The 55,938-nt window shown below is 71.2% G+C and carries 51 protein-coding genes and 4 tRNA genes (1 of these 55 only partly in view); 28 read left to right on the top strand and 27 right to left on the bottom strand.

Annotation, left to right across the window (positions count from 1 at the left end; all coding sequences use genetic code 11):
• Both IL992_RS35575 and IL992_RS35570 read right to left on the bottom strand, forming a co-directional pair.
• Nucleotides 1–819: the 5' portion of a carbohydrate ABC transporter permease gene (locus IL992_RS35575; RefSeq protein ID WP_319019037.1), read on the bottom strand. The gene continues 87 nt to the left of window position 1, outside the view; only the first 819 of its 906 coding nucleotides appear in the window; it begins with the start codon at nt 817–819; the stop codon falls past the left edge of the window.
• A 44-nt stretch (nt 820–863) separates the two neighbouring features.
• Nucleotides 864–2,159 (bottom strand): ABC transporter substrate-binding protein, encoded by a 1,296-nt coding sequence (locus IL992_RS35570; protein WP_193207700.1) that lies wholly within the window; start codon nt 2,157–2,159, stop codon nt 864–866.
• A gap of 110 nt (nt 2,160–2,269) precedes the next feature.
• Between IL992_RS35570 and IL992_RS35565 the strand changes: the two genes are divergently transcribed.
• Nucleotides 2,270–3,412, top strand: coding sequence for an ROK family transcriptional regulator (locus tag IL992_RS35565; protein ID WP_193207699.1), 1,143 nt, complete (start codon nt 2,270–2,272; stop codon nt 3,410–3,412).
• Between the two features lie 99 nt (nt 3,413–3,511).
• Here the strand turns inward: IL992_RS35565 and IL992_RS35560 are convergent, their stop codons facing one another.
• The 3 genes from IL992_RS35560 to IL992_RS35550 all read right to left on the bottom strand — a co-directional run bounded on the left by IL992_RS35560 (nt 3,512) and on the right by IL992_RS35550 (nt 9,306).
• Nucleotides 3,512–6,856, bottom strand: coding sequence for a glycosyl hydrolase family 95 catalytic domain-containing protein (locus tag IL992_RS35560; protein ID WP_193207698.1), 3,345 nt, complete (start codon nt 6,854–6,856; stop codon nt 3,512–3,514).
• A 201-nt stretch (nt 6,857–7,057) separates the two neighbouring features.
• Nucleotides 7,058–8,395: an ammonium transporter gene (locus tag IL992_RS35555; RefSeq protein ID WP_193207697.1), complete on the bottom strand. Its 1,338-nt coding sequence runs from the start codon at nt 8,393–8,395 to the stop codon at nt 7,058–7,060.
• A gap of 125 nt (nt 8,396–8,520) precedes the next feature.
• The gene (locus IL992_RS35550; RefSeq protein WP_319019036.1) at nt 8,521–9,306 is read right to left on the bottom strand and encodes a dienelactone hydrolase family protein; all 786 of its coding nucleotides are present in this window, start codon (nt 9,304–9,306) and stop codon (nt 8,521–8,523) included.
• A 74-nt stretch (nt 9,307–9,380) separates the two neighbouring features.
• Between IL992_RS35550 and IL992_RS35545 the strand changes: the two genes are divergently transcribed.
• Nucleotides 9,381–10,217 carry a helix-turn-helix transcriptional regulator gene (locus IL992_RS35545; RefSeq protein WP_193207696.1) on the top strand — a complete coding sequence of 279 codons (837 nt, stop codon included), beginning with the start codon at nt 9,381–9,383 and terminating at the stop codon, nt 10,215–10,217.
• Nucleotides 10,218–10,286: 69 nt separating this feature from the next.
• Here IL992_RS35545 and IL992_RS35540 read toward each other — a convergent pair whose 3' ends face one another.
• Together IL992_RS35540 and IL992_RS35535 are read right to left on the bottom strand one after the other, a co-directional pair.
• Nucleotides 10,287–12,548 carry a catalase gene (locus IL992_RS35540; RefSeq protein WP_193207695.1) on the bottom strand — a complete coding sequence of 754 codons (2,262 nt, stop codon included), beginning with the start codon at nt 12,546–12,548 and terminating at the stop codon, nt 10,287–10,289.
• 337 nt (nt 12,549–12,885) lie between these two features.
• Entirely contained in the window at nt 12,886–13,509 is a 624-nt protein-coding gene (locus IL992_RS35535) for an NAD(P)-dependent oxidoreductase (protein WP_193207694.1), read from the bottom strand.
• 102 nt (nt 13,510–13,611) lie between these two features.
• Here IL992_RS35535 and IL992_RS35530 point away from each other — a divergent pair, with 102 nt between their 5' ends.
• The 4 genes from IL992_RS35530 to IL992_RS35520 all read left to right on the top strand — a co-directional run bounded on the left by IL992_RS35530 (nt 13,612) and on the right by IL992_RS35520 (nt 15,211).
• Entirely contained in the window at nt 13,612–13,998 is a 387-nt protein-coding gene (locus tag IL992_RS35530) for a winged helix-turn-helix transcriptional regulator (protein ID WP_193207693.1), read from the top strand.
• Nucleotides 13,999–14,040: 42 nt separating this feature from the next.
• The gene (locus IL992_RS46920; RefSeq protein WP_226874350.1) at nt 14,041–14,304 is read left to right on the top strand and encodes a GNAT family N-acetyltransferase; all 264 of its coding nucleotides are present in this window, start codon (nt 14,041–14,043) and stop codon (nt 14,302–14,304) included.
• Complete coding sequence (locus IL992_RS46915; RefSeq protein WP_319019035.1) at nt 14,305–14,556, top strand: GNAT family N-acetyltransferase; 252 nt, start codon at nt 14,305–14,307, stop codon at nt 14,554–14,556. It abuts the gene before it with no gap.
• A 142-nt stretch (nt 14,557–14,698) separates the two neighbouring features.
• Complete coding sequence (locus IL992_RS35520; RefSeq protein ID WP_193207692.1) at nt 14,699–15,211, top strand: isochorismatase family protein; 513 nt, start codon at nt 14,699–14,701, stop codon at nt 15,209–15,211.
• Between the two features lie 328 nt (nt 15,212–15,539).
• Here the strand turns inward: IL992_RS35520 and IL992_RS35515 are convergent, their stop codons facing one another.
• A complete protein-coding gene (locus IL992_RS35515) occupies nt 15,540–16,106 on the bottom strand; it encodes an SMI1/KNR4 family protein (RefSeq protein ID WP_193207691.1) in 567 nt (188 codons plus the stop codon).
• A gap of 355 nt (nt 16,107–16,461) precedes the next feature.
• Here IL992_RS35515 and IL992_RS49115 point away from each other — a divergent pair, with 355 nt between their 5' ends.
• Complete coding sequence (locus IL992_RS49115) at nt 16,462–16,845, top strand: tyrosine-type recombinase/integrase (protein ID WP_404804812.1); 384 nt, start codon at nt 16,462–16,464, stop codon at nt 16,843–16,845.
• Here IL992_RS49115 and IL992_RS35505 read toward each other — a convergent pair.
• Nucleotides 16,805–16,876: transfer RNA gene (locus IL992_RS35505), tRNA-Val, on the bottom strand. The two genes, IL992_RS49115 and IL992_RS35505, sit on opposite strands and share 41 nt — an antisense overlap.
• A 465-nt stretch (nt 16,877–17,341) precedes the next feature.
• On the opposite strand from IL992_RS35505, the gene IL992_RS35500 reads away from it, so the two are divergent.
• Nucleotides 17,342–17,758 (top strand): SsgA family sporulation/cell division regulator, encoded by a 417-nt coding sequence (locus tag IL992_RS35500; RefSeq protein ID WP_036329836.1) that lies wholly within the window; start codon nt 17,342–17,344, stop codon nt 17,756–17,758.
• 3 nt (nt 17,759–17,761) lie between these two features.
• Here the strand turns inward: IL992_RS35500 and IL992_RS35495 are convergent, their stop codons facing one another.
• Nucleotides 17,762–18,355 carry a DUF305 domain-containing protein gene (locus IL992_RS35495; protein WP_319019034.1) on the bottom strand — a complete coding sequence of 198 codons (594 nt, stop codon included), beginning with the start codon at nt 18,353–18,355 and terminating at the stop codon, nt 17,762–17,764.
• A gap of 83 nt (nt 18,356–18,438) precedes the next feature.
• On the opposite strand from IL992_RS35495, the gene IL992_RS35490 reads away from it, so the two are divergent.
• Nucleotides 18,439–19,818: an LVIVD repeat-containing protein gene (locus IL992_RS35490; RefSeq protein ID WP_319019033.1), complete on the top strand. Its 1,380-nt coding sequence runs from the start codon at nt 18,439–18,441 to the stop codon at nt 19,816–19,818.
• Between the two features lie 20 nt (nt 19,819–19,838).
• On the opposite strand, the gene IL992_RS35485 is transcribed toward IL992_RS35490, so the two are convergent.
• The 3 genes from IL992_RS35485 to IL992_RS35475 all read right to left on the bottom strand — a co-directional run bounded on the left by IL992_RS35485 (nt 19,839) and on the right by IL992_RS35475 (nt 22,655).
• Nucleotides 19,839–20,669 (bottom strand): aminotransferase class IV, encoded by an 831-nt coding sequence (locus IL992_RS35485; protein WP_193207688.1) that lies wholly within the window; start codon nt 20,667–20,669, stop codon nt 19,839–19,841.
• Between the two features lie 15 nt (nt 20,670–20,684).
• Nucleotides 20,685–21,698 carry a chorismate-binding protein gene (locus IL992_RS35480; protein ID WP_193207687.1) on the bottom strand — a complete coding sequence of 338 codons (1,014 nt, stop codon included), beginning with the start codon at nt 21,696–21,698 and terminating at the stop codon, nt 20,685–20,687.
• 69 nt (nt 21,699–21,767) lie between these two features.
• Nucleotides 21,768–22,655, bottom strand: coding sequence for a LysR family transcriptional regulator (locus IL992_RS35475; protein ID WP_193207686.1), 888 nt, complete (start codon nt 22,653–22,655; stop codon nt 21,768–21,770).
• An 84-nt stretch (nt 22,656–22,739) separates the two neighbouring features.
• Between IL992_RS35475 and IL992_RS35470 the strand changes: the two genes are divergently transcribed.
• Entirely contained in the window at nt 22,740–23,960 is a 1,221-nt protein-coding gene (locus IL992_RS35470) for an NAD(P)-binding domain-containing protein (protein WP_193207685.1), read from the top strand.
• 4 nt (nt 23,961–23,964) lie between these two features.
• On the opposite strand, the gene hutH is transcribed toward IL992_RS35470, so the two are convergent.
• Together hutH and IL992_RS35460 are read right to left on the bottom strand one after the other, a co-directional pair.
• Nucleotides 23,965–25,512, bottom strand: a complete 1,548-nt coding sequence (hutH, locus tag IL992_RS35465) for a histidine ammonia-lyase (protein WP_193207684.1) — start codon at nt 25,510–25,512, stop codon at nt 23,965–23,967.
• Between the two features lie 62 nt (nt 25,513–25,574).
• Nucleotides 25,575–26,381 (bottom strand): ArsR/SmtB family transcription factor, encoded by an 807-nt coding sequence (locus tag IL992_RS35460; RefSeq protein WP_193207683.1) that lies wholly within the window; start codon nt 26,379–26,381, stop codon nt 25,575–25,577.
• Nucleotides 26,382–26,530: 149 nt separating this feature from the next.
• Between IL992_RS35460 and IL992_RS35455 the strand changes: the two genes are divergently transcribed.
• The 3 genes from IL992_RS35455 to IL992_RS35445 all read left to right on the top strand — a co-directional run bounded on the left by IL992_RS35455 (nt 26,531) and on the right by IL992_RS35445 (nt 26,805).
• A tRNA-Gly gene (locus tag IL992_RS35455) sits at nt 26,531–26,602 on the top strand.
• Between the two features lie 43 nt (nt 26,603–26,645).
• Nucleotides 26,646–26,716, top strand: a tRNA-Cys gene (locus IL992_RS35450).
• A 14-nt stretch (nt 26,717–26,730) separates the two neighbouring features.
• Nucleotides 26,731–26,805 (top strand) — tRNA-Val (locus tag IL992_RS35445).
• Between the two features lie 74 nt (nt 26,806–26,879).
• On the opposite strand, the gene IL992_RS35440 is transcribed toward IL992_RS35445, so the two are convergent.
• The 4 genes from IL992_RS35440 to IL992_RS35425 form a co-directional block, all read right to left on the bottom strand.
• A complete protein-coding gene (locus IL992_RS35440; RefSeq protein ID WP_193207682.1) occupies nt 26,880–27,455 on the bottom strand; it encodes a DUF488 domain-containing protein in 576 nt (191 codons plus the stop codon).
• 120 nt (nt 27,456–27,575) lie between these two features.
• Nucleotides 27,576–27,809 carry a hypothetical protein gene (locus IL992_RS35435; RefSeq protein WP_193207681.1) on the bottom strand — a complete coding sequence of 78 codons (234 nt, stop codon included), beginning with the start codon at nt 27,807–27,809 and terminating at the stop codon, nt 27,576–27,578.
• A complete protein-coding gene (locus IL992_RS35430; protein WP_193207680.1) occupies nt 27,806–28,681 on the bottom strand; it encodes a nucleotidyltransferase domain-containing protein in 876 nt (291 codons plus the stop codon). Before IL992_RS35430 ends, IL992_RS35435 begins: the two co-directional genes overlap by 4 nt.
• Nucleotides 28,682–28,729: 48 nt before the next feature.
• Nucleotides 28,730–29,425, bottom strand: coding sequence for a nucleotidyltransferase domain-containing protein (locus IL992_RS35425; RefSeq protein ID WP_319019032.1), 696 nt, complete (start codon nt 29,423–29,425; stop codon nt 28,730–28,732).
• A gap of 43 nt (nt 29,426–29,468) precedes the next feature.
• On the opposite strand from IL992_RS35425, the gene IL992_RS35420 reads away from it, so the two are divergent.
• Nucleotides 29,469–30,962, top strand: coding sequence for an LLM class flavin-dependent oxidoreductase (locus IL992_RS35420; RefSeq protein WP_193207679.1), 1,494 nt, complete (start codon nt 29,469–29,471; stop codon nt 30,960–30,962).
• A gap of 47 nt (nt 30,963–31,009) precedes the next feature.
• Here IL992_RS35420 and IL992_RS35415 read toward each other — a convergent pair whose 3' ends face one another.
• The gene (locus tag IL992_RS35415) at nt 31,010–32,224 is read right to left on the bottom strand and encodes a cytochrome P450 (protein ID WP_193207678.1); all 1,215 of its coding nucleotides are present in this window, start codon (nt 32,222–32,224) and stop codon (nt 31,010–31,012) included.
• Between the two features lie 232 nt (nt 32,225–32,456).
• On the opposite strand from IL992_RS35415, the gene IL992_RS35410 reads away from it, so the two are divergent.
• Nucleotides 32,457–33,713, top strand: coding sequence for an MraY family glycosyltransferase (locus IL992_RS35410; protein ID WP_193207677.1), 1,257 nt, complete (start codon nt 32,457–32,459; stop codon nt 33,711–33,713).
• A gap of 226 nt (nt 33,714–33,939) precedes the next feature.
• Here the strand turns inward: IL992_RS35410 and IL992_RS35405 are convergent, their stop codons facing one another.
• The gene (locus tag IL992_RS35405; RefSeq protein WP_193207676.1) at nt 33,940–34,944 is read right to left on the bottom strand and encodes a hypothetical protein; all 1,005 of its coding nucleotides are present in this window, start codon (nt 34,942–34,944) and stop codon (nt 33,940–33,942) included.
• A 302-nt stretch (nt 34,945–35,246) separates the two neighbouring features.
• On the opposite strand from IL992_RS35405, the gene IL992_RS35400 reads away from it, so the two are divergent.
• Nucleotides 35,247–35,912, top strand: a complete 666-nt coding sequence (locus IL992_RS35400) for a response regulator transcription factor (RefSeq protein ID WP_193207675.1) — start codon at nt 35,247–35,249, stop codon at nt 35,910–35,912.
• Nucleotides 35,913–35,932: 20 nt separating this feature from the next.
• The gene (locus IL992_RS35395; RefSeq protein ID WP_319019031.1) at nt 35,933–37,024 is read left to right on the top strand and encodes a sensor histidine kinase; all 1,092 of its coding nucleotides are present in this window, start codon (nt 35,933–35,935) and stop codon (nt 37,022–37,024) included.
• A gap of 144 nt (nt 37,025–37,168) precedes the next feature.
• On the opposite strand, the gene IL992_RS35390 is transcribed toward IL992_RS35395, so the two are convergent.
• Both IL992_RS35390 and IL992_RS35385 read right to left on the bottom strand, forming a co-directional pair.
• Nucleotides 37,169–38,368 (bottom strand): MFS transporter, encoded by a 1,200-nt coding sequence (locus IL992_RS35390; protein ID WP_193207673.1) that lies wholly within the window; start codon nt 38,366–38,368, stop codon nt 37,169–37,171.
• 55 nt (nt 38,369–38,423) lie between these two features.
• On the bottom strand, nt 38,424–39,395 hold the full coding sequence (locus IL992_RS35385) for an ArsR/SmtB family transcription factor (RefSeq protein WP_193207672.1): 972 nt from the start codon (nt 39,393–39,395) through the stop codon (nt 38,424–38,426).
• A 140-nt stretch (nt 39,396–39,535) separates the two neighbouring features.
• On the opposite strand from IL992_RS35385, the gene IL992_RS35380 reads away from it, so the two are divergent.
• The 3 genes from IL992_RS35380 (at nt 39,536) to IL992_RS35370 (ending at nt 42,038) form a co-directional block, all read left to right on the top strand.
• The gene (locus IL992_RS35380; RefSeq protein ID WP_193207671.1) at nt 39,536–40,066 is read left to right on the top strand and encodes a dihydrofolate reductase family protein; all 531 of its coding nucleotides are present in this window, start codon (nt 39,536–39,538) and stop codon (nt 40,064–40,066) included.
• Nucleotides 40,067–40,285: 219 nt separating this feature from the next.
• Nucleotides 40,286–40,804: an ATP-binding protein gene (locus IL992_RS35375; RefSeq protein WP_226874349.1), complete on the top strand. Its 519-nt coding sequence runs from the start codon at nt 40,286–40,288 to the stop codon at nt 40,802–40,804.
• Nucleotides 40,805–40,994: 190 nt separating this feature from the next.
• A complete protein-coding gene (locus tag IL992_RS35370; RefSeq protein ID WP_193207670.1) occupies nt 40,995–42,038 on the top strand; it encodes a sulfotransferase family protein in 1,044 nt (347 codons plus the stop codon).
• A 38-nt stretch (nt 42,039–42,076) separates the two neighbouring features.
• Here IL992_RS35370 and IL992_RS35365 read toward each other — a convergent pair whose 3' ends face one another.
• Entirely contained in the window at nt 42,077–42,952 is an 876-nt protein-coding gene (locus IL992_RS35365) for a hypothetical protein (RefSeq protein ID WP_193207669.1), read from the bottom strand.
• A 289-nt stretch (nt 42,953–43,241) separates the two neighbouring features.
• Here IL992_RS35365 and IL992_RS35360 point away from each other — a divergent pair, with 289 nt between their 5' ends.
• Together IL992_RS35360 and gndA are read left to right on the top strand one after the other, a co-directional pair.
• Entirely contained in the window at nt 43,242–44,477 is a 1,236-nt protein-coding gene (locus IL992_RS35360; protein WP_193207668.1) for a TIGR03118 family protein, read from the top strand.
• A gap of 82 nt (nt 44,478–44,559) precedes the next feature.
• On the top strand, nt 44,560–45,981 hold the full coding sequence (gndA, locus tag IL992_RS35355; protein ID WP_193207667.1) for an NADP-dependent phosphogluconate dehydrogenase: 1,422 nt from the start codon (nt 44,560–44,562) through the stop codon (nt 45,979–45,981).
• A 69-nt stretch (nt 45,982–46,050) separates the two neighbouring features.
• On the opposite strand, the gene IL992_RS35350 is transcribed toward gndA, so the two are convergent.
• A complete protein-coding gene (locus IL992_RS35350; RefSeq protein ID WP_193207666.1) occupies nt 46,051–47,649 on the bottom strand; it encodes an MDR family MFS transporter in 1,599 nt (532 codons plus the stop codon).
• A 105-nt stretch (nt 47,650–47,754) separates the two neighbouring features.
• Here IL992_RS35350 and IL992_RS35345 point away from each other — a divergent pair, with 105 nt between their 5' ends.
• Both IL992_RS35345 and IL992_RS35340 read left to right on the top strand, forming a co-directional pair.
• Nucleotides 47,755–48,315: a TetR/AcrR family transcriptional regulator gene (locus IL992_RS35345; RefSeq protein WP_193207665.1), complete on the top strand. Its 561-nt coding sequence runs from the start codon at nt 47,755–47,757 to the stop codon at nt 48,313–48,315.
• 28 nt (nt 48,316–48,343) lie between these two features.
• Complete coding sequence (locus IL992_RS35340; protein ID WP_193207664.1) at nt 48,344–48,745, top strand: nitroreductase family deazaflavin-dependent oxidoreductase; 402 nt, start codon at nt 48,344–48,346, stop codon at nt 48,743–48,745.
• A 38-nt stretch (nt 48,746–48,783) separates the two neighbouring features.
• Here IL992_RS35340 and IL992_RS35335 read toward each other — a convergent pair whose 3' ends face one another.
• Complete coding sequence (locus IL992_RS35335) at nt 48,784–49,386, bottom strand: helix-turn-helix domain-containing protein (protein WP_193207663.1); 603 nt, start codon at nt 49,384–49,386, stop codon at nt 48,784–48,786.
• A gap of 47 nt (nt 49,387–49,433) precedes the next feature.
• Between IL992_RS35335 and IL992_RS35330 the strand changes: the two genes are divergently transcribed.
• The 3 genes from IL992_RS35330 (at nt 49,434) to IL992_RS35320 (ending at nt 52,034) form a co-directional block, all read left to right on the top strand.
• Entirely contained in the window at nt 49,434–50,264 is an 831-nt protein-coding gene (locus IL992_RS35330; protein WP_193207662.1) for a class I SAM-dependent methyltransferase, read from the top strand.
• Between the two features lie 38 nt (nt 50,265–50,302).
• Complete coding sequence (locus IL992_RS35325; protein ID WP_193207661.1) at nt 50,303–51,247, top strand: NAD(P)/FAD-dependent oxidoreductase; 945 nt, start codon at nt 50,303–50,305, stop codon at nt 51,245–51,247.
• Between the two features lie 106 nt (nt 51,248–51,353).
• Nucleotides 51,354–52,034, top strand: a complete 681-nt coding sequence (locus tag IL992_RS35320; protein ID WP_319019030.1) for a rhomboid family intramembrane serine protease — start codon at nt 51,354–51,356, stop codon at nt 52,032–52,034.
• A 9-nt stretch (nt 52,035–52,043) separates the two neighbouring features.
• Here IL992_RS35320 and IL992_RS35315 read toward each other — a convergent pair whose 3' ends face one another.
• Complete coding sequence (locus IL992_RS35315) at nt 52,044–53,192, bottom strand: sensor histidine kinase (protein ID WP_193207660.1); 1,149 nt, start codon at nt 53,190–53,192, stop codon at nt 52,044–52,046.
• Nucleotides 53,193–53,330: 138 nt separating this feature from the next.
• On the opposite strand from IL992_RS35315, the gene IL992_RS35310 reads away from it, so the two are divergent.
• Complete coding sequence (locus IL992_RS35310; RefSeq protein ID WP_193207766.1) at nt 53,331–55,820, top strand: DEAD/DEAH box helicase; 2,490 nt, start codon at nt 53,331–53,333, stop codon at nt 55,818–55,820.
• The last annotated feature ends 118 nt before the right edge of the window (nt 55,821–55,938 follow it).

The following is a 55,938-nucleotide window of genomic DNA, read 5'->3' as shown; positions in this document are numbered from 1 at the left end:
CGCGGAGCCGAGGCTGAACTCCTGGTTGGAGAACGCCTGCAGGTAGGTGTAGAAGGCGATCGTGGTGGTCCCGGAGTCGGGGCCGCCCCTGGTCATGATGTAGATGATGTCGAAGACCTTGAACGCCTCGATGGTGCGCAGCACCAGGACCACCGCGATCGCCGGTTTGAGCATCGGGATCGTGATGGACAGGAACCGGCGCACCGCCCCGGCGCCGTCCATGGCCGCCGCCTCGTAGACGTCGTCGCCGATGGTCTGCATCGAGGCGAGCAACAGGATCGCCACCAGGGGCGTGGTCTTCCAGGCGTCGACCAGCGCGACCACGAACAGCGCCTGCGTCGGGCCGCCGATCCAGTCCTTGTAGGAGTCGAGCAGGCCGAGGTGCATGAGGAGGCCGTTGAGCGCGCCGTACTCGGGGTGGAGGATCCACCGCCACATGTTGGCGCTGACGATGGTGGGCAGCGCCCAGGCCAGGACCACGAGGCTGCGGAAGAACCACTGACCGCGGATGCGCTGGTTGAGGAACTGCGCGAGCAGCAGGCCGACCACGAGTTCCACCGCCGTGGAGAAGACGGTGAACACCGCGGTGCGCCACACCGTGGCCCAGAACTCGGAGTTCGACAGCAGCGCCGTGTAGTTCGACAGCCCGGAGAACGTGAACTCCGTCTGCAGTGCCGAGGTGGCGTCGACGAGGCTGAGCACCAGCGTGCGGCCCATGGGATACAGGACGACGCCGAACACGACGATCATCGCCGGGGCCAGCAGCGCCAGGGCGAGCGGCCACTGGCGTTCGACCTTCCCCCGTCTCGGCCCGGCCACCGGCGGCGCCGTGGCTGTGGGGCGTCGCGCTGTCAGGGACACGGTCAGCCCCCGATGATGTGGTTGACCTTGGCCGCGGCGTCGGAGAGCGCCTGGGCCGCGGGTGTGCCGCCGACCAGGCAGGACTGCAGCCCGGCCTGGATCTCCTGGCTCACCGCGTTGTACTGCACGACCTGGGGGCGCTCGATCAGCGAGCCGTACTGGGCCTTGTCGGCCGCCACGAGCGGCGCCTGCGCCCCGCTCGTGAGCTTCGGGTCCTCGTAGGCGCTGTCCCACACCGGCAGCGACCTCTCGACGTACTGGAGCTGGTTCTCCTTGCCGCACAGGAAGGCGACGAGCTGCCACGCGGCGTCGGGGTGCTTGGAAGTCGCGGTGACCGACAGGCCCATCGACCCGTCGACCGCCGGGCCCTGGCCGCCGGGCCCCTTGGGGCTGACCGCGGGCTTCAGCTCTCCGACGATCTTCGACTGCTTCGGGTCGTTGGACTCGCTGTACATGTAGTCCCAGTTGAGCGCGATCGCCGCGTCGCCCTGGACGACGACCTTCTTGACGTCGTCCTCCAGGAGCTTGGTCGAGGAGGGCGCGCTGAGCCCTTCGTCGAGCGTGCGCTTCATCCACTCCAGCGCCTGCAGCCCGCCCCCCTGATGGAAGGCGGCCTTGCCCGCGTCGTCGAGGAAACGGCCGCCGAACGCGCCGAGAAGCTGCGCGTAGTCGCAGATCATCGCCTCGGCGTGCGCCCAGCTCCAGACCAGCGGATGCTCGACGACCTTCTTGGCCTTCAGCGTCCTGGCGGCCTCGAGCACGCCGTCCCAGGTCGCCATGGCCGTCTCGTCGACCCCGGCGTCCTTCAGCATGCGGGTGTTGTAGAAGAAGAGCTTCCCGCCGGGTATCCACGGCATCCCGTACTTGCGGTCCTTGTACGTGATGGAGCCGAGCGTGCCGGGCAGGATGTCGTCCAGCCAGGCCTGCTGATAGCGGTCGGTGACGTCGAGCAGCATGTTCTTGCTGGCCAGCTCCGCCGGCCAGATGCAGTCGATCAGCACGACGTCGTACGTGCCGGCAGGCGCCGAGATGACGATCTTGTCGTGCAGGGCCTCGTACGCGACGAAGGTCGGCTGGACCGTGATGTCCGGGTGGGCCTTCCGGAACGCCGCGAGCATGCCGCGGATGTCGTCTTCGCTGTAGCTGGCCTGCTTCATGAACAGGGCGTTCAGCGTGACGGGACCCGAGGAGCCGCCGCTGCCGCGGGAAGGTCCGGACACGGCGCAACCGGGCAGGACCGCGGCCGCGCCGAGGACGAGCGGCAGGCTCAGGAGCCTCCGGCGTGAGATCGAGTGCATAACCAGCCTCCAGTTAGTTAGGTCATTTACCTAACGAAGTGGGCTAGGATATGTCAAGGGCAGGTACGAAAGGATCAAGCGGAAGCGGAAGCGGGAGCTGCGGGGACCGGATGACATCACTGAGCACGAGTGCACGGGCGGTGCTGGCGGAGCTCACCCGGCGCGGCCGGGCCACCCGGCCCCAGATCAGCCAGGCGTTGAGCCTGTCCAAACCCACCGTCTCCACGGCGATGTCGGAGCTCGAAGAGCTCGGACTCGTGCGGGAGGACGGCTCCGTCCAGGGCCACACCGGCCGGTCGGCGCTGCTGTGGCGCATCGGCGAGGGGGCCGGTCACGTGCTGGGCGTCGACGTCGGCGTCACCCGCACACGCATCCACGCGCACGCGCTCAGCGGCGAGCGGCTGCTGGGCGTCAGCCGCGACGTCACATCCCCGGCGTCCCGGTCCGGCACGGCGGACCTGACGGCCAGCGCCGACGCCGCGGGCGCGCTCCTGCGCGAGACGCTGCCGCGGCTCGGCGACAGCGGGCCGCTGCGGCAGATCGTGATCGCGCTCCCGACCGTCGTGACCGACAGGGACCCCGCCGCCGCCTCGCAGTCGCCCGAGGTGCACGACATGCTCAAGGCGCTGGCCCTCCCCCAGGCCCCGCTGCTGCTGGAGAACAACGTCAACTGCGCGGCCGTCGCCGAGGGGAACCTCGGCGTGGCGCAGGGCGCCGCGCAGTTCGCGTACGTGCAGGCGGGTGTCCGGATAGGAGCGGCGCTGGTGCTCGGCGGGCGGCTACTCCGCGGGGCGTCCGGCTGGGCCGGTGAGGTCGCCCACCTGCCCTTCCCCTGGGACGCCGGCCAGGAGCCCGTCCCCGAGGGCCTCGAACGCTTCCTCGGCGCCGAGGATCTGCTGCTGCGTGCGGCGGCCGCGTGGCCGGCGTCGGAGGGAGAGCCGCCCACGAGCGCCGAGGAGCTGTTCCGGCGCGCCGGCGAGGGCTGCCCGCCGGCGCAGCGCGCCGTGACCGAGCACGCCACGCAGGTCGGGCGGCTGGTCGTCGCGGTCGTCGCGCTACTCGATCCCGGCCTGGTGGTGCTCGGCGGCGGCGTGGGCTCCAACCCGCTCCTCGTTCAGGGCGTCCAGGAGACCCTGAGCACCCTGTCCATCCCCGTCGAGATCCGCCGGAGCGGCCTGGGGGCGACGGCCACCGTCGAGGGCGCCGCGGTGCTCGCCCGCGAGCAGGCCCTGCACCGGCTGATCCACGCCTGACCTCCTGCCCCATGCCCGGGCCTCCGCCATCGCGGCGGCTGCTCGGACGCGTGAGGTGCGGCCGGCCGGCCGGGAGACCGGCCGGCCGCGAGTGGCGGGCTACTTGCCGGGTTCGCCGACGAAGGTCAGGTAACTGGAGTCGCCCCGGCCCGAGATGCCCGAATTGGGCCCCAGGACCACGGGACCCGCCGGCATTCGCTTCTCGAAGACGACGAGCGGCACGTCCTGGCGGTCGGCGGGGATCTCCCACTTCGACAGGTCGCCCGAGAAGTCGTCGTCGAAGAGCACGGCGCCCTGGGGCGAGCTGACCTTGACGCTGTCGTACTCGCCGATGTCGCTGCCGCCGAGGTTGAAACCGACCCGTCCGCGCGCGAAGGTGCCGTCGGTCCGGTCGTCGACCAGCTTGCCGTCGACGAAGGTGCGCAGGCGGTCGCCGATCGCCTCGATCCGCAGCGTGTACTCGTTCCCGGCCGCGGGCTCGATCGGGACGACCGAGCCGATGAGCGTGGAGCGGCCGCCGACCACCGTGCTCACGCGCAGCTGTCCGAGGCCGCCCGGGCTTCCGAGCGGGCCCCCGATGTTCCACACGTAGCCGTTGCTTCGGTCCGGGGCCCTGAACATCACGCTCGCGCCCACCTGGATCTGGCGGACCTTCACCTCGATGATCTGGTCACCCCAGTCCGCCCCGGCACGCGAGAGGGTCGCTCCGCCGCCCGAGACCCGCAGCCTGCCGCCGTCGACGATCTCGGCCCTGCGCAGGAACTCGCGCTTGCCGACGGTCATGCCGGTCCGCGTGAAGCCCTGGTCCCGCAGCCAGGACGGCCACCATGTGCCCTCGCCCCGCCCGTCGAAGGCGACGTACACCGGCGCGGGCCTGGCCAGGTCGAGCGTCAGGTAGTCGGCCGGGGCGTTCCGGGACGCGTCGCCGTTGGCTCCCCTGACCAGGGTCGATCCGGCGAGCGCGGACGGAAGCGACGTGATCTGGTCGCTGCGGTCGACGTACGCCGCGACGCCCTCCTTCGCCGTCACGAGCGGGTGGAGCTTCTCTGGCGCGATGACGGACACGGCGTCGCTGCGGATCTGCGGCGTGGTCCGCGGGACACCGAGCGTCTGGGTGCCCAGACGCTTGACCGCGCCCGCCCGCCGGCCCCGGACCTGTTGGAACCGGAAGGAGTCGTGCGGCCGGTCGGCCCGCTCCAGCACGTACGACTTCCCGGCCTCGACGCGCGCCGAGATGACGGCGTCACGGGTGGGAGTCACCACGGGCCCGCCTCCGGACCTGCCGTCCTCGACCAACCGCACCGGCGTCCCCGGCCAGGGGTTCTTGATCTTCAGCGTGTCCGCCGATCCGGCCTGGATGCCGACCAGAGTCGGCGTGCCCCGGTTCACCTGGGTGCTGACCCGGTGGCCACCGGCGATCACGACCGTCCCGTCGACGGTCCAGTCGTCCGGCAGCGCGGTCGCGATCCGCACCGTCCCGTCGCCGGCCTGGACGAGGGCGTCCTGCAGGGCGTTGGCCACCACCGCGTTCCACGAGCTGTACATGTTGTGGATCGACGCGGGGTCGTCGTTGCGGCCGTGCCCCGAGAAGCCGTTCGGGAACTTCTGCAGATCGGCGGTGCCCTGGACGAGCAGTCGCTTCATGTCGGCGGCGCGACCGAGGTCGGCGGCCCAGATCGGCGACTCGTCCCACTCCCGGGTGAGCGGGAAGACGCGTTCCGCGAAGGTGTCCTGCATGACCGTGGAGTCGGGGCCGACCAGCCCCCAGGGGCTGAGCGGCTCCATGTCGGTGTTCTGGGTGTTCTTCGCCGGCTCGTTCGTGGCGGACCAGGCGTACACCTTCTTGCCGTCGCGTGTGGTGGTGGGCGGCTCGGGCAGCTTCCGCACCGCTGCGCGCAGCCGGCCTGCCAGGTCACCGTCGCCGCGAGCGTCGGCGAGGCCGGCGATGACCGGGAACATGACCTTCATGCCCGCGAGGTCGGGCATGGGGTCCGTGGCGTCCCATTGGGTCTCGAACGAGTTGGCGTGTGCGAGGTGCAGGAGCCCGTCGTCACCTTCCTCGAGCAGGGAGAGGGAGAACTTCGCGACCTCGCTCATCAGGGGATAGCCCCGGTCCAGGACGGAGGCGTCGCCCGTGAACCGATACTGGCGCCACAGGTCGTGCGCCACTTCGAGGCCACCGGTGAGGATCCGGTTCGTCCACGTGGGCGCGGCTCCGCCGACGCACCCGTCCGGTGTGCCGTCGAAGCGCAGCAGCTCGGGCACGCACACGCCCTCGGCGCCCGGCCAGTGGCTCTCGGTCCACGCCTTCATCTGCGCCAGGTGCGAGGTGTAGAGGTTGAGGTACGGCCCGTTGAAGCCGGCGGTCCCCGCTCCGTAGTTGGCGTTGACCTGCTGGCGCAGGTTGAAATGGAACCAGGTCGAGGGCGAGACCGGCGTGTCCTGCCAGGGGTAGAGCATGTTGGCGGCGCCCGCCTGGCCCGTCGGCAGGTCGCCTCGCTGGGTGGCCGCCGTCGTGTAGAGCTGCTGGGCGCGAAGAGCCTCGAAGTACTCGCCGGTGCCGTCCGGGGATGTGATCTTCATCGGCGCGGCCTGCTTCCAGAAACCGTGCCACCAGTCCAGGTGTGCCGCGTCGACCCGGTCCTGGGTCGCACCCTCCACCGCCTGGCGGCCGGCCTTGCCGACGTCGCCGCCCGTGTACGAAGGAACCCCCACGACGATGCGATAACTGCCGTCGGCGCGTGGCGTGAAGGTCAGCCGGACCGTGTTCGCGTCGACCACCGCCGCGCTCACGTCGCGCGCGTCCGCGGTGATGGCGGCCACGGCTCCGGTCGTCCTCCCGGATGCGGAATCGGTGAAGGTCTCCGCGAGCGCGCCGATCCCGCCCTCGGCATAGGTGGTGGGGTTGCGCCCGTCCCAGAGGTCGAGGTCGGCGGTCTGCTCCTTTCCGGGCTTGGCGCCGGTGACCTCCAGCACGAGCTGGTCGCGGTCGGCGCGGACGAAGGTGCGCGCCGTCATGCCCCTCCCGCTCTGCTCAAGCACGGCGTCGGCCAGGTTCAGCCGCCCCCGATAGTCGGGCGCGCCGGCGAGTTCGAAGAGCCCGGGCACGACGAGCCGACCGGCCGACTTCAGGCCGGGGAACGTGTCGTTGCGGTTGAGCTGGGCGGTGAAGCCGTCCTGCGACCACACCGCCGCACCGAGACGGCCGTTCCCCAGGGGCATGCTCTGGTAGTCGCGCCAGGCCGGGCCCTCGAGCACCAGGTCGGAGCGCGACACCACGGCGGCGCTGTCCACCTGGAACGCCCCGTCCCGCCACGCTGAGGTGGCCTTCTGATCCGCGGTCGAGGCCGCCGGCGCGGCGCCCCAGGCGGGAGGACCGGCCGCGATGGCCGCCGTCACGGTGACCGCGACCGCGACCGCCATCGTGGTCAACGCCTTGCCCATGGGGCACCACCCTTGCAGTCAAACGTTTGACTAATGAGCGTCATGGGCAGCATGATTGTCGATCAATCGTTTGACTGCAAGAGTCACCTTTGCGACCTCGCGCAAAAGGCGAATCTCACCCGGCCGGACATCCTGGGGTGTCGTGGTCCGGCACGGGGACCGGCTCAACCATCGATGGCCGGGGCGCCGATCCCCCGCACGTCATCGGCCCTGGTCCCGGGTGTGGTCACGCGTGTGGTCACGGGTCTGCTCACGGGCGCGGTCACGGACCGGGGCCGACACGCTCCGCCGGACGGCGTGGTCGAGCACGCCGTGGTCGTAGGCGGTCTCGGCGTGCAGCGCCAGGTCGACGCCGGACACCTCGTCCTCCTCGCTGACGCGGAAACCCATCAGCCGGTGGATCAGCTTGCCGATCCCGTAGGTGACCGCGAAGGCGTACAGCGCGACCACCGGGACCGCGATCGCCTGCTTGCCGAGCTGGGCCAGGCCGCCGCCGTACAGCAGGCCCCGGGGGCCGTCGGCGCCGGTGAGCGTGCGGGTGGCCAGCAGCCCGATGAGCAGGGTGCCGACGATGCCCCCGACCAGATGCACGCCGACCACGTCGAGGGAGTCGTCGTAGCCGTGCCGGAACTTCCAGCCGACCGCCTGCGAGCAGATCATGCCCGCGGCCAGGCCGATCGCCAGGGCGCCCAGCACGTCGACCGAGCCGCACGACGGTGTGATCGCGACCAGCCCGGCCACGACGCCCGAGGCGACCCCGAACGTGGTGGGGTGGCCGTCGCGGCGCTGCTCCACCAGCAGCCAGCCCAGCAGGCCGGTGCATCCCGCGGCCAGGGTGTTGAGGAAGACGGCGGCGGCGGTGCCGTCCGCGGCCAGCGCGGAACCGGCGTTGAATCCGAACCAGCCGAACCACAGCAGCCCGGCGCCGAGCAGCACCAGGGGCAGGTTGTGCGGTCGCATGGCCTCGGCCTTGAACCCGATCCGCGGCCCGAGCACCAGCGCCAGGGCGAGCCCGGAGGCCCCCGAGGTGATCTCCACGACCAGGCCGCCCGCGTAGTCGAGAGTGCCCATGGCGTGGATCCAGCCGCCGGGGCCCCACACCCAGTGGGCGATGGGCGCGTAGACCACGAGCGCCCACACCGGGACGAAGACCATCCAGGCCGAGAAGCGGGCCCGGTCCGCGATGGCGCCGCTGATCAGCGCCGCGGTGATGACGGCGAACGTGAGCTGAAACGTCGCGAACAGCAGCGTCGGCACCTGCCCGGTGACCGACCCTGTGGTGATGTCGTGCAGCCCCACGTGGGCCAGGCCGCCGATCAGTCCCCCGATGTCGGGGCCGAACGCCAGGCTGTATCCGGCGGCCAGCCAGACGAGGGTGACCAGGGCGATCGAGACGAAGCTCATCATGATCATGTTGAGCACGCTCTTGGCCCGGACCATCCCGCCGTAGAAGAAGGCCAGGCCCGGCGTCATCAGCAGGACGAGCGCGGTACAGGCCAGGAGCCAGGCGGTGGCGCCGCCATCTACCTTCACCGGCATGATCGCCTCACACTCCTCACGATGGTCGTCCGCAGGTTCCGCCACGGGCGCACCATGAGACTCACCGTTGGCCGTTTCATGGCGTATTCGGGAGTGTTACTGCGATGTTTCTTATTGCGAGCGCGTTACCGGCTTCTCACCGAACCATGCTCGACGAGTTCTTCGGCCAGGAGCTCCCGGACGCGCCGCCAGGCGTCATCGGCCGCCGCGGCGTCGAAGGTATCGCGGCGGTCGCAGAGGAACCCGTGACCGACGTCGGCATATTCGACGATCTCATGGCGTACGGCGGCGGCCCGCAGCGCGTCCGCGATCATCCGGCGGTGGTCCGGCGGAACGACGTGGTCCTCGGTGCCCACGAGGAGCAGCACGCGCCCGGTGATGCCGGGGGTCAGCGCGAGCGTCGGTTCCGGACGGCTGAGGGGGATGTCGGCGGCCGGGATCCAGCCGCCGTAGACGACGGCCACCGCCGCGAGGTCCAGGCGGGTGGCCGCGAGGTAGGCCACGTGGCCTCCGAGGCTCAGGCCGACCATGCCGACGCGCGCGCAGCCACGCGTCCGCAGGTGATCCATGGCGGCGCGCACGTCGTGCACCACCTGGTCCCGCGTCAGCCGGTGCAGAAGATCGAAGCCGCGCTCGCGGCCCGCCGCGTCGTGCGGGAGTTCGATCCCGGGGGCGACGCGGTGGTAGAGGTCCGGCGCCATCGCGACGTAACCGTCCAAGGCGAGCCGCTCGCAGACGTCGCGGACGTGGGCGCTGACGCCGAAGAGCTCCATCGCCACCACGACGCCGGGAAAGGGCCCGGGGCCGGCCGGGCGGGCGAGGAAGGCGCCCATCCGCGACCCGTCGGCGACGGTCGTCTCAACCGATTCGGTGAGGATCCGGTGCGGAGCACGCGAAGATCGTGTAGTCACGAGACGACGCTAACGTCGCCCGATAGTCGTAACCACAGGACGTTCATGCTAGTAACGGCAGTATCAGGATCACCATGACCGATGACGTCGATCCCGCACGGCCGAGGGAACTGGGCGATTTCCTGCGCTCCCGGAGAAACCGCCTGCGCCCCGCCGACGTCGGGCTTCCCTCGGGCGCCCGGCGCCGTACACCCGGCCTGCGGCGGGAGGAGGTCGCCACACTGGCGGCGATCTCCCCGACCTACCTCGCGTTCCTCGAGCAGGGCCGGGACGTGCGCCCCTCGCGTCAGGTCCTCGACGCGCTGGCCGGCGCTCTGCGCCTCGGCGCCGCCGAGCGCGCGCACCTGTACGAGCTCGTCCACCCTGCCGCGCCACCGGTCGTCGCGCCCGGAGGGGAGAGCCTTCCACCCGCCGTCGCGGCGCTCGTCGACCGGCTCGACCCGTGTCCCGCCTACGTCACGGGACGGCGCTGGGACGTGCTCGCGGCCAACCGCGCCGCCCGGGCGCTGTGGACCGACTGGCTCCTGCTGGCGCCCGACGCCCGCAACATGCTCTGGTGGATGTTCACCGACCCGGCCGCGCGAACCGTCTTCGTCGAGTGGGAACAGGAGGCCTCCGCGCTGCTCGCGCGCTTCCGCTCCGCTGCCGCCCGCCACCCCGGCGACCACGGCTTCGAGGAGTTGACCGCGCGGCTCACGGCCGCCAGCCCTGAGGTACGCGCGTGGTGGCCGCGGCACGACATCGCGCCGCTGAGTTCGGGCACCAAGAGACTGCGGCATCCGCTCCTCGGCGAGCTCGAACTGCGGCACGTCGTCCTCCTCACCGCCGACGACGTCGAGCAGAAGCTCGTCGCCTTCCTCGCCGCGGATTCCGACCAGGCGCGGATCGCGGAGCTGATCGCCTCCGGGTAGCGGCCCGGCGGGCTCCTCCCCCGGTCCTGCATCATGGGAGGAGACCCTGCCGACGCCCGATGTGGAGCGTCAGGCCACCGAGGCGGGGAACCGTTCCCAGACGCGGTGGGCGGCCATCAGCCGCCGCACGGCGGTGAAGACCTCCATGGCGGAGTCACCGGAGACCACGCCCGGTGTGCCGGAGAGTCCGGCCTGTGCGAGCAGCTTGGCGCCCGCGCCCCAGGCGCCGATCGCCTTGGCGTGCCGCCAGCACTCCTCGATCATGAGCGTCACCCGCGGGTCGACCGCGGCGGTGTCGCCGGCGCCCGCCTTGGCGTCGCGCGCGGGCAGGGCGTCGGGGGCCGGCGCCGGCGCGGCCGCCACCAGCAGAGCGTCGAACTCGATCGACCGGGCGGTGGCGAAGGTCCGCTGCACGGGCATGTCGCCCAGCACGCCGCCGTGCGGGGCGATCAGCAGCGGCACCATGCCGGCGGCGAACACATCCCTGCGCAGGTCGCGTACGCCGTCGAGGTCGGCGCCGTCGTCCACGACGATGCCGACCACGCGGCCGTCGGCCGGCCACTCCTTGCCCACCTGCGACAGCGCGGGGCTCGGCGCCGGGTCGGCGAGCGGCAGGGTCGGCTCCGGCGCGGGAAGGCCCAGCCCGGTGGCGACCTCCCGGCAGAGGACCGGGTCGATGTTCGCCAGGCACTGGAGCTGACGCTCCTTGATCGCCTGCTCGTAGCACTTGCCCAGCTCGAAGGTGTAGGCGCGGACGATGTGCTCCTTCTCCACGGGCGACATGCTCAGCCAGAACAGGCGGGCCTGGCTGAAGTGGTCGTCGAAGGACACGGGGTTCGCGCGGACCTTCCTCGCCCGGGCGACCTCGACCGGTGTGTCGACGAACGCGTTCTCCGCGTCACCGGCGACGAACGGGTTGCCGCCGTCGAGGGAGTTCGGCCGGTACGGCGCGACCCCGGCGTGCACGGCGTGCTGGTGGAAGCCGTCCCGCAACATGTCGTTGACCGGGCAGTGCGGCCGGTTGATCGGGATCTGCGCGAAGTTCGGGCCGCCCAACCGGGTGATCTGCGTGTCGAGGTAGGAGAACAGCCGCGTCTGCAGCAACGGGTCGTTGGTGACGTCGATGCCCGGCGGCAGGTGGCCGACGTGGAAGGCGACCTGCTCGACCTCGGCGAAGAAGTTCGTGGGCGTCCGGTCGAGCGTCATCCTCCCGATGGGCTGCACCGGCGCGAGCTCCTCCGGCACGATCTTGGTCGGGTCGAGCAGGTCGATGCCCTCGAAGGTCTGGTCGGGGGTGTCCGGGAACACCTGGATGCCGAGTTCCCACTCGGGGTAGGCGCCGGCCTCGATCGCGTCGTACAGATCGCGGCGGTGGAAGTCCGGGTCCATCCCGCCGAGCATCTGCGCCTCCTCCCAGGTCAGGGAGTGCACCCCGAGCTTGGGCTTCCAGTGGAACTTGACCAGCACCGTCTCCCCGGCCTCGTTGACCAGCCGGAAGGTGTGGACGCCGAAGCCCTCCATCATCCGGAAGGAGCGCGGGATCCCACGGTCGGACATGTTCCACATGGTGTGGTGCTGCGCCTCGGTATGCAGGGAGACGAAGTCCCAGAACGTGTCGTGCGCGCTCTGCGCCTGGGGGATCTCCCGGTCCGGGTGTGGCTTGCCCGCGTGGATGACGTCGGGAAACTTGATGCCGTCCTGGATGAAGAACACCGGGATGTTGTTGGCGACGAGGTCGAAGGTGCCCTCGTCGGTGTAGAACTTCGTCGCGAAGCCGCGGGTGTCGCGGACCGTGTCGGCCGATCCGCGCGAGCCGAGGACGGTGGAGAACCGCACGAAGACGTCGGTCTTCTTCCCCTTCTTGAGGAAGCCGGCCCTGGTCACCGCCGAGGCGGTGCCGTACGCCTCGAACACGCCGTGCGCACCCGCGCCCCGGGCGTGGACGACGCGCTCAGGAATGCGCTCGTGGTCGAAGTGCGTGATCTTCTCGCGCAGGTGGTGGTCCTGCAGCAGGGTCGGGCCGCGCTCACCCGCCTTCAGCGAGCGGTCGGTGTCGCGCAGCCGCGCCCCCTGCGCGGTGGTCAGGTAGGCGCCCTGCTGACCCTTGGACGTGGCGGGCGCGCCGGTCTCCGCTCCGGTCGGCGTGACGGTCTCGGGAGCGCCCTGTTCCTTCTTCGGCGGCAGCGGGTCGCGTGGCGTCGTCGGCTCCTCGACGGTCGCCGGGGCACTGCCCGGCGAGCCGGGAACGTCCGGCGTCAGGAAGTCGGCCACCTTCTCGGCGGCGTTCTCCACGACGTCCTTGACGGCCTTGGCAGGCTTGCTGGCATCCATACGGCGAGTTCCTCCACGGAGCGGTACGGGCACGTCCGCGCCGCATTACCCGCAGGTAGGAGGCCGAAACATGCGCCCGCGCCGCCGGACGCCGCTTCAGGAGCCCGGGCGGTGGCCGCGCTTGGCCGGACGAGCTGGTAGACGTGAACCGGAGTTCGGCGAATTGTGTAGTGACCGGGTGGCGAGCTGGTCGCGCGGGCCGGGCGGCTCGCCGGTTCTCCGGCCCCGGGTCGCCGGCAGCACGTCGTTCACGCCCGGACGTGGCCGGCCGCCGGTCTTCTCGGAACGACGGATGTGCTCGGCGACCCATGGTTCGGCTGATCGTGCACCTCGGGCGTCACGCCTCCCGGATGCTGATGGCGGCGCGGTGGTGGCGGGGCGCCTCGACCTCGTCGAGCAGCGCGATCGCGAAGTCCGCGTACGTGATCCGGCTGGCCATGTCGCCGTGATCGGCGAGCAGATACCGGCCGGCGCGCGTGCCGCCATGGTCGAAGTCGCCTGCGGGCGCCACGTACAGCCAGTCCAGGTCGCAGGTCCGAAGCTCCTCGAGGCCTGCGGCGTGGCCGAGGGAGAAGGCGCGGTACTCGTTGGGGTAGCCGGGCTCGTCCATCAGGGGAGCACCCGACGCCCCGGGCATGACCGATGCGAGACCGACCACCACCAGGCGGGGTACGCCCGCCTTCGCCAGGCCGGTGGACAGGGCGCGGGCCGACGTGGTGAAGAAGTCGTGCGGTGACACGGACAGGTCCGCGGCGGCACTGATGGCGGCGTCATGCCCGGCGGCCGCGCGCTCGACGCTCACCGGGTCCGTGACGTCGCCCGCCACCACCCGCACGTCGCCCAAGTCGCCGTGGCCTGCGGGGTCGCGCACCACGGCGGTGACCTCGTGGCCGCGCCGGCGCGCCTCCGCGACCGCCTGCCGCCCGGCCCGGCCGCCCGCTCCGAAAACCACGATGTTCATGACGAACCACCTCTCACCAGGGCCGGAGCCCGTGTGCCCGGCCGATGCCCGGACGCTATCCGGAGCCGCGGTTACCGCCGGGATACCGGCTATCGTGAGGCCATGAGGGAACCCCTGCCCGCCGACATGTTCGACGAGCTGTGTCCGTCCTCGCTCAATCCGATCCGATTCGGTGACAAGTGGGCGCCGCTCATCATCCGCTGCCTGGAGCACGGGCCGCGCCGGTTCTCCGAGCTACGCGTGCCACTGAACCGCGTCACGCCCAAGGTCCTCACCCAGTCGCTGCGGTCCCTCGAACGGGACGGTCTGGTCCTGCGCACCGTCTACGCCGAGGCCACCCCGCATGTCGAGTACGAACTGACCCCGCTCGGCCGCAGCCTGCTCGAACCGCTGGCGGTCGCCTACGCCTGGGTGGCGGAGCACTGGGACGAACTGCTCGACGCCCGCGAGGCGTACGACGACGCCGCCCGCCTCGACCGCGCCGGCTGACACCGGTTGGCGCCGTGGCCGCCTGTCGGGCACTGTCTGACAGTGATCGAATTACGTGTCCTGAGCGAAGACGACTGGCCGATCTGGCGCGGGCTGCGGCTCGCCGCGCTTGCCGAGGCGCCGCAGGCGTTCGGTTCGACGTTGTCGGAGTGGCAGGGGGAAGGCGACCGCGAGGAACGCTGGCGGGCGCGCCTGGCGATTCCCGGTTCCCACAATGTCATCGCGATGATCGACGACCGCCCGGTCGGAATGGTCAGCGGCATTCCCGCCGAGACGACCGGCGAAGCAGAGCTGATCTCCCTCTGAGTGAGTCCCTCGGTTCGGGGCGAAGGGGTGGCAGATCGGCTGATCAGTGAGGTCGAGCGGTGGGCCGTGACGGACCGGGCGGCGAGGACGTTGCGATTGTCCGTGATGCCGGACAACGGCCGGGCCATCGCCCTGTACGGACGCCACGGCTTCAAGGACACCGGAGAGCCGGGCGACCTGCTGCGTGACGGCACGGGCAGGAAACACGTGCTGGTGAAGGCCCTGAGAGACGGAGCCGGCAACCGCCACTGACCGACCGTGAGCCCCCCGGTACTCGCCGTCCCGGGGGGCTCATCGGTGCTCGTGCGAGGGCGACACCACGATCGGCAGCCGGTGAGATGGCGGCCGCCGTACGGATCCACCGGCCCGAGAACGAATCGCTACCATGCCGATCATGGAGTCACTGGATCCTCGCCGCACCGCGTTGCTCCTCATCGATCTGATGACGCGCATCGTCGAGCAGCCCACGGCACCACACGCCGGATCTGCCGTGGTCGCCCGCTCCCTCGCTCTGGCCGAGGCGGTGCGAAAGGCGGGAGGGCTCGTCGTCGCCGTACGGGTCGAGCGGCCGGGCGTCGCAGAGCAGCCGCCGGGCAGCGAACTGGCGGAAGGGGTGCTCGGCGACCTGGAGATCGTGAAGCACACCTGGGGCGCCTTTCACAACACCCGGCTGGAGGAGGCATTGCGTAAGCGCGCCATCGACACCCTGATCATCACCGGAATCGCCACGAACTTCGGCGTCGAGCAGACCGCGCGCTTCGCCGACGAGTTCGGCTTCACGGTGATTCTGCCCGAGGACGCGGTCACCGCACTCGACGCACACGCCCACGAGTTCGCCTTCGACTACATCTTCCCGCGCATCGCCACTGTCAGCACCACCGCCGAGGTCGTGGCAGCACTGGAGTGAGAGCAGTACGGAGTGGTAGCGGATGGCTTCGATGTGAACCCCGGTGAGGGCATCGCTCCTGATTGCCGGATGCCATCCGGTGCTGTCAGGTGCCGCGATGGTGACGTCCATTGGTCTCGGCTGCGCTCCCATGTCAGCGGGTCTGCTGACTTTTCGCTGACTCTGGGACGCGCGGGCAACCTGCTCCAATCTGGTCCCGGGTGGTCGCCGCCACCCGCTGGTAATCAACGTCCGATACAAGCTGTCAGCTTCGAGGACTGTGACGCGCACCAAGTTCCCGGCACTGCTCGTATGAACAACGTCGTAGACGAGGCCGCCCTGTCCAGCACTAGCGAACCCGGTAGACGCCGATCCTCAGTTCGTCCATCGCTAGGTCCCAGAAGGACCTGTAGCGCCTAGCACCGGGCAGCCACGGCGCTAGATACCAGGCTTCCCACTCACCTTCAGCGGTGCTGACGTGGGGATTGAGGAGAGCCACTCCGTCATCCCAGTATCCGATCAGAAGGGCGTCGGGCACATACTCCCCTCTGTAATGGATGGAGTCCTGCTCCGGTCCGTAGACGAAGTAGAGCTCGTCGGGCACGCTCCATGAGTTCTCCGGTTTGGGCGCTGACCAGCTCCCGGCGATCGAGGGATCGACATCACGGAGCCAGCCGACTTCTTCGACACGCAGCAGGCAGCAGTCATCGTCGCTGCCCCACCCGTTGGCGAACAGGAGAAACTGCCGGTAACTCGGCGGCAGCTCCACACCCAGCCGCTCTTCAAGCTCGCGAATCTCTGCTTCGGTAGCCGGGGGATACAGATCGCCGAGTGGACTGACCGCCGGGTGATCAGAACCCTCGGTCACCGGATGCCTTGCAGGGAAGAGTTCAGGCCATGCGTACTGGGCACTCATAGCGAGTGAAGATATCCCTCATGACCGACATTTCATCCGACGTAGGGCATCACAATTCCAGCTACGGCACGCTTTACGCGTAGCCGTATGCAGCAGTCGATCGGCAACCGCCGGACCGGTGAGGGCTGAGTTCTTGCTGTCCCTATGCTCCCTGGCGCAGGTATGTGCGGGCCCGCACGTTGTTCTCCACCCCTGATCACCTCGTTCGCCGTCGACCCACCAGGAGCGGCAGCGGGCCGGGGACGGAGGGTCAAGGCCGGCCTCGCGTGCACGTCAACCTGATGTCTTCCTCGACGTCTGGCAGGACAGGGAGGGCCTGGAGCACCGCCAGGAGTTCCCGACCCACCGGGAGGCCGTGGCGCACGTCGCCAAGCACGCGGCCGAGGGGCTGCGGTTCCACGATCTGCGCCACTGCTGCGCCACATGGCTCATCTCCGACGGCTTCCCCATGAACGACGTGGCGCGCCTCCTCGGACACGAGCAGATGCTCAGGACGCTCAACCGTTACACGCACTCCTGGCGCGACCACTACGGCAGGGCTCAGGCGGTCTTCGCTGACTCCCGCTCCCGATCGGCCCCAGGAGCCCGACGCGGTCAGCGCCGCCGATCTCGCCCAGGGGAGGACCCGAGCTACCGCCAAAGCTTTGAACAGCGAGAAGGCCCGTTGGAGAGGCGGTCTCCGACGGGCCTTGATCGTGTGGGCGATACTGGGATCGAACCAGTGACCTCTTCGGTGTGAACGAAGCGCTCTCCCGCTGAGCTAATCGCCCGGGATCGTCTGCGCCTTGCGACGCCGACGGGGAAAACCATACCGCACTCGAGGGGGTGATGGCGAAAGCACGGCCCGGTCGGCTCGATCGTCCCGCCTTCGTCAACACCTTCGAAAGGTTCGCCAGACCGTCCCCGGCGTGGGGGTGTGGTGTCATAGCATCGTGATGCTCCATGCTCGACCTATACGCACGACCTGAGATCATTCGCCCGCAATGGCATCGCCGGCGCGGCCCCGCCGACACGCAAAGCAGAGGTAAGGACAAGCCTGTTGGTGATGTTTGAGCTGGTAGATGACCGAATGTCAAGCTGTGATGTGCGTTACAGAAGGGCCTGGAGGCGGAATCTTTCCTACGGGTCTCTTCGTTCGTCTCGTAGCACGAGCGCCCGGCGAGGCCCGACCGCACAGTGAAGACGCAGTGAAAGCCCCTGACAGGGGACCCGACGACGAAAAGGTTTGGCTGACGATGAACAGCACCACCGTCTCTGCCGAGCTAGGCCTTCGGCTTGTGGTCCCCGACCGTACGACCGTCCCCCTGCTCGCCGGCCTGAGCTACACGGCCGAGGATCCGTACGCCATTCGGATGGCCTTCCACGTGGGGAATGACGAGCCGGTCGAGTGGATCTTCGCCCGCGAGTTGCTGACCGTGGGCATCGTGCGGCGCGTGGGAGACGGAGACGTCCAGGTCTGGCCGGCCCGGTCGGACGGCGAACGGACGCTCAACATCAGTCTCACCTCGCCCTTCGGCCAGGCCCTGTTCGAGGTGCCCCTGGCCCCCCTCACCGAGTTCCTGCATCGGACCTACGAGCTCGTCCCCGCCGGCCGTGAGACCGACTTCATGGACCTGGACGAGGAGCTCACCAACATGCTCTGGAGTTCCTAAGGGCTAGCCCAGCCTGCGCTGGATGTCCCGCATCCGCGCGATCTCGATCTGCTGTCCGGAGACGACGTCCTGGGCCATCGTCCGCATGGCCCGGTCCCGTCCCCGGCGCAGTTCCTGCGCCGCCATGCTCACCGCGCCCTCGTGGTGCCGGATCATCAGCCTGAGGAACAGCGTGTCGAAGGCGCGCCCCCGCGCCGTACGCAGCCGGCTGAGCTCCTCCTCGCTCGCCATGCCGTAGCCGCCCGCCCCGTGATCGTGCGCGGGCGGAGGGGTGCGGCCCAGCCCCCGCAGCCACGACTCCATCACGGCGATCTCCGGGCGCTGTCCGTCCACCACACGGTCCGCGACCGCCGTCACCAGCGGGTCGCCGGTACGCGCCGCGGCCAGCCCCGCCATCTCCAGCGCCTGCCGGTGATGCGGGATCATCGCCTCGGCGAACCGCACGTCAGCCGCCACCGGCCCCGCCTGCGCCGACGGGTAGGCAGAGGCCGAACCGGACTGCCCGGGAGCGCCGGGGACGATCACCGGGGCGTCGGCGCGCGCCGGTGGAGCGGCCCCGGACGAGCAGGCGGCCAGCGCCGGCGCAACTGCCAGCACAACCGTTACCAATCCGGTCCGCACCGGCCGCGGGCTCGACATAACTTCCATAGTGGGCGATGATCCGCGGACATGGGGGCGATGTGAGCAGACCGAGGCTGAAGGCCGCGCTGGTGGCGTCCGTCCTCCTCCTGGCCCCGGCCTGCGCCTCCGACGAGCCCGCGCCGGCCCCGGCGGCCGCCCCGACGGGCATCCCGGGGCAGGACGAGATCAGGCACAGCCCCAACATCAAGCTGGTCGCCAACGTCCCCCTGGCGGCGCCGTTCGACGGCCCGGACGACTGGGGCACCGACCTGGCGTTCCAGGGCCGCTACGCGTTCGTGGGCAACTACCGGGGCTTCACGGTGCACGACATCGGCGACCCGGAGCATCCCAAGGCCGTCGCCCGGGTGGAGTGCCCCGGCGGCCAGAACGACATCTCGGTCTCCGGCGACCTGCTGTTCCTGTCGGTGGACGAGCCCCGTACGGACGACACCTGCGCGAGCGACGCCGGAGACCCGGCGGCCGCGGGAGCGTGGGAGGGCATCCGGGTCTTCGACATCTCCGACAAGGCTCATCCGCGTTACCTGAAGTCCGTACGCACGGAGTGCGGCTCCCACACGCACGCGATCGTGCCGGGCAGGGACGCCGGCACGGTCTACCTGTACGTCTCCTCCCCCGGCCCTGAGCCGGACACGACGAACTGCGCGCCACCCCACCAGAACATCTCGATCGTGGAGGTCCCCGTCGGCGACCCCGGCAAGGCGCGGGTGGTGGCCAAGCCCGAACTGTTCGCAGGCAGGCCGGCGGGCGAGGAGGAGACGGGCGGCTGCCACGACATCACCGTCTACCCCGAGAAGCACCTGGCCGCGGGCGCGTGCTTCGGCGACGGCGTCCTGCTGGACATCTCCGACCCGGTGCGCCCCAAACTGCTGCAGACCGTACGCGACGAGAAGAACTTCTCCATCTGGCACTCGGCCACGTTCGACAACGAGGGCACCAAGGTCGTCTTCAGCGACGAGATGGGCGGCGGGATGGCCGCCACCTGCCTGCCCTCGGTCAGCGCGACCAAGGGCGCGGACGCGATCTACGCGCTGACGCCGGAGCGCAGGCTCGTACGGCAGGGCTACTTCAAGATCCCCCGGGCCCAGGGCGCCGAGGAGAACTGCGTGGCCCACAACGGCGCGCTGGTGCCCGTCCCCGGCCGCGACGTGATGGTCCAGGGGTGGTACATGGGCGGAGTCTCGGTCTGGGACTTCACCGACTCCGCCCACCCGCAGGAGATCGCCTACTTCGAGCGCGGGCCGCTGCCGCCGGATCTCCATCTCGGCGGCTCCTGGTCGGCCTACTACTACAACGGCTACATCTACTCCAGCGACATCACCAAGGGCCTCGACGTGCTGCGCCTGGACGATCCCCGCACCGATCCCGCCAAGGCCGTACGCCTGAAGGAGCTCAACGCCCAGAGCCAGCGCTCCTACTGACCATCACGAGACCAGGGCGGTCACGGGTCGAGGTCGGCCGCCGAACGCTCGGCGAAGACCTTCATGGCCTCCAGCGTGACCGGCCCGGGCGCCTGCGGCAGCACCGTGCCGTCCACCGCCCTGATCGGCTGGATGTCGCGGGTCGTGGAGGTGAGGAACGCCTCCTCGGCCTCGTAGAGCGCCGAGATCGGCACGTCGGCCTCCTCGCCGCCGCACCATTCGAGGGTGAGCGCGCGGGTGACGCCGGCCAGGCAGCCGGAGGAGAGCGTCGGGGTGACCAGGCGCCCGCCGGTGACGATGAAGATGTTGCTCCCGGTGCCCTCGCACAGGTTCCCGGCGAGGTTCTCGAAGATCGCCTCGGCGCCGCCGCGCTCCTTGGCGTACGCCAGGGCCTTGGCGTTGTCGCCGTAGGAGGTGCTCTTGACGCCGGCCAGCGCGCCGCGCTCGTTGCGGGGCCAGGGCACCACGGTGACGTCGGCCGTGGCGGGGAACGGCGCCTGCTCGCCCACGATGACGATCGCGTTCGTGCCGGCCGCCCCCCGGTCGGAGCCGAGCGGGCCCGGGCCGCTGGTGTAGGTGATCCTGATGCGCGCCAGCGGCCACTTCGGCGCGGCCGCCAGGCAGCGGCGGACACCGTCGGCGATGGCGGCGAGGTCGGGCTCGGGCAGGTCCATCCGCTTGGCCGACAGCGCCAGCCGGTCGAGGTGGCGGGTCAGCGCGAAGGACTCCCCGTTCACCGCCTTGACCGTCTCGAACACGCCGTCGCCGACCATCAGCCCATGGTCGTACACCGAGACCACGGCCTTGTCTGGCTCGTACAGCTCCCCGTTCACCCAGATGGGTACAGACATCTCCTGCTCCGTTCGTTACCGATGTCGCGGCCCGCCCGCGGACGCGAGGCCGATGAGCCGGGCGGCCTTGAGCTCGGTCTCGTGCCATTCCCTCCGGGGGTCGGACCCCCAGGTGATGCCCGCTCCCGTACCGAACCGGATCGTGTCGTGCTCGATCCAGAAGGTGCGGATGCCGACCGCCAGCGCCCCCTCGCGCCGGTCGGCGTCGACCCAGCCCACGGCCCCACAGTACGGCCCGCGGGGCTCCGGTTCGAGCTCGTTGATGATCCGCAGCGCCGAGGACTTCGGCGCTCCGGTCACCGAACCCGGAGGGAAGGTGGCGGCGAACAGCTCCGGCCAGCCGGCGCCGCCGGCGAGCCGCGCCCGCACCGTGGACACCAGGTGCACGAGCCCGGGGTGCTCCTCGACCGCGAACAGCGAGGGCACGGTCACAGAGCCTACCTCCGCCACACGACCGAGGTCGTTGCGAACGAGGTCGACGATCATGAGGTTTTCGGCGTAGTCCTTGTCGAGGAGATCGTCCGCCGTCACGCCGGTGCCCTTGATGGGCCGGGACTCGACCACCTCGCCGCTCCTGGACAGGTACAGCTCCGGCGAGGCCGACACGACCGTCAGCCCCGGCACGCCGACCACCGCCGCGTACGGCGCGGGGTTGCCCTCGGCGAGCCGTACGGCGAGGGCGAGGGGGTCCACGTCCGGAGAGGGCAGCGACGCGGACAGGACGCGGCAGAGGTTGGCCTGGTAGACCTCCCCCTGCTCGATGTAGTCCCTGATCCGCTGGACGCCCCGCTCGTACCCCTCACGGTCGAGAGACGTGGCCCAGGCGTCGCGGGCGGGTCCCCGCCACGGGCCGCGCGGCGGGGGCAGCGGAGCGGGCCGCACCTGGTCGAAGCGCGCGCAGACGACCTTCCCCTCGTACGACACGACCACCGCCCACCAGCCGGAGCCGTCGAGGGCGGTCAGGTCGGTGGTCACCTCCCGCAGGCCGGTGGCCAGGTGCCCCCCGATGTGGGCGAAGGCGTCGTACACGGGTCCATTCTCCCGCCTCTGCGCCGGAAACACGTGCCGTCCCCGTGGCTGCCGGGCCGAAGCCGTGAATCAGAGGGCCTGGCGAGCCAGAAGGGCGAGCAGCGCGCGGGCGGCCGGGAGCGGGGCCGTGCGGGGCAGGGCGGCGTACACGGTGCGGCGCGGCGCGAACTGGCCGAGCGACCGAAGCGCCACGTCCCCGCGTACGGCGGGCGCGGCCATGGCGGGCACCAGCGTCACCCCGAGCCCCGCGGCCACGTAGCCGAGCTTGCCGGTCCACTCCCCGATCCGCAGGTCGACCCTGGGCGCGAAGCCGGCCCGGGCGCAGGCGGCGCCGAGCATGGTCACGGTGCCGGGTGGGGCGCCCTCGATCCAGCTCTCGTCGCGCAGGTCGCGCAGGTCCACCTTCTCGCACCCGGCCAGCGGGTGGTCGGCGGGGAGGGCGACGAGCAGTTCGTCCTCCATCAGGCGGGTGACCTCCACCTCGGGACCCGCCCCCAGGCCGGAGGGATAGTCGCTCACCACCGCGATGTCGATCTCCGCGCGGCCGAGCCCGTCCATGAGCGCGGTGCTCAGGCCCTCCATCATGCTGACCGCCACCTCGGGGCGGGACGCCCGCAGCTCGCGCAGGGCGGCGGGGACCAGCACGGCGTTGGCCGTGGCGAACGCGCCGACCCGCAGCCGCCCGCCGGTGCCCTGGTGGATGGCGGAAAGCTCCTCCCCCGCCCGGCCGAGCCGCTCCAGCACTTCCCGGGCGTAGCGGTGCAGCGTCCGGCCCGCAGGCGTCAGCCGTACTCCCCGGGGCAGCCGCGCGAACAGCGGGCCGCCCGCCTGGGCCTCCAGGGACGCGATGCGCCGGGACACGGCTGACTGGGTGTAGTTGAGCTGCACCGCGGCGGCCGTGAACGACCCCGTACGGGCCACGACGTCGAGCAGTACAAGCGCGTCGGTGTCGAACATGCTCCGATCCATGAGCGAGGGGAATGGGCGCCATGCAATCTAGTCGCTGGTGGAATGACTTGTTCCTCCCATAGCGTCCAGGACATGATTGCTTTTCTTGGCTTGGGACGCATGGGCGTCCCGATGGCCGGCCGCCTCGTCGCCGCCGGTCACAAGGTGGCCGTGTGGAACCGTACGCCACGGGACGTGCCGGGCGCGGAGGCGGCCCCCTCCCCCGCCGCGGCCGTCGCCGGAGCGGACGTTGTCATCACCATGCTGAGCGATCCGGATGCGGTGTCCGAGGTGGTGCGGACGGCGTTGCCGGGGCTGCGGCCGGGGTCGGTGCTGGTGGAGATGTCCACGATCGGCCCCGACGCGGTGCGGCGGCTGCGCGGCCTGCTCCCCGAGAGCGTGGGCCTGGTCGACGCGCCGGTGCTCGGCAGCGTGGGCCCGGCCGCCGAGGGCGCCCTTGTCGTGCTCGCCGGGGGCCGTCGCGAGGACCTCGACCGGGTGTCGGACGTGCTGCGGGTCTTCGGGAGGGTCCACGAGGCGGGCGGGCCGGGATCGGGCGCCGCGGCCAAGCTCGCCGTGATGAGCGCGCTGGTGACCGCCCAGGTGGGGCTGGCCGAGACGCTGGCCTACGCGGACGACCTCGGGGTCGGCCGTACCGCCCTCCTGGACGTCCTCGGGGCGACGCCCCTGGCCGGTCTCGCGGAGCGGCTGCGGCCGGTGGTCGAGTCGGGCCCGTTCGAGACGCGGTACGCCCTCGGCCTGGCCGCCAAGGACCTGCGCCTCGCCACGGAGGGGCCGGGGAGGCGCCAGACGGTGACCGCCGCCGCCCGCGACCTGCTCGCGGGGGCGGTCGCGGCCGGGCTGGCGGAGCACGACCTCACCGCCGTCGTCCCGTTCGCGGCGTCCCGGGCGGCGGAGACCCCCACGCCGAAGGACGTGCGCGCGGTCAACCCGCCCTCCGTCCCGGCGACCAACGGGTACTACTCCCACGCCGTACGCTTCGGCGACCTGCTGTTCGTGTCCGGGCAGGTGGCGCTGGACGAGGACGGAAAGGTCGACGGCGAGGGCGACATGACCCGGCAGTCCGAGGTCGTGATGGAGAACCTGGGCCGGATCCTGGCCGACCAGGGCTCGTCTTTCGACCGGATCCTGCACATCAGGACGTTCCTGACCGACATGGACCGGCTGCACGAGTACGCCGCCGTCCGCAGCCGTTTCCTCACCGGCGAGCCGCCCGCCAGTACGACCGTGGAGGTCGAGCGGCTGTTCCGGCCCGGCCTGGTGATCGAGGTCGAGGTGGTCGCCGCCCTCTGAAGTCCTACGCCAGGGGGCCGGCCGCGGACTCGGCGGCGGCGACCACGGCGCCGCTCTCGACGAGCCGGACGACCGCCTCGATCTCCGGTGCGAGGAAGCGGTCCGGCCCCGGCCCGGCCACCGGCTCGCGCAGTGCCGCGACGACCGCGCCCGTCCCCGGCGCCGGCGTGTACGGCGCGCGCAGGTCGAGCGCGCGGGCGGCGGTCAGCAGCTCGATCGCGAGCACGCGGGTGAGCCCGTCGACGGCGCGGCGCAGCTTGCGGCCCGCCGACCAGCCCATTGAGACGTGGTCCTCCTGCATGGCGGAGCTCGGGATCGAGTCCACGCTCGCCGGCACCGCCAGCCGCTTGAGCTCGGACACGATCGCCGCCTGGGTGTACTGCGCGATCATGTGCCCGGAGTCCACCCCCGGGTCGTCGGCGAGGAACGCCGGGAGGCCGTGGCTGCGCGCCACGTCCAGCATGCGGTCGGTGCGCCGTTCGGCGATCGAGGCCAGGTCGGCCACCGCGATGGCCAGGAAGTCCAGGACGTACGCCACCGGGGCGCCGTGGAAGTTGCCGTTGGACTCCACCCGCCCGTCGGCGAGCACGACGGGGTTGTCGATGGCGCTGGCGATCTCGCGGGCGGCGACGGCTGAGGCGTGGGCGAGGGTGTCCCTGGCGGCGCCGGCGACCTGGGGGGCGCAGCGCAGGGAGTAGGCGTCCTGGACGCGGGTGCAGGAGCCGTCGCGGTGGGAGGCCATCACGCCCGAGCCGGCGAGCAGCGTCCGCATGTTGGCCGCCGCCAGGGCCTGGCCGGGATGGGGCCGCAGCGCCTGCAGGTCGGCCGCGAACACGTAGTCGGTGCCGAGCAGCGCCTCCACGCTCATCGCGGCGCTGATGTCGGCGGTGGTGAGGAGCCGCGACAGGTCGTGCAGCGCGAGCACCAGCATGCCGAGCATGCCGTCGGTGCCGTTGACGAGCGCGAGCCCCTCCTTGGCGGCCAGTTCGACCGGCTCGATGCCGTATTCCTTGAGCGCCTCCGCGGCGGGCCGCAGGCGGCCCTCGGCGTCCCTCACGACGCCCTCGCCCATGATCGTCAGGGCGACGTGGGAGAGCGGGGCGAGGTCGCCCGAGCAGCCGAGGCTGCCGTACTCGTGGACGACCGGGGTGAGCCGGGCGTTCAGCAGGGACTCCAGCACCCGGGCCGTGGCCGGGCGCACGCCGGTGTGCCCGGTGGCGAGCGTACGCAGGCGCAGCAGCATCATGGCCCGCACGACCTCGGTCTCCACCTCGGGCCCGGAGCCGGCCGCGTGGGAGCGGATGAGGCTGCGCTGGAGCTGGGCGCGGAGCGTGGGGTCGATGTGCCGGGTGGCGAGGGCGCCGAAACCGGTGGAGACCCCGTAGGCCGGAGTGTCGGCCTCCGCGAGCTCCTCGACCCTCCCCCGCGACGCGGCCATCTCGGCGATCGCGTCGTCCGTCAGGCGGACCTGTGCGCCGTACCTCGCGACCCGGACCACGTCGTCGAAGGCGAGCGGTCCCGGGCCGACGCCCACGACCTCGTTGTCGTGCATCGTCCCACTCTTTCACGTCGTGCCGCTCGCGCCCTGCGCGCGTGGCGAGTAACCAGCGTATCTCAGGTTAGGTCCTTACATCCAAAGATCCTCTCCAACCCCTCCCGCCCCGGGCCGGTCAGCCGCAGGGCGCGCGGCACCGTGCCGCGCACCAGCCACTCCCGCGCCAGGAGCCGGTCCAGGACCGCGGCGCCGAGCGCTCCGCCGAGGTGCGGGCGGCGCTCCAGCCAGTCGAGGCAGTCGGGGGCGAACCTGCGGCGGGCGCGGCGCACCCGCTCCACGTCCACGCCCAGCTCCGTCAGCGCGTCCGCGCCGCTCGCGGTCAGCAGGCAGCCGCCGTCGGCCTCGATCAAACACCCCTCGCGCACCAGCGCGTCGTACAGTTCGACCCCCACCCGGCCGGCCAGGTGGTCGTAGCAGCTGCGCGCCTCCCGCAGCAGCCGGGCCTGCCGCGACTGCCGCAGGGACCGTACGGCGACGCGCCCGCTGATCCGGGCCAGCACCTCGAGAGTGCGGGCGACGTCGGGGCCGGCGAGGCGGTAGTAGCGATGCCGTCCCTGTTTGACCACGGTCACCAGGCCTCCGTCGAGGAGCCGGGCCAGATGGGAGCTCGCGGTGGGGGCGCTCACGCCCGCGATCCTGGCCAGCTCGCCCGCCGCCAGCGCCCTGCCGTCGAGCAGCGCGGTGAGCATGGCGGCGCGGGCGCCGTCCGCGATCAGGGCCGCGACGGGGGCGATGTCGGCGTCTCCCGCGATCTCGGCGTTCCCTGTGATCTCGGCATTTCCAACGATCTCGGGCGTCCCGTGCTCCGGCACGCCTCCGGCGGCCCCGGAGATCGCGGCGTGTGTGCGGTCATGTATCGCGGACATGCTTCGACGCTAACGCGGGGACGGTTCGACCTAGCTGGAAGCATCGACCGGAACTCGCGGTGTGAGCAGGGAGAACGCCGTTGATTTGGGGAGTCGGCGGGACATTGGATAAAGTCTTCCCGTGAGCCCGGCCGGACAGAGCCGGGGACGCGGAAGTGGCTCAGTGGTAGAGCATCACCTTGCCAAGGTGAGGGTCGCGGGTTCGAATCCCGTCTTCCGCTCGGAGCTTGACACTGTGGAGCTTCACACTGTGCGGCTCGACACGGTGGAGTGGCCGAGAGGCGAGGCAGCGGCCTGCAAAGCCGCGTACACGGGTTCAAATCCCGTCTCCACCTCTTGGTTCATCCAAGGGCGATTAGCTCAGCGGGAGAGCGCTTCCCTGACACGGAAGAGGTCACTGGTTCAATCCCAGTATCGCCCACCACCTAGTACGGCAGAGGCCGGATCCCAGAGGGATCCGGCCTTTCGCTCGTCCGCCTCCGGTGGCGCAGTCCTGCTTCACACCCGGTCGTAGACGAGGAGCCCGTCGTCGCGCAGACGGGCGCCGGAGGTCGGCGTGTGTTCGGTGAGCCTTCCGTCGTGCGCCAGGTGCAGCACGCGCGCGCCCCGCACGAGGACGGCGAAGTCGGCGATGATCCGCCGATGACAGCGCCACCACACGGCCTCCGCGCACATCACGGCGGTCCGGACGGCGCACGCCTGCGCGAGCAGCTCGTCCATGGCCGCCAGGAAGTCCGGATGCCGGGAGTAGCCCGCGTATCCCCGGAACGAGGTGTTCTCCCAGAAGACGTCGGGTGAGTCGGGAGCCGCCCTGCGGAACCCTCCCAGGCGCCTGTCCCATCGATAGCCGATCCCCGCCTCGGGCAGCCAGCTCGCCAGCGCCGCGCGGCCGGCGTCGGGGTTGCGCCTGCTGCCGGGAGCGGTCCGGACGTCGACCACCTCCCGCGCATCGGCCGCGTGCAGCAGCGGGATCAGGTGTCCGCGCGGCGCGGTGCCGTGCCCGAACGTCAGCAGCGTCACGCGGGCATCGGCGGTGTCGCCCGCGGCGACGCCCTCCGGCACCGGCTCGCTCATTCCGCGCTCCCCCCATGGACCCTGCGACTCGCCGGTGAGCGCCAGGGGGACGCGGGAAGGCACGGCGACGGGACGGCCGCCCGGGCACGCCGGGCGGCCGGTTCCCGCACGTCGCGCGGGTCAGTCGGCGCGGGCGGAGAGCTCGTCGAAGAGCTCCAGCGCGGCCTGCCGTACGTCTGCGGGCGAGATGCCGTTCAGGGTGCTGCGTGCCTGATCGGCGTCACGGGTCGTGGCGAAGGTGATCGCGACCGACTTGGCGGCCGCGTGGCGCAGCGATCCGGTGGGCGCGCTGTCGGCCAGTGCCTCCGCGCTCGCGGCCAGGTCGAGGTTGTCTTTGCCGAACTGAGTGGTCAAAGCGTTCTCCTGGGATGATGGCGGCTTGGCCCATTATCCGCGATGGCCCCCGCGTACAGTGCGCCACCCCGCGTTGTTCGCGTGTCCCCGTCCTGTTTCACCGTTCGGTCCCCCGATGAGCGGCCGGCGAGGCGGGTCCGTACGACGAGGTCGTGCAGGGCGTCGTGGGCCGACGGGGCGTCCGGCAGTGCGGAGGCGTCCCTGGCGTCCTCAAGGCGGGCGGTGAGCGCGTCGAGGTCGGCCGCGAGCCGTTCCCCGCCGGGCGCGCCGTCCGGCAGCCCGCCGTGCTCGGCCGCCCGCTTGGCCTCCACCAGACCGGGCAGGTACGGCGGCCCGCCGTCGAGGAGCAGGGTGAGGTCGGCGACGAGCTCGCCCGTACGCATGAGGTGGATGCCCGTCAGCAGCACCCGGAACGCGTAGAGCAGCGGCTTCAGCTCCCCTGTACGGTCGAACAGCCGCCGCTGGGTGCGTGCGAAACCCAGGTAGTGGTGGGCGTGGTGCCGGGTCAGGCAGCCCCGCGCGAGGGCGCGCATCTCCTCGTGCACCGGGGAGGTGGTCACGACCAGCGGCGACAGGAGCTGCTCCAGCACGTAGCCGTTGCGGCCGAGCAGCAGCCGGCAGAACTTGGCGAGGTCGTGGGTCACGAGGTCGACCTCCACGCCCTCGCGAATCCACGAGCGGGTCACGGTCTCCTCACCCGTGCGCAGGCCGACGACCTCCTCGGCCGGCAGCACGTGCACGCCCCGCAGGTCCACGTCCGAGTCCACCGAGGGGAACCCGTACAGATGCGCGCCGCTCACGGTGGCGAACGCCAGCGGGTGCCGCTCACCCGCGGCCACCTCGGGCAGCCAGGACGGCAGCACGGCGGTCACGACGCCTCCCCTCCCAGCACGGTCACGACGCCTCCTCTTTCATCACGGTCACAGAGCCGACCTCCGCACGTCGATCAGGAACTCCTCCACGGCCGCCCGGTCCGGCCGCTCCGGCAGCGCGCTCCCGGCCCGCTCGTCCACCTCGGCGAGCAGCCGCCCGCGCCACTCCAGCACTTCGGGCCAGGGCGTCTCCCCCCGCCGTACGGCGAGCAGCCGGTCGCGGTGGGCGCCCACCTCGACGAGCGGCTCCCCGTGCCGAGCCAGATGCGCGGCGCCCAGCAGCAGCCGGATCATGTGCATGGCCATCTTCCAGCGCCTGCCGTCGCCGTCCGGCCGGGGCGGGTCCTCCGGCCCGAGACGGCGGAACTGCCGGGCGGCCGATCCCGCGAACGCCCGCTCCGCCTTGCCGGACAGGAACGCGCGGCGCAGCGCCAGCAGCCGCTCCCCCACCGGAGTGACCAGCTCCACCAGCGGCGACCACAGGCACTCCAGCGCGGCCGGATTGCCCTCCAGCGCGAGCACGCAGAACCGCTCGACCTCCCACGAGAACTGCTCGGGCAGCGGCCCCTCCAGGTGGTCAGGCGGCTTGTCGAGCCGCCAGAACATCGGGGTGGGCGTCACGAACACGCCCCGCCTGTCGACGTCCGACTCCTCGGTCTCCAGCCCGTACGCGCGCGAGCCGATGACGACCGACAGGACGGTGCCGCCGGGGGCCGCCAGGGTCATGTCGCCGGATCTTGTCACGAAGGTAGGCTCCCGGTCCGGGACGCGGAAAGGTAGCGATTTAATGGCCGACTTCGGACACGAGCTGTGGTTCGGGGCGTTTCTCACGCCCGACGCGGCGGGGCATCACCGGATCGTCCGGCAGGCCGTGCTGGCCGACGAGATCGGGCTCGACATCATCGGCATCCAGGATCATCCCTACCTGCCGGCGTTCCTCGACAGCTGGACGCTGCTGTCCACGCTCGCGGGACGCACCGAGCGGGTGCGGCTGTTCCCCGACGTGGTGAACCTGCCGCTGCGGCCGCCGGCGGTGCTCGCCAGGGCCGCCGCGTCCCTCGACATCCTGAGCGGGGGCCGGGTCGAGCTGGGGCTCGGCTCCGGGGCGTTCTGGGACGGCATCGCGGCCATGGGCGGCCCGCGCCACAGCCCCGGCGAGGCCGTGGACGCGCTGGAGGAGGCCGTCGCGGTCCTCCGCGCGCTGTGGACCCCGGGCGACGAGGGCGTGCGGCTCGACGGCAGGCACTACCGGCTGGACGGCGCGCGGCCGGGGCCGTTCCCCCCGCATCCGATCGGGCTGTGGCTCGGCGCGTACAAGCGGCGCATGCTGGAGCTGACCGGGCGGCTCGGCGACGGGTGGGTGCCCTCGTCCGGGTACGCCGCGCCCGGCGAACTGGGCGCGATGAGCGAGATCCTGGACGCCGCGGCCGAGCGGGCCGGGCGCGACCCCGCCGCGATCCGCCGCGCCTACAACATCGAGGGCCGGTTCTCCGGCGTCGCCGGAGAGGGGTTCCTCGACGGGCCGCCTGCCGTGTGGGCCGAGCGGCTCACACGGCTCGCGCTCGGCCACGGCATGAGCGTGTTCGTGCTGGCCGTGGACGACGACAGGGACCTCAAGGTCTTCGCCGAGGAGGTGGCCCCCGCCGTACGCGAGGCCGTGGCGCGCGAGCGCGCGCGGGGGCCGCGTCCGGACGCCGAGAGCCCGATCGAGATCGCGAAGGGGGCACCGGCGAGGGCGGTGCTCGACGAGGCCACCCGGCCGCGGCTGCCCAAGCGGGACATCGCCGCGCTCCCGCCGCGGCAGCAGGCGAACGGCCGGCGGCTCGTGCTCATCCACGACCACCTGCGCGGGGAACTGACCCAGATCAGGGACGCCCTGGAGCAGGTCGCCGCAGGACGCTCCGACGCCGCCGCGCTCCGCTCGATGATCAACGAGCTCACCATGCGGCAGAACTACTGGACGCTCGGCACGTTCTGCGCGTCGTACTGCCGCCTGCTGACCACCCACCACACGATCGAGGACGAGCACATGTTCCCGATGCTGGTGGCGGCGCAGGAGTCGCTGGCGCCGGTCGTGGCCCGCCTGGAGCAGGAACACGAGGTCATCGCCGGAGTGCTGACGGAGCTGGACGCCGCCCTCGTCGCGATGATCGAGGACCCGGACCGGCTCGACGGCGTACGCGACCGGGTGGACCTGCTCTCGGACGTGCTGCTGTCGCACCTGCGGTACGAGGAGGAGGAGCTCGTCGAGCCCATCGCCCGCCTCAACCTTGACATCTGAGAATCCGGGACATCTGAGACCCCTGACGGCGCCGGCCGGGCCAGGGCTCAGCCGGCCGCGACCAGCAGCCGCCGCGGCCGGTGGATCAGGCCGTCGTCGGTCCACCGCACGCTCGGAAGGTCCTCCCGCGGGCGCAGGCGCGGCAGCCGTGTGACCAGGGCGCGGAACGCCTCCTGCAGTTCCATCCTGGCCAGGTTCGCCCCCAGGCAGTAGTGGGGACCGTGGCCGAAGGCCAGGTGCGGATTGGGCGTCCCCCCGGCGAATCGCCGGATGTCGAAACGCCACGGATCGTCGAACACCGAGGGATCGTGATTGGCCGCCGCCGGGTTGGGCAGCACGACGGTCCCCGCGGGGACGGTGCCGCCGGACAGCTGGACGTCCTCCGTCACCAGCCGGAGCAGGCCGTTCCCTCCCGGCCCCTCGTGCCGCAGGATCTCCTCCACGGCGGCTTCGAGCAGCTCGGGGCGCACGGTCAGCTCCGCGTACTGCCCGGGGTGGCACAGCAGGCGGAACGCGCCCCGGATGATGATCGAGGCGGTCGTCTCGTGCCCCGCCATGATCAGCGTGAACACCATGTGGGTCAGCTCGTCCTCGCTCAGCGCGTCCTCCCCGTCGCGCGCCGAGATGAGCAGGTCGATGAGGTCGTCGCCCGGCCTGCTGCGGTGCTCCGCGATCAGGTCCCGCGCGTACGCCATGAACGCGGCGAACCCCTCCGCCCTGGCTTCGGCGCTCGCCTCGGAGGAGGACAGGAACATCTCCGTCCAGCCGCGGAACTGCTCGAACCGGTCCATCGGCACGCCGAGCACCTCGCAGATCACCCGGGCGGGCAGCGGCAGCGCGAAGTCGGCGACCACGTCGAACTCCTCCCCGGCCGCGTCGAGCAGCTCGGTCGCGATGGCCGCCGCGCAGGGCCGCCAGCGCTCGATGTGCCGGGGTGTGAACGTGCCCTGCATGATGCGGCGGTAGCGGGTGTGCTCCGGAGGGTCCTGGTTGATCAGAGCCGCCGGATCGTCGTCCAGTCCCATGCCGCGGACCATTCTGGGCAGGCCCGGAGCCCGCAGATCGCGGCTGCCTGCCGGGGACGTGAGCACGGCCCGGACGTCCTCATACCTGACGATCATCGGGGCCCGGTCCCCGCTCGGCATCGTGACCGGCTCCATGGGGCCTTCCGCGTACCTGCGGTCGAGGTCGGGCGAGGGAATTCCCATGGGGCCGGGTGGAAGGTCGGGCCAGGGCCACGTGGCGCCGGACTGCTCTGCCATCGTCGCCTCCCGGCGATGCCTGTCCTACACGCTGCCTGGAACGTACGTACCGGTCCCGGGCCGGTCAATGTCCCGCCGCGGCCACACCTCCGTAGACGGCGCGATGATCCAGCGGAGAGCTCCGAACCCCCGGCGACGGAGTGTTCACGGAGAGGCGTGTTTCGCACCAAAGGGCGACGCGATTCTGGAATGATCTCGAGGAAAACCATCGGACGTCGAGAGACCGTGACTGATGCCCCCCATTGACCAAATAACCGCCTTCGCGTCGGCCCACACCGTCGAAGCGATCATCATCAGCGTCATCGCCCTGGTCTTGCTGGTCCTGGCCTTCTTCGCCCTGCGCGCCCTGATCCGCCTGTTCCGCCGCTGGGCGGCCGGCCGGCCCACCGAGGACGTTCTCACCATCGTCGCCGCCAGCATCGCCACGGGCGTCTCCGCCCAGGGCATGTGGCGCTTCTCCGGCGACGTCCTCGGGTTCGACGGGCCGCTGCGGCTCCTGCTGTTCGCCTTCATCGAGGTCGCCGTCATCACCAGCGCCGTACGCGCGCGCCGCAACATGCGGGAGAACTACTCGGCCGGCATCGACGGCCTGGCCGTGTGGGTGCTGACGTCCCTGTCGGCCGTCCTGTCGAGCATGGACGCCCGCAGTGTCGCCGAGGCCGTCTTCCGTCTCGCCGCGCCGCTCGTGGCCGCGTGGCTGTGGGAGCGCGGCATGGCCATCGAGCGGGTCCGCATCACCGGCCGGGGCCGCATCAACTGGCGGCTCACCCCCGAACGCGTGCTGGTCCGTATCGGCCTGGCCGAGGCGAGCGACCGTACGGCGAGCGAGGTGGACGCCCACCGCAGGCTGACCAGGGTGGCGCTGGCCGCCAAGCGGGTCCGCGCGCTGCGCGAGGCCGGGGCGTCCGACCGCAAGGTGCGCGCCGCGATGGCCAGGCTCGACAAGGCGATGGACCAGGCGGTGGAGTACACCGGCCTGGCCGTGGACGAGAAGCGGCAGGAGGCCCTGCTGTCCCAGATCGGCGCGCTCTACAACACCTCCGCGCTGATCGACCTCGCGCCGCCGGTCCCCTGGGCGCCCGAGCCCGAGCAGCCCGTTCCCCCGGCGCTGCCCGCCGCGGCCATCGCCGAGCTGATCGACGACGAGGAGGAGGACGTCCCGGCCGAGCCGGCGCCGCCCGTCGTCGACACCGCCCAGCGCGCGGCTCAGCTGCGGACCGCCCGGCAGTACTGGGACCAGCAGATCGCGCGCAAGTACGTTCCCCGCGCCGCCGACATCGCCCAGGAGGTGGGCATCCCGCTCCGCGTGGCGAAGGAGTGGCGGGCGCTGTGGAAGCTCGAACCCCAGGCGTACGCGCTGATCGAGGCGGCATACCGGGAGCACGGGATCGTCGACACCGGCACGTTCCCGGCCATCGAGGTGCCCGAGCGCGAGCGCGTGCTCGTCGTGAACGGCTCCGCATCGGGAGCGGCCGCGCACGACTCCTGACGGGGAGCCTGCCCGGCTCATCGACGGGAACGGGGCGGCGGGACCGGACAGACCGGTCCCGCCGCCCTGTCGCTTTCCCACGCTCAACCCCCGTGTCTTCTGCTGCTTGTGGCCGGACCGGCGCGCGGGGGGTGGGGACCATGGTGCGGCCGGCGCGGACCAGGATCTGGTCACCGGTGACCTTGCGGATGCGGCGACGCCCTGGGGTGAATCCGCGCTTTCGCCGTCAGTCACCGCGGCCGGCGGCGCAGCCCGCGGGAGGTGGCGCGGGCACAGTGATCGGCTGCTGCCGCCGGTACTGTTCCAGGTCGACGAGGTTCCCGTTGATCGCGTTGCGCCTCTGGAGTTCCGCCCAGTACACCGGGTCGAGGAAGATCGCGGGGTTCCACTGCGACTGTGTCAGGTCCGTCGGTTGCCCCAGGTACAGCACGGCGTCGACCAGCTTTCCCAAGGGGACGCCGCACAGCCGCGGCGCGTCCATGAACTGTCCCGCGTCGGTGTATTCCAGCCAGGTGCCTGAGCACGGGATCACGGTGCGCCGTGGACAGGTCGCCAAGCGGGGATGGCTACCGGCCACGATCACGTAGACGTGCCGGCCGGTCTGTTCCTCGATCAGCGGGACTCCGTGGTCGGCGTTCTGTCCTGGCTCCGGCGAGTGCATCACGTGTCCGCTGCCGTAGCAGATCAGTGCCCGGCGTTTCTTGGCGAGCACTTCCCGTTTCACCACTGACGCCATGTGGGCGTCACGTTGGGCGAGAAAGACATCCACCTGGTCTTGGGTGGTGATGTGGGACCAGTCGATCGGCGGATCCCCGAGCAGCACCCGGATCCTCCGCTCCGCAGGCAGCGCCCAGTTGACGGCGCGGACCGTCCGGAAGAACTGTTCACGGATCGGCTGGTCGCCGGTGGCCCCGGGCGACTGCGTGGTGTTCCGCCAGACCTGCCGCAACACTCGGTCGTCGACAGCCGCACCGGCGACGAACCGGTCGACGATCGGCTGGTACAGCGCGTTGCCGAACTCGACGACGATGTCGTCGACCACCTGCGGCAACCGCGGATCCGCAAGCAGCATCTGCTGCGCGTCACCGTGTTCCTGCTGGCCGTGTGTCTCACCGATCGCGACGAGCCGGTGGCGCTCGAAGGCCGCGAGCACCGCCTGGGTGAGGTCCCGTGTGGCCGCGTCGGCCCTGCCCGCCGATCCGGTCGTCAGCAGTCCGCCGCCGCTGCCCACCGAGCTGGTCGTCAGCAGTCCGCCGGCTGCCGTACCGGCACCGGTGACGGCGAGGAACCTACGCCGCGTCAACCGTGGATCTCTCACGTCTGGTCCTTTCCGAAGGGAATCTCGCTCGTGTGACGGACACCCTGCTCACGGGTCGTGCCTCTCACGGACGCCTTGCCGGGATGGTTGTACGGCACGGCCGGTGCCGGCCGGGTGTCAACGGCTGACACCCGGCCGACACCGGATCCCTGGCATCGTGAGCAGTGCGGGCGCGCCTGCCGAACGCGGCACCACCAACGAGAAGGAGGACGGTCGTGCGAGTTCTGGTCGTCGAAGACTTCGAGGTCCTGGCCAGGACGATCGGGACCGGGTTGCGCCGCGAGGGCATGGCGGTGGACGTCGTTCTCGACGGCGACGACGCTCTGGCCCATCTGGCCGACACCCGATACGACGTGGTGGTGCTGGACCGCGACCTGCCCGGCACACCCGGCGACGACGTGTGCCGGCACATCGCCGCCGGCGGCACCGGGTCGCGGGTGCTGATGCTCACCGCCGCAGGCACCGTGCGAGACAGAGTCGAGGGCCTGGGTTTGGGCGCCGACGACTACCTGCCCAAACCGTTCGACTTCGCCGAGCTCGTGGCTCGCGTACGCGCGCTGGGGCGCCGCTCGGCGCCCGCCGTTCCCCCGATCCTCCAGGCGGAAGATCTGACCCTGGACCCGAGCCGGCGGGTGGCCTTTCGTGGCGGACGGCGCTTGGAGCTCACCCCGAAGGAGTTCGCCCTGCTGGAATGCCTGCTCGCTGCCGGCGACCGGGTTGTGTCCGCGGAGGAGTTGCTGGAACGGGTCTGGGACGAGGCCGCTGACCCGTTCACCACGGTCGTCAAGACGACGGTGCGCCGGTTGCGGGCCAAACTCGGCGAACCGCCGGTGATCGAAACCATCCGTGAGGGCGGCTACCGGATCGGAGTCTCGCGATGAATCCCGCATCGGACCCGACGGTGACCGGCCGTACCGGCCGCGCCCGGCACCACCCACGCCGGCCGTCCCTGCGCGCGCAGCTCACGACGCTGTACGCCGGCCTGGTTCTGGCCGTCGTCGTCCCGATGCTGCTGTTCGCCGGCTTCCTCTTCGGGAGGGACCGGATCCGCCTCCGGGCCGGGGACAGCGCCCCTCCGCCCGACACCGCCCCCCAGCAGGTCGATGCCGCGCTCGTGATCAGCGCGATCATCATCGTGGTCCTCACCGTGCCGATCGCGTGGTGGCTGGCCGGGCGCATTCTCCGCCCGCTGCGCGCCATGACCGTGACCGCCCAGGAGATCTCAGCCACCAACCTCAACCGGCGACTCGGTCTGCGCGGCCCGGACGACGAGCTGACCAAGCTGGGGCGCACCCTCGACGACCTGTTCGAGCGGCTGGACTCCTCGTTCGCGGCGCAGCGCCACTTCGTAGCCAACGCCTCGCATGAGCTGCGCACCCCGCTGGCCGGTCAGCGCGCCGTACTCCAGGTCGCGCTCGCCGACCCCGACGCGAGCGAGGCCAGCCTGCGAGCCGCGTGCGAGGAAGCACTCGGTCTCGGCGAGCGGCAGGAACGTCTGATCGGCGCCCTGCTCACGCTGGCGGAAGGACAGAAGGGCCTCGATCACCGGGAAGTGGTCGACCTGGCCGATGTCACCAAGGGGGTGATGCTGTCACGCCGTGCGGAGGCCACCCGGCGAACCATCACGGTTCAGGCATCGCTGGACCCGACACCGATCAGCGGTGACCCCGACCTGATCGCCAGCATGATCGGCAACCTGGTCGACAACGCGCTCCATCACAACGTTCCCGACGGACACGTCACCATCGCCACCGAACTCACGAATGGTCGCGCCCGCCTATCGGTCGGCAACACCGGCCCAACCATCCGATCGCAGGATCTACGACGGCTTTTCCAGCCGTTCCAGCGACTCGGTACCCAACGAACCCACACCGCCGACGGCCACGGACTGGGCCTGGTCATCGTGCAGGCCGTCGCCGAAGCACACGGCGCGAAGCTGACGGCCCACCCACGCCCCGGGGGCGGCCTGGACGTGGCGATACTGTTCGACTGATTCCATCCGACCAACGCCTCCCGCCCCTCACGGCCGGAGACCGACACCGCTGCGCAGGGCGTCGAACAGTCGCTCAAGCCGGGCCCGCTGCCCCCCACCGGGCCTGCGCCACGGAAGTGCGGGATCCGAGTATGGGCCGGGATCTCACGCCGGCGACGCTACGGCCTGTACGCGGCGCGCGACGGCCGGCATCAGGGCGAAGGCGAACACCGCGCACAGGATGCCCGTCGCGGCGCAGGCCCACCACAACATCCCTGACTGGAACAGCACGGCGCCGACGGCCGGGCCGGCGAAGCGGGCGATGGAGGTGGTCCAGCCGTACAGGGCCTGGTAGGTGCCGTGGGCTCCCTCGGGTGTGAGGTCGGCGATCAGCGCCGCCTCGAAGCCCGCCATGCCGATCTCGCCCATCGACCACAGCACCACTGTGGCCACGTAGTGCCAGGGCCGGCTGGCCACGCCGGTCAGGGCCAGGCCGAGACCCACCACGGTCATGGACAGGCCGAGGACCGGCAGCCTGGGCAGACGCGACAACCATGAGACGAGCAGCGGCTGGAAGATCACCACGATGGCGCCGTTGACTGTGACGAGCAGCCCGTACAGGGTGGCCGGGAGCCCGTCGGCGGCCAGCGCCAAGGGCAGCGCGTAGGCGGCCTGGGCGTAGAGGATCAGGCCGATCAGCAGGAAGACGAGCGCTGCCATCAGCATGTGATCGCGTGCCGCGAGCGCGTAGCCGTCGCGGGTGGAATCGGCGCTCGCGGTGTCATGGCCGCGGGGGACGCCGACGGCCACGATCACGGCGAAGGCGAGGCTGGTGGTCACGTCCAGAACGACCAGGAGCCAGAAGCCGTGGGCGAGCAGGAGTCCGGCGACGGCGCCCGCGGCGGCGGTGCCCACGTTGACCGCCCAGTGCATGAGCCCGAATGCCTTCGGCCGCAGGCGCGGCGGAGTGGTCTCGGCGACCAGCGCCGAGGCGGCGGGCCTGTAGACGTCGCCGGCCAGCCCCATGGCCAGGGCCGCGGTCATCAGCCAGGGCAGGTTGCCGGCCGCCGCGACGAGGATCACGCAGGCCGCGGTGGCGAGCAGGCCGCCGATCAGGGTGGCGCGGCGGCCGAACCGGTCGGCCAGGTAGCCGCCCAGCGGCTGCCCGCCCAGACTACCCAGCCCGTACGCGGAGACGACGGCGGCGATCTGGGCGGCCGCGTAGCCTCGGCCGGTCAGGAAGAACACCAGGAACGGCAGCACGACGCCGCCGAACCTGTTGACCAGCTGACCGGAGAACAGCAGCCAGAACACCTTGGGGAGCCCCTGGAACACGGTGGGGCGGGCGGGAGCCGTGATCGTCATGAGTGCATGGTGTGGTGACGCACGCCGCCCGGCGACACATTCGGCCTGCGCCGAATCAATCGCCCAGCAGGGCCTGGGCGCGGGGCGTGCGGACGTAGAGCATGCCCCGGCCGACACGGTGCTTGGTCACCAGACCGGCCGACAGCAGCAGGGTGAGCTGTTCCGAGACGCTCGCGGGGGCCAGGCCGGTGCGGCGGGACAGGTCCGTGGTGGAGGCGGGGGCGTCGAGCTCACCGAGCAGCAGTGCGCGGGAGCGGCCGATGACGGCGGCCAGCGCGTCGGGGGCGGGCGCGGTGCCGCGTTCCCACAGGGTGGCGATGGCACGCACCGGATAGGTGATGGCCGCCTGGCCGGGAGAGTCGGTGCGGTAGAGCAGTTCGGGCCAGACGAAGACGGACGGGGCCAGCAGCAGGCCCTCGCCGTTCAGCGTCCGGGACAGTTCCTCCGGACGCTCCTCCAGGTAGAGGGTGCGATCTTCCCAGCGGATGGCCGGGTGCATGTCCGCGAACACCCCGGCAGGGCCGCGTTCGGCGAACTGCCGGGCGCGGTAGAGCAGGTCGCCTTCGAGCAGGTTGCGCATGCGCGCCCAGTGCGGTGCCATGGCGAGCCGCCAGTAGGCCTCGATGGCGCGCACCAGCCGGTCGAGGCCCGAGGCGGGATCCCGGTACAGCTCCAGGGCGCAGCCGGTCAGCGAGCCCGGGGTCTCGTCGGCCATGCGGCCGAGGTCCGTGCGAATGATCTCGTGGGGGGTAGCGCGCAGGACCGCCAGTTCGCCGGCCAGGTCCGGGGTCGGGCTGGTGGGGACGGGGCACAGGAAGTCCGGGATGTACGGGCCGCCGGGGACGAGGTCGAGCAGGGGGGCCAGATCACCGCCGAGTTGGAAGCGGACCTGCTTGAACCACGGCAGATGCAGGACGCGCCCGGCGGGAGTACGCAGCGCGTGGACGCCGGTGGAGACCTCCCTGAGCGGGGAGTACGCGAACCTGATCGAGGTCAGGTCGTAGGCGGAGAACGCCACGGTGAGCATGCCGCCAGGACTCCTCGGATTCGGCCGCGGCCGAATGTATCGCAGGGGCCCGCGATCAGGCCACAGCATGGAGCCCGCAACGACGCGCCCCACCGCAGGAGCTCTCGATGCGCCACTCGACCCGCCACTAGGAGAACACCATGCGCAAGGTCGTGCTCTACCACCTGATGTCGCTCGACGGCGTCGCCTACGAAGACGGCGACTGGCTCGCCGACGACGGCCCCCAGCTGGTCGCCTACCTCAGCCGGGTCATCGCCACCCAGGACGACGTCCTGCTGGGACGCGGGACCTACGACTACTGGGCCGGGCACTGGCCCAAGTCGGACTTCCAGCCGTTCGCCGACTTCATCAACGGCACCCGCAAGCACGTCGTCACCTCCAGCGCGCCCACGCAGGAATGGGCGAACTCCACCCTGGTCACCACCCCCGCGCACGACTACGTGACCGCCCTGAAGCAGGAATCCGGCGGCGACATCGGCATCCACGGCAGCATCGAACTGGCCCGCTCACTGCTGCAGGCCGGGCTCGTCGACGAACTACGACTGGTCGTCGCGCCGGCCGTGGTCGGCCACGGCAGGCGAGTGTTCGAGGGCGACGACGTTCAGTCGTGGAAGCTGCTCGATGTCGAACGAGGCAAGAACGGCACGTTGTTCCTGGACTACAGCCGCTGAGACATCATCCAGGGCACCACCACCACCACGACCCCAGAGGCCGTCATTGGATCGCCTGTCCCCTGTGCGGGGCCTCCCTGTGGTTGCGGCCGGCTTCCGGTCGCCACCCGGGGAACGAGGGTGGCGGGGTCGCTTTTCCGGCATAGCGGGGCAAGCAGACTCCTACTTTCCCGTGACATCGCGGGCGCGGAGGCGGACGTCCTCTCCTGCGGCGGCCACATGGTCACGCGTTGGGAGGAGCTCATGGAGATCTCGGGGGACGGCGCGGGGAACCGCGTGGCCCGGCTCGCGGGTGGGCGGGACCAGGTGGGGCGGGCGCGCAGGCTCGTGTCGGCCGCGCTCGGGCGCGGCCATCCCCGGCACGACGACTGCGTGCTGCTGACCAGCGAGATCGCGACGAACGCGGTCGTCCACTCCCGCTCAGGGGACGGCGGCACCTTCACCGTCACCGTCTCGTGCCTGCCCGACCGCGTGCGGGTCTGCGTGGAGGACGACGGCTCGGCCGGGCCGCCGTGCGCCGGTCATCCGCTCCCCAGCGGGTCGAGCCAGGGCGGTCGCGGCCTGCCGCTGCTGGACCTGCTGGCCGACCGGTGGGGGCTGGTCCGCGAGGGAGGCCGCAACGAGGTGTGGTTCGAGGTCTGGTCCGACGGCGACCGGCGCTCCGCCGCGCTCGCCCGCCCTCGGCCATCCGCCTGGGTGCGACCGGCGGTGGCGACGCGCGGCGCGACCTCCGGCTGACCCGGTCCTTCCGCTTCCCCGTCACGGGCGGCACCGCCGCACGCGCCAGCCGGGGAGCCGTGCGCCCAATTAGGGGCCTCTATACGGCATCGGCACCCGTTTCGGTGGTACTACACCCACGTCGGGTGATTTTTTAGGCAAGGAAAGGGGCAAAACCAACTTAATAAATCGGGAAAGTAGGAGGACTCCCATGGCCCTGCCCGACTTCCTGGTCATCGGGGTGCCGAAGGCCGGCACCACGGCCCTGCACGCGGCACTGGCCCGCCATCCCCGGCTGTTCATGTCCCCCGTGAAGGAGCCGAAGTTCTTCCTCACCGACGGCCCGCCTCCGGCGAAGGGCGGGCCGGGGGACGCGGAGACCTACCGCGAGCACGTGTGGCGGCGCGCCGACTATGAGGCGCTGTTCGCGGGCGCGCCGCCGGGGGCGCTGCGCGGCGAGTCCACCCCCTTCTACCTGTACGACCGCGCGGCCCAGCGGAGGATCCGCGAGGCGATCCCGAACGCGAGACTCATCGTCTCGCTGCGCGACCCCGTGGAGCGCGCCCATTCGAACTGGACCCACCTGTGGTCGGCCGGCCTGGAGCCGATCGGCGACGTCATCGAGGCGTGCGCGGCGGAGAAGCGGCGGATCGCCGACGGCTGGTCGCCGTTCTGGCACTACGTCGGCCTCGGCCGGTACGGCGAGCAGCTCGAGCACCTGTTCACGCTGTTCCCCCGCGAGCACGTGCTGGTTTTCCGCTACCGCGACCTGGTCGACCGCCCCGCCGCCACGCTCGACCGGATCTGCGCGTTCCTCGGGGTGGAGCAGGGGCTGATCGGCGAGGTGCCCAGGGAGAACGTCACGGCCCACCCACGGCACAGCCGCAGGCACCGGATCCTGGCCCGGCTCGCCCGGCTCGGCGATCCGCTGCTGGGCCAGCGGCTCACCGCGCCTCTGGAGCGGGTGCTACAGCGCAACGGGCAGCCCCGGCGGCCGCTCACCTGGGAGCAGCGCCAGGAACTGCTTGCCTACTTCGCCGCCGACATCGCGCTGCTGCGCGACCTGCTCGGCCGCGACTCCTTCGGCGAGGACTTCGGCGACTGGCTGCGCCCGCGGGAGCGGTCGGGCGGCCTGGTCGGCGCGCGGCCGTCCGGCCAGCGGCAGGCCCGCAACGGCCGCCTCAGGAGCGCCTCCGACCCCGCCCGGCCGCCCGGCGCGGACGGCCCGCCGGGAGGCGATCCCGTCGGGGCGTGAACCGCACCCGAGCTTCCACCCGCGGAAACCGCGCCGGATCAGCGCAGCTCGGTGCGCAGCTCGTGGCCCCCGTCGGCGCGGGTCAGCTCGTAGTACAGGCGGTGGCCCCCGGCCACGGGCACGATCGACAGGTAGCGCAGTCCTCCCCCGCCGTGCTCCGACTGGGCGACGGGGGCGGTTCCGGTGGCGGTGAGCGTGGACGGGTCGGGGCCGATGGCCACGCCCGTGCGCTCCTCGTAGTTCTCCTCCGCCGACGCGCGGCCGTCGTAGTACGCGATGACGGTCCCGCCGCTGAACGTGACCGCGCTCACCCGCACGCCGCGCGAGTCCCACTCGCCCGGCCGCCGGTCGAGCGCGGTCCCCTGCCAGGTCCACTCGACGCCGTCGGCGCTGGTGGCGTAGTCGGTCACCATCTGGTCGGCCTGGTCGGGGTCCTCCAGGGGGTGGCAGGACGCCCACAGGTGCCACACACCGCCGTGATGGAGGATCACGGGGTCCTTGACGCCGGTCTTGAGGTCGCCGGGCAGCACAACCCGCGCGTCGGCGGGGTCGAACTCCGCCGGCCCGGCGGCCTCGATCATCTCGACCCGCCAGTGCTTGGTGCCGTACGTGGCGCAGCTCAGGTACAGGCGCCACCTGCCCTCCGGCGTCACCACGAGCGTCGGGCGCTCCAGCGACTCGGTCTTCATCTCCTCTTTGGTGATCGTGAGGATCTTCTCGAATCGCTCGCCGTCGGCCGAGCGGGCGATCTCCACGGCGTACCCGCGCCCGTCGCCGAGCGGCCGGCGCAGCCGGTAGGCCAGGTAGATCCATCCGTCCCGGCTCACGGCGCTGGGCGCGCCCGCCCAGAATCCGGGCCCGTCTCCGGGCGGAGGAACCGCGACGACTGACCGTTCCGGCTTCGGTGCGAACACGTCTCTTCTCCGTAGTGAGCGACGACGGTGGGCGGGGCCGGCTCGCGCCGGCCCTTCTTGGCTGTAGTGACTTACCAGCGGCCCGGCGGGAGGCCAAGTGTCCTCGCCATCGGACGGCCATGTCTATACAAAACCCGCTTGCTTTGCGGGTTTTGTCAGGATAGGGCAGACCTCCTACTGCGCGCGCCCCCTACCTGCGGAAAAGTCGGGTGAACCCGGAACGGGACGGCGGCGTATCTCCGGGCGTAAGGGCATGCCGACACAGTTCTGACCACTCTCAGGAGGCCCCATGCGGGCACGTATCGTCACGCTCTGCGCCGCGCCGCTCGCGCTGGCGCTCGTCGGCGCGGCACCGGCCCACCCCGCTTCGTCCCCCCACGCCTCCCGCTCCGGGCCGGGCTCCGGCCACCAGGTCGACCCGGCCGCGAACCGGTCCGCGAACACGGCGCGCACGCCCGCCAGGTTCGCCGAGGTCGACCTGGTCTCCGACGTGGCGGGCAGGGCGGCCCTCACCGACCCCGAACTGGTCAACCCCTGGGGCCTCGCGATGGGCGCCACCCTCTGGGTGTCCAACGCGGGAACGGGCACGGCGACCGTCTACACCGGAGGCGCGGGGACGGCCAGGAAGGCCCCCACCACTGTGGCGATCCCCGGCGGCACCCCGACCGGCCAGGTGGCGTACACGGGCGACGCCTTCACGATCAAGGGAAAGGCCGGCACCGCGCCCGCCTCGTTCATCTTCTCCAGCCCGAGCGGCGCCATCACCGCCTGGAGCGCCAAGGCCGATCCGCGCAACGCGGTCATCGCCGCGTTCACCCGCGGCGCCGACTACAAGGGCCTGGCGCTGATGAACACCGACCGGGGCACGTTCCTGCTCGCACCGTCCTTCTCCCACGGCTCCGTCCACGTCTTCGACGACGACTTCCGGCGGGTGCGGCTGTCGCGCCGCCAGTTCCGCGACCCGTTCCTGCCCGTGCACTACTCCCCCTTCAACATCGAGATCGTGGGAACCTCGGTCCTCGTCGCGTACGCCAGGCGGGACCCCGAGACCGGCAAACCGGTGGCAGGCCGGGGCAACGGGTTCGTCAGCCGGTTCACCGCGAGCGGCCGCTTCGTGCGGCGCCTCGCCTCTCGCGGCCCGCTGAACGCGCCGTGGGCGATGACGCTCGCCCCCGGCGGGTTCGGCGCGTACGCCGGGGCACTGCTGGTCGGCAACGTCGGCGACGGATGGATCAACGCGTACAACCCGAGGACCGGCCGCTACCTCGGCCCGCTGCGCGGCGCGGACGGCAGGGCGATCGCCGTCGAGGGGCTGTGGGACCTCGAACCCGGCACGGCCGGCAACGGCGGCGCCGACGCGGTGTGGTTCTCCGCCGGCATCTCCAAGGCGCAGCACGGCCTGCTCGGCCTGATCCGCCCGGCCACGGCCGCGGGCGCGGCCTCGCCCGCTCCGACGCCCACGCCCTCGCTCTCGGTCAGGCCGGCGCCGTCGCACTCCCACCCGACCGGCGGCTACGGCTATTGAAAGCGCTGCTCACCGCGACCGGCCGCGGGACACGCCCACCCGAGGCCGGTCGCCCACACCAGGGAGCGGTATGAATTTAGACATGGACAAGGCAGACATCGGAGTGACGGGCCTGGCGACCATGGGTCGCAACCTCGCCCGGAACTTCGCCCACCACGGTCACGTGGTCGCGGTGCACAACCGCACGGAGAGCCGTACGACCCGGTTCATGGAGGAGCACCGCGACGAGGGCGCGTTCCTGCCCGCGGGCACGATCGAGGAGTTCGTGGCCTCCCTCGAACGGCCCCGCAAGGCGATCATCATGGTCAAGGCCGGGGCGCCCACCGACGCCGTGATCGAGGAGCTCGCCGCCGTCATGGAGCCGGGCGACATGATCATCGACGGCGGCAACGCCCACTACATGGACACCCGCCGCCGGGAGGCCGCGCTGCGCGAGCGGGGCATCCACTTCGTCGGCACCGGTATCTCGGGCGGCGAGGAGGGCGCGCTCAACGGCCCGAGCATCATGCCCGGCGGCGACGCCGAGGCGTACGAGACGCTCGGCCCCCTGCTCGAGGACATCGCGGCGAAGGTCGACGGGGTGCCGTGCTGCGTGCACGTGGGCCCCGACGGCGCCGGCCACTTCGTCAAGATGGTGCACAACGGCATCGAGTACGCCGACATGCAGCTCATCGCGGAGTCGTACGACCTGCTCCGGCAGGCCCTCGGGCTGAACCCGAAGGAACTGTCCGACGTCTTCCGCGAGTGGAACCGGGGCGACCTGGAGTCGTACCTCATCGAGATCACCGCCGAGGTGCTGGGCCACACCGACGCCGCCACGGGCAAGCCGTTCGTGGACGTCGTGCAGGACCAGGCCGAGCAGAAGGGCACCGGCCGCTGGACCGTGCAGAGCGCCCTCGACCTCGGCGTCCCGGTCACCGGCATCGCCGAGGCCGTGTTCGCCCGGGCGCTGTCGGGGCACCCCGAGCAGCGGACCGCCGCCCGATCGCTCACCGGCCCCTCCGGCACGGCCGGTGACTCCGGCCTCGTCGAGGACGTGCGGCGGGCGCTGTACGCCTCCAAGATCGTCGCGTACGCCCAGGGGTTCGACCAGATGGCCGCCGCGAGCGCGGAGTACGGCTGGGATCTGAACCTGGGCGAGATGGCCACGATCTGGCGCGGCGGCTGCATCATCAGGGCGCGCTTCCTCGACCGGATCAGGGCGGCGTACGACGCGGACCCGAACCTGCCGACGCTGCTGGTGGACCCGACGTTCGCCCAGGCGCTGGAGGAGGCCCAGGAGTCCTGGCGGCGGGTCGTGGCGACGGCGGCGACGATCGGGGTGCCCACGCCGGGCTTCTCCTCGGCGCTCGCCTACTACGACGGGCTGCGCCGCGACCGGCTCCCGGCGGCGCTGCTGCAGGGGCTGCGTGACTTCTTCGGCGCCCACACCTACCGGAGGGTCGACCGGGAGGGCTCCTTCCACACCGACTGGTCGGGAGACCGGGCCGAGCGGCCCGCCTGACCACCCCGGAAAACGCGGTACGGCGCACGCCCGCGCGGGGGCGTGCGCCGTACCGGCGCTTGTATCAGGTCACTCGAAGGCGGCGGCCGCCATCGGCTCCGCCTTCTCGCCGCCGGCGGCGCCGGGAGCGCCGCTGCGCAGCGGGACGTGCTTGATGAAGGCGGCGATCACCGGAACCAGCGCGGCGAACAGGACCGACCACAGGAAGACCGACCCGATCGCGTTGGCGAGCGCCTCCAGGAACCCCGCCTTGACCGGCGGCGCCATCTGCTCGAGCATCTTCGGGTCGATCTGGCCGCCGCCGGAGCCCGCCAGTGCGGAGGCCTTCGCGCCGAACTTGGCGGTGATCTCGTCGGCGAGCCGGTTGTTGAAGATGGCGCCGAACAGCGAGATGCCGAACGACCCGCCGATGGAGCGGAAGAACGTCGAGGCGCTGCTGGCCACGCCGATGTCCTTCTGCTCGACGCTGTTCTGGGCGATCAGCATGGTCGTCTGCATCAGGAAGCCCATGCCGAGGCCGAGGACGGCGATGTAGACGCCGGTCCGCCAGGACGGGGTGTGGACGTCCTGCGTCGACAGCAGCCACACGCCGATGGCCATGATCACGCCACCGATCACCGGGAAGCTCTTGTACCTGCCGGTCTGCGTGATCGCCTTGCCGACGAACAGCGACACGACCATGGACGAGGCCATCATCGGGAGCAGGAGCAGCCCGGAGTTGGTGGCCGTGGCGCCCTGCACGATCTGCTGGAACATCGGCAGGAAGGTGATCGCGCCGAACATCGCGAAGCCGAGCAGGAAGCCGAGCACGTTGATCAGCGTGAAGTTGCGGTTGGCGAACACGTGCAGCGGCAGGATCGGCTCGGCCGCCCGCCGCTCGACGGGGATGAACACGGCCAGCGCGACGACCGCCAGGGCGGCCAGCCCCAGGATCTGCCAGGAGCCCCACGGATAACCGTGCTTCTGACCGCCCCACGACGTGATCAGCACAATCGCCGTGATCGCCACGGTGAGGATGGCCGCACCGAGCCAGTCGATGCGGTGCTCGGTGCGGTGTCTGGGCAGGTGCAGCTTGAGGATCAGCCAGATCAGCGCCACGCCGCCGAGCGGGAGGTTCACGTAGAAGGCCCAGCGCCAGTTCAGGTTGTCGGTGATGAAACCGCCGACGAGAGGCCCCGCGATCATGGCGAGCGACATGATCGCCGCCATGATGCCCTGGTACTGACCACGCTCACGGGGCGGGACCAGGTCCCCGATGATCGACATCACCCCGACGATGAGGCCGCCGGCGCCGAGCCCCTGCAGCGCGCGGAAGGCGATCAGCTCGATCATGCCGTCGCCGGTGCCGCCGAACAACGACGAGCCGGCCATGCCGCACAGCGCGGAGCCGATCAGGAAGATGGCGATCGAGCTGAGGAAGATGTTCTTACGGCCGTAGAGGTCGCCGAGCTTGCCCCAGATCGGCGTCGAGACCGTGGTGCCCAGCACGTACGCGGTGGTGACCCAGGTGAAGTAGTCCAGGCCCTGAAGCTCCCCGACGATCCTCGGCATCGCCGTGCCGACGATCATGTTGTCCAGCATCGCCAGCATCATCGCCAGCATGAGGCCGGGTAAGACGATCATCACTTCCCGGGACCGGCCGGGCGCGGCCGCGGTCTCCGTGGTCATGGGTGCCCCCTTTGAAGAAAATTACTTACTTGCCGACAGGCTAGTGCCCGAGGCACGGTATTGTCCTTACTTGCCGGCCGTCAAGTTATTTGGGGACAGCAGCGAATGGGTGCTCATACCGACACACGCAGCCGCATCCAGGAGGTCGCGATCAGGCTCTTCACCGAGCAGGGATACGAGGCGACGTCGCTCCGGGAGATAGCCGAGGCCCTCGGCGTGACCAAGGCGGCACTCTACTACCACTTCCGCACCAAGGAGGACATCGTCGCCAGCCTGATCGAAGACCGCGTCAAGGCACTGGACGAGCTGATCGCGTGGGCGAACGGGCACCCCCGCACCCCGGAGACGCGCCGGGAGGTCATCCGCCGCTACTCCGCCCAGATGACCAGCGGACGCCACCACGAGGTCATGCAGTTCATGGACCGCAACAAGACGGCGCTGCAGGGCCATGCCAAGGTCGACCTGATGCGCGAGCGCATGGGCGAGCTGATGCAGACGCTGTGCGAGCCGGACGACCCGCTCCCGGTCAGGCTCAGGCGCTCGATGGCGCTGTTCGCGATGCACGCGGCCTGGTTCTTCATCCGAGACGAGTCGGCGACCGAGGAGGAGCGGGCCGCGGCGGGACTGCAGGTCGCCCTGGAATTGGCCGACGGCTCAGACGGTTGATCCCCCTCTGATGGGAAGGTGATCGACCATGCTTTTCGGACAGGAACACGTCAAGCGCTACATCGAGACCGACGGCGAGGAAGGCCACGACTGGCAGGGCACCACGGTGGCCATCCTCACCACGAAAGGCCGCAAGTCGGGGCAGCCCCGCAGCACCCCGCTGATCTACCAGCCGTACGACGACGCCTACCTGGTGGTCGCCTCCAAGGGCGGGGCCGACGAGCACCCGCTGTGGTACCTCAACCTCCAGGCCGAGCCTGAGGTGGAGTTCCAGATCAAGGGGGACAGGTTCAGGGCGCGCGCCCGTACGGCGACCTCCGAGGAACGACCGGACATGTGGCGGACGATGGCCGCCACCTGGCCCGCGTACGACGAGTACGCCACCAAGACCGACCGGGAGATCCCGATCGTCGTCATCGAGCGCGTGTAGGGCGCCACGCGCCCTGCCGGGATGCCGGGCACCGGCCGTCAGTCACCGGCCGGCGCCCGGTTCCCGTCGTCCACGGCGTGCAGGTGAACGCGCTCCCCGTCGTGGTCGAAGATGCTGAGGATCTCCACCGGCCCCTCGTGGGCGTCGATGATGTGCGGGGTCATGGTCGAGAACTCGGCGGCGTCCCCCGCCCGCACCAGAATGGTGCGCTCGCCCAGCTGGAGTCGGGCGGTGCCGGACAGCACGGTGAACCACTCACGGCCGGGGTGCACCTTCAGGCGCTCGGCGCCGGTCGGCCGGTCGGGAGTGATGCGCAGCTTCGCCACGGTCACGCCGTGGAGGGAGCGTTCGCGCGACAGGAGCCAGGTGGTCATGCCGGGCGCGTGAGAGGGCTCCGGCCTGATCACCACGTCCGCGTCGTCGGCGGACTCGACGAGCGCGTCGAGCGTGGTGTCGAGCGCCCGGGCGATCGGCACCAGCTGGTCGAGGGCGATCCTGCGGTGCCCGGTCTCGATGCGGCTCAGATTCGATGGGCTGATGTGGCAGCGGGCCGCGAGGGTGTCCAGGGACCAGCCCCGCGCCAGCCGCAGACCGCGGATGCGCTGCCGGACCACGCGATCCAGATCGACTTCTTGCTCCATAGGCAAGAGTGTATGTCGCAGGCGCATGGAGCGCCTAGCGTGATGCCATGACTCACGCTCACCACCATCACCCCCACCACGACGAGCCGGGACAGGCGGACATCCTCGACCTGGACGCGCGGGTGTTCGGCTCCCACCTGGACGAGCTGACCGGCTGGGTCCGGCGGCACGCCCCCGAGACGCCCCGGACGATCGCCGACGTGGGCGCCGGCACCGGCACCGGCACCATGGCGCTGGCACGGCGCTTCACGACGGCCGAGATCGTCGCGATCGACCAGTCGCCGGTGATGCTCGACCGCCTCCGTGCCACGGCGCACGCGCAGGGCCTGGACGACCGGCTGCGTGCCGTACAGGCCGACCTGGACGCCGGCTGGCCCCCGGTCGGCGCGGTCGACGTCGTGTGGGCGGCCTCCTCACTGCACCACGTCACCGACCCCGACCGGGTGCTGCGCGACATCCACGCGGCGCTCACCCCCGGCGGCCTGCTCGCGGTCGTCGAGATGGACGCGCTGCCGCGTTTCCTGCCCGACGACATCGGCGTGGGCTGTCCCGGTCTGGAGGCGCGCTGCCACGAGGCGGCGGCGCGGGCGGGCTGGAACGCGCACCCCGACTGGCGGCCCCACCTGGAGCGGGCCGGTTTCGAGATGGCGGACCAGCGCACCTTCACCGTCGAGGCGAGCCCGGCGCCGCCGGACGCCTGGCGCTACGCGCACGCCATGCTCAGCCGCTTCCGCTCCGCCTTCGACGGCCACCTCGCCGACGACGACCTCGGCGCTCTCGATCACCTGCTGGCCGGCGACCACCCCGGCGTCCTCCTCAACCGCCGCGACCTCACGGTGCGCGGCAGCCGGACCGTGTGGGCGGCCCGCCGCCCCTGAACCCGATTTCAGCGGAACATGACGAAGGAGTCAGCCCGATGACCACGGATATGACGTACGACGTCGCGATCGTCGGCGGCGGCGCGGCGGGCCTGAGCGCGGCCGTCGCGCTGGCACGCTCCCTGCGGCCGGTGCTCGTCGTGGACGCCGGCGAGCCGCGCAACGCGCCCGCCGACGGCGCGCACAACGTCCTCGCGCGGGACGGGATCCCGCCGCTCGAACTCCTCGCCGCCGGGCGGCGGGAGGCGGAGCACTACGGGGCGCGGATCCGCCACGACCGCGCCGTCGCCGCGCGTCGTCACGACGGCGGGTTCGAGGTGGATCTCGCGGGCGGCGGGACGGTGCGGGCCCGGCGCCTGCTGCTCGCGACCGGGCTGGTCGACGAGCTTCCCGACATCCCCGGAGTCCGGGAGCTGTGGGGAAAGAGCGTGCTGCACTGCCCGTACTGCCACGGCTGGGAAGTCCGCGGGCAGCGCATCGGGGTGCTCGGCACGAGCCTGCTCAACGTGCACCAGGCCCTGCTGTTCCGGCAGCTCAGCGAGGACGTCACGCTTTTCGCCCACCGGATGCCCGCCCCGGACGGCGACGCGCGGGCCCGGCTGGCCGCCCTGGACATCCGGGTCGTGAACGGCGCCGTCGCCCGGCTGCGCGTCGACGACGGCGTCCTGCGGGCCGTCGTCCTCGACGACACGCGCGAGTTCGGCGTGGACGTGGTGACGGTGGCGCCCCGGTTCGTCGCACGATCGGACCTGTACGAGCAGCTCGGCGGCACCCTCACCGAGCACCCTGCCGGAGCCTTCATCGCCACCGACCCGACGGGACGCACGGAGATTCCCGGCGTGTGGGCCGCGGGGAACTCCAGCGACCTCTCGGCGATGGTCGCGGCGGCGACGGGAGCCGGGGTCATGGCGGCCACCGCCGTCAACGCGGACCTCGTGGCCGAGGACGCCGCCGCCGCCGTCGAGGCGCGGGCCGCACGCTGATCCCCCGGCCCGGGAAGTGCCGGGCTCCTGGCACCGCCGGCAAGTGACTCGTGCGGCCGTCGGCGGTATCTTTCCCGCATGATCAGTCAGTGACGGGGGAGGTTCCGTGAGCGACGGCCGTACCGCCGAAATCATGCTCGCCGAGGCCCGTAAGGCCTTCTGGGTCATGGTCGGCTTCCTGGCGCTGATCTGGGTCGTGCAGGTGGCCAACTGGGCCTCTGGTTACTCGCTCAGCTACAGCTTCGGCATCAGGCCATGGGACGTCGAGCGGCTGCCCGGGATCGTCTCCGCGCCGCTTCTCCACTGGAGCTGGGCGCACATCGAGGGCAACTCCGGGCCGCTGTTCATCTTCGGGTTCCTCGCGGCCTACCGGGGCGTACGGCGCTTCCTCGGCGTGACCGGGCTGATCGCCGTCGCCAGTGGGCTCGGCTCGTGGTTCACCGCCGACTCCTCCACGGTCGGTGCGGGCGCGAGCGGGCTGGTGTTCGGCTACTTCGGGTACGTGCTCGTGCGCGGAGCCTTCGACCGGCACCTGATCGACATCGTCATCGGCCTGGTCATGGGCCTGTGCTTCGCCTACCAGTTCGCCGGCCTGCTACCGGCCGAGGGCATCGGCTGGCAGGCCCACGTCTTCGGCTTCGCGGGCGGCATCCTCGGCGGCTACCTGTTCCGCGACCGCGGCGGCACGGACGCTGGGAAGGACGCCGGGCGGAATGCCTCCGGCGGGACCGCGCCCGGCGACTCCCGATCCGCCCTGCTCAAGGAGATCGAGGACCTCGGTCTCTGACGCGTACGGTCAGGTCTCGCCCTGGTCGGGCGGGTGGAAAGGGATGGTGGCGGTGAGCGCGAACCCGCCCTCGGCGGTCGGGCCGTACGTGAGCCGCCCGCCCACCAGGGCGACGCGCTCGCGCAGGCCGGGCAGCCCGTAGCCGCCTCCCGCGTCGGCGGGCACCCGGACCGGCACGGCCCGGCTCTTGCCGCTGTTGACCACCGACACGTTCAGCACGCCGCCGTGGGCCTCGCAGACCACCTGCACGTCGGCCCCGGGCGCGTGTTTGCGAACGTTGTTGAGGCCCTCCTGGACGACGCGGTAGCAGGCGTGGCCGGCCTGCCGCGACAGCGTCTCCTCCGGCACGTCGTAGTGCAGGGCGACGCGCAGGCCGGTGGCCCTGCTCTCCTCGACCAGGCGCGGTATCCCCTCGACGCTCTCCGCCGAGGGCGGCAGGTCCCTGCGCCGCAGCGCCGTGAGCAGCTCGCGCAGCTCGGTCAGCGCCCGTACGCCCTTGTCCTCGATGTTCCTGGCCAGCTTGCGGATCTCGTCGAGCTCGTCGGCGTCCTGGATGAGGCCGGCGTTCAGGACCATCACGGTCACCGCGTGCGTGACCGTGTCGTGCAGCTCACCGGCGATGCGGCGGCGTTCCTGGGCGGCGGCGCGCTCCTCCCTCGCCCGCACGCCCGCCCGCAGATCCCGGATCATCCCGCGGTAGCGCCACACCCAGGTGCCCACCAGCGCGGGCAGGAAGATCAGCGTGACCGCCCGCACCGTCACGACGACGGGCAGCCGGTCCATGTAGGGGCTCGTGTAGTCGGCCAGCGCGTAGATCCCCGCGAGGACGGTGGTCACCCACGGCCATCGGCGCACCGTGTTCTGCGCCGTCATCGAGTACGCCGCCAGCATCAGCGGCATGGTCTGGCCCGCGAGCAGGGCGCAGGCGACGGTCGCCATGATCATCGGCCAGGCCACACTGCGCCGCGCCAGCATGGACACGGCCGCCGCGCCCGCCGTGGCGATCTGCGCCCACCACGGCACGGCGAGGAACGGCAGGGCCGGGAAGGAGCGGCCGAACACCACCGCCGGCACCGCGAAGGCGAGGACGGCGACGGCGAGCAGCACGTCGACCGCCGCCTCCCGGCGCGCGGCGAGCCCGGCCCACTTCTCCCCCATACCGCTAGTTTGTGGGTTTGACCTGCGGATTCGTGCAGCGCCACACCCCTTTGACGTAGCTGTGCCACACCTTGCCGTACGTCGGGCCGGTCGAAACAGTCTTGCGTCTTGGGCAGGATAAGAGGCGTGAGCGAAAGCATGAGCCTCCTCCGCCGTCTTCCGTCCGGCTCGGAACCCGACGCGCTGTTCGACGCGTTCGTGTCGTGGAACGCCGATCGGGGGCTCACGCTCTACCCCGCGCAGGAGGAGGCGCTGATCGAGGTCGTCTCCGGCAACAACGTGATCGTGTCCACGCCCACGGGCTCGGGCAAGAGCCTGATCGCCGCCGGGGCGCACTTCGCGGCGCTGGCCCGGGACGAGATCAGCTTCTACACCGCGCCGATCAAGGCGCTGGTGTCGGAGAAGTTCTTCGACCTGTGCGCGCTGTTCGGCACCGAGAACGTCGGCATGATGACCGGCGACGCCACCGTGAACGCCGACGCGCCCGTCATCTGCTGCACCGCCGAGATCCTCGCCCAGATCGCGCTGCGCGACGGCGCGGACGCCGACGTCGGCACCGTGATCATGGATGAGTTCCACTTCTACGCCGAGCCCGACCGCGGCTGGGCCTGGCAGGTGCCGCTGCTGGAGCTGCCGCAGGCGCAGTTCGTGCTGATGTCGGCCACGCTCGGCGACGTCGAGCGGTTCCAGACCGACCTCACCCGGCGCACCGGCCGCCCGACCAGTGTGGTCAAGCACGCCGAGCGCCCGGTGCCGCTGATCTACTCCTATCGGACCACTCCCCTGCACGAGACGCTGGAGGAGCTGCTGTCCACCCAGCAGGCCCCGGTGTACGTCGTGCACTTCACGCAGGCAGCGGCGATGGAGCGCGCCCAGGCGCTCATGAGCATCAACATGTGCACCAAGGCCGAGAAGGAGGCCATCGCCACCCTCATCGGCAACTTCCGCTTCACCACCCGCTTCGGCCGGGCCCTGTCCCGGCTCGTACGGCACGGCATCGGCGTGCACCACGCGGGCATGCTGCCGAAGTACCGCCGCCTGGTGGAGCGGCTGGCCCAGGCGGGCCTGCTGAAGGTCATCTGCGGCACCGACACGCTCGGTGTGGGGGTCAACGTCCCGATCCGCACCGTGCTGTTCACCGCGCTGTCGAAGTTCGACGGCACCAAGGTGCGGCGGCTGCGCGCGCGGGAGTTCCACCAGATCGCCGGGCGGGCCGGCCGGGCCGGTTTCGACACGGTCGGATACGTCGTCTGCCAGGCGCCCGACCACGTGATCGAGAACGAGCGGGCGCTGGCGAAGATCGGCGACGACCCCAAGCGGCGCCGCGGCTACGCGCGCAAGAAGCCCCCGGAGGGGTTCGTCGGCTGGAGCGAGGAGACGTTCGAGAAGCTCCAGACAGCCGAGCCCGAGCCGCTGACCTCCCGGTTCAAGGTCAGCAATGCCATGCTGCTGTCCATCATCAACCGGCCCGGCGACTGCTTCCAGGCGATGAAGCGGCTGCTCACCGACAACCACGAGGACCGCAAGGCGCAGCGCCGCCACATCAGCCACGCCATCGCGATCTACCGCTCGCTGCTGGCGGGCGGCATCGTGGAGAAGCTCGCCGAGCCCGACGAGCACGGCCGGATGGCCCGGCTCACCGTGGACCTGCAGGAGGACTTCGCGCTCAACCAGGCGCTGGCCACGTTCGCGCTGGCGTCCTTCGAGCTGCTCGACCGCGAGTCCCCGACGTACGCGCTGGACCTGGTCTCGATCGTCGAGTCGACGCTGGACGACCCCCGGCAGATCCTGCACGCCCAGCTCAACAAGGCCAGGGCCGAGGCGGTCGCCCAGATGAAGGCCGACGGCATCGAGTACGAGGAGCGGATGGAGCGCCTCGCCGAGATCACCCACCCGATGCCGCTGGCCGATCTGCTCTTCGGCGCGTACGAGACCTACCGGCGCGGCCACCCGTGGGTCGGCGACCACGTCGTCAGCCCCAAGTCGATCGTGCGCGACATGTACGAGCGGGCCATGACCTTCACCGAGTACATCCAGTTCTACGAGCTGGCCCGGTCGGAGGGCACGGTGCTGCGCTACCTGGCCGACGCCTACCGGACGCTGTCGAAGACGGTGCCCGAGCATCTGAAGACCGACGACCTCGTGGACCTCATCGAATGGCTCGGCGAGCTGGTGCGCCAGGTCGACTCCAGCCTGATCGACGAGTGGGAGAAACTGGCCAACCCCGCCGAGGCGCTGGCGGCCGGGGAGGAACTGGAGACCAGGACCCGCCCGGTCACCGCGAACGCGCGCGCCTTCCGGGTGCTGGTCCGCAACGCGATGTTCCGGATGGTGGAACTCGCCGCGCTGGACCGGGAGGAGGAACTGGTCGAGCTCTACCCGGACGTCGACTGGGGCGCGGGCCTGGACGCCTACTACGAGGAGCACGACGAGATCCTCACCGGCCCGGCCGCCCGCGGTCCCGCCCTCCTGCTCATCGAGGAGGAGAAGGAGCTGTGGCGGGTGCGTCAGATCATCGACGACCCGGCCGGCAACCACGACTGGGGCATCGGCGCCGAGGTGGACCTGGCCGCCTCCGACGAGGAGGGCCACGCCATCCTCCACGTCACCGGCCTCACCCGCCTCTAGGTGTACTGACCACGGACGTTGGTGACGTCGGTGGAGAAAAGCGACCTTGAGGTTGCATGGGTGAGGGCTTTCGTGGCTCGGTGTGTAGCGACCAAACCGCAGCACCGACCAGAAAGCC

Origin of the sequence: Microbispora sitophila, from assembly GCF_014892245.1 — a bacterium.
Classification (GTDB): Bacteria; Actinomycetota; Actinomycetes; order Streptosporangiales; family Streptosporangiaceae; genus Microbispora; species Microbispora siamensis.
Note: the sequence above shows the minus strand (reverse complement) of the source record. Positions and strands in the feature narration are given on the sequence as shown.

Excerpts from the sequence above, each read along its gene's own strand:
- IL992_RS35570 (WP_193207700.1), bottom strand. The coding sequence starts at position 2,159 with ATGCACTCGATCTCACGCCGGAGGCTCCTGAGCCTGCCGCTCGTCCTC.
- IL992_RS35565 (WP_193207699.1), top strand. The coding sequence starts at position 2,270 with ATGACATCACTGAGCACGAGTGCACGGGCGGTGCTGGCGGAGCTCACC.
- IL992_RS35560 (WP_193207698.1), bottom strand. The coding sequence starts at position 6,856 with ATGGGCAAGGCGTTGACCACGATGGCGGTCGCGGTCGCGGTCACCGTG.
- IL992_RS35555 (WP_193207697.1), bottom strand. The coding sequence starts at position 8,395 with ATGCCGGTGAAGGTAGATGGCGGCGCCACCGCCTGGCTCCTGGCCTGT.
- IL992_RS35545 (WP_193207696.1), top strand. The coding sequence starts at position 9,381 with ATGACCGATGACGTCGATCCCGCACGGCCGAGGGAACTGGGCGATTTC.
- IL992_RS35540 (WP_193207695.1), bottom strand. The coding sequence starts at position 12,548 with ATGGATGCCAGCAAGCCTGCCAAGGCCGTCAAGGACGTCGTGGAGAAC.
- IL992_RS35535 (WP_193207694.1), bottom strand. The coding sequence starts at position 13,509 with ATGAACATCGTGGTTTTCGGAGCGGGCGGCCGGGCCGGGCGGCAGGCG.
- IL992_RS35530 (WP_193207693.1), top strand. The coding sequence starts at position 13,612 with ATGAGGGAACCCCTGCCCGCCGACATGTTCGACGAGCTGTGTCCGTCC.
- IL992_RS35520 (WP_193207692.1), top strand. The coding sequence starts at position 14,699 with ATGGAGTCACTGGATCCTCGCCGCACCGCGTTGCTCCTCATCGATCTG.
- IL992_RS35515 (WP_193207691.1), bottom strand. The coding sequence starts at position 16,106 with ATGAGTGCCCAGTACGCATGGCCTGAACTCTTCCCTGCAAGGCATCCG.
- IL992_RS35500 (WP_036329836.1), top strand. The coding sequence starts at position 17,342 with ATGAACAGCACCACCGTCTCTGCCGAGCTAGGCCTTCGGCTTGTGGTC.
- IL992_RS35485 (WP_193207688.1), bottom strand. The coding sequence starts at position 20,669 with ATGTCTGTACCCATCTGGGTGAACGGGGAGCTGTACGAGCCAGACAAG.
- IL992_RS35475 (WP_193207686.1), bottom strand. The coding sequence starts at position 22,655 with ATGTTCGACACCGACGCGCTTGTACTGCTCGACGTCGTGGCCCGTACG.
- IL992_RS35470 (WP_193207685.1), top strand. The coding sequence starts at position 22,740 with ATGATTGCTTTTCTTGGCTTGGGACGCATGGGCGTCCCGATGGCCGGC.
- hutH (WP_193207684.1), bottom strand. The coding sequence starts at position 25,512 with ATGCACGACAACGAGGTCGTGGGCGTCGGCCCGGGACCGCTCGCCTTC.
- IL992_RS35460 (WP_193207683.1), bottom strand. The coding sequence starts at position 26,381 with ATGTCCGCGATACATGACCGCACACACGCCGCGATCTCCGGGGCCGCC.
- IL992_RS35440 (WP_193207682.1), bottom strand. The coding sequence starts at position 27,455 with ATGAGCGAGCCGGTGCCGGAGGGCGTCGCCGCGGGCGACACCGCCGAT.
- IL992_RS35420 (WP_193207679.1), top strand. The coding sequence starts at position 29,469 with ATGGCCGACTTCGGACACGAGCTGTGGTTCGGGGCGTTTCTCACGCCC.
- IL992_RS35415 (WP_193207678.1), bottom strand. The coding sequence starts at position 32,224 with ATGGCAGAGCAGTCCGGCGCCACGTGGCCCTGGCCCGACCTTCCACCC.
- IL992_RS35410 (WP_193207677.1), top strand. The coding sequence starts at position 32,457 with ATGCCCCCCATTGACCAAATAACCGCCTTCGCGTCGGCCCACACCGTC.
- IL992_RS35390 (WP_193207673.1), bottom strand. The coding sequence starts at position 38,368 with ATGACGATCACGGCTCCCGCCCGCCCCACCGTGTTCCAGGGGCTCCCC.
- IL992_RS35385 (WP_193207672.1), bottom strand. The coding sequence starts at position 39,395 with ATGCTCACCGTGGCGTTCTCCGCCTACGACCTGACCTCGATCAGGTTC.
- IL992_RS35380 (WP_193207671.1), top strand. The coding sequence starts at position 39,536 with ATGCGCAAGGTCGTGCTCTACCACCTGATGTCGCTCGACGGCGTCGCC.
- IL992_RS35375 (WP_226874349.1), top strand. The coding sequence starts at position 40,286 with ATGGTCACGCGTTGGGAGGAGCTCATGGAGATCTCGGGGGACGGCGCG.
- IL992_RS35370 (WP_193207670.1), top strand. The coding sequence starts at position 40,995 with ATGGCCCTGCCCGACTTCCTGGTCATCGGGGTGCCGAAGGCCGGCACC.
- IL992_RS35360 (WP_193207668.1), top strand. The coding sequence starts at position 43,242 with ATGCGGGCACGTATCGTCACGCTCTGCGCCGCGCCGCTCGCGCTGGCG.
- gndA (WP_193207667.1), top strand. The coding sequence starts at position 44,560 with ATGGACAAGGCAGACATCGGAGTGACGGGCCTGGCGACCATGGGTCGC.
- IL992_RS35350 (WP_193207666.1), bottom strand. The coding sequence starts at position 47,649 with ATGACCACGGAGACCGCGGCCGCGCCCGGCCGGTCCCGGGAAGTGATG.
- IL992_RS35345 (WP_193207665.1), top strand. The coding sequence starts at position 47,755 with ATGGGTGCTCATACCGACACACGCAGCCGCATCCAGGAGGTCGCGATC.
- IL992_RS35340 (WP_193207664.1), top strand. The coding sequence starts at position 48,344 with ATGCTTTTCGGACAGGAACACGTCAAGCGCTACATCGAGACCGACGGC.
- IL992_RS35335 (WP_193207663.1), bottom strand. The coding sequence starts at position 49,386 with ATGGAGCAAGAAGTCGATCTGGATCGCGTGGTCCGGCAGCGCATCCGC.
- IL992_RS35330 (WP_193207662.1), top strand. The coding sequence starts at position 49,434 with ATGACTCACGCTCACCACCATCACCCCCACCACGACGAGCCGGGACAG.
- IL992_RS35325 (WP_193207661.1), top strand. The coding sequence starts at position 50,303 with ATGACCACGGATATGACGTACGACGTCGCGATCGTCGGCGGCGGCGCG.
- IL992_RS35315 (WP_193207660.1), bottom strand. The coding sequence starts at position 53,192 with ATGGGGGAGAAGTGGGCCGGGCTCGCCGCGCGCCGGGAGGCGGCGGTC.
- IL992_RS35310 (WP_193207766.1), top strand. The coding sequence starts at position 53,331 with ATGAGCCTCCTCCGCCGTCTTCCGTCCGGCTCGGAACCCGACGCGCTG.